The sequence below is a fragment of the Halomonas stenophila genome, from assembly GCF_014192275.1.
Classification (GTDB): Bacteria; Pseudomonadota; Gammaproteobacteria; order Pseudomonadales; family Halomonadaceae; genus Halomonas; species Halomonas stenophila.
In genome coordinates, this window is sequence record NZ_JACHXR010000001.1 from 790591 (window position 1) to 846098 (window position 55508).

At 68.8% G+C, this 55508-nt stretch carries 53 protein-coding genes (2 of these 53 only partly in view); 18 read left to right on the forward strand and 35 right to left on the reverse strand.

Annotated features, from left to right (window positions below; genetic code table 11):
- The 4 genes from FHR97_RS03565 to FHR97_RS03580 form a co-directional block, all read right to left on the reverse strand.
- On the reverse strand, positions 1 to 369 hold the 5' portion of the coding sequence (locus FHR97_RS03565) for a DUF2069 domain-containing protein (protein ID WP_183382358.1). Its footprint begins 21 nt before the window's first position; 369 of the gene's 390 nt are visible here — the first part of the coding sequence; its start codon is at positions 367 to 369; the stop codon falls past the left edge of the window.
- Positions 366 to 989 (reverse strand): NAD(P)H:quinone oxidoreductase, encoded by a 624-nt coding sequence (gene wrbA / locus FHR97_RS03570; protein ID WP_183382359.1) that lies wholly within the window; start codon positions 987 to 989, stop codon positions 366 to 368. Before wrbA ends, FHR97_RS03565 begins: the two co-directional genes overlap by 4 nt.
- A gap of 28 nt (positions 990 to 1017) precedes the next feature.
- Complete coding sequence (arsC, locus tag FHR97_RS03575) at positions 1018 to 1359, reverse strand: arsenate reductase (glutaredoxin) (RefSeq protein ID WP_183382360.1); 342 nt, start codon at positions 1357 to 1359, stop codon at positions 1018 to 1020.
- A 255-nt stretch (positions 1360 to 1614) separates the two neighbouring features.
- On the reverse strand, positions 1615 to 2028 hold the full coding sequence (locus FHR97_RS03580; protein ID WP_183382361.1) for a gamma-glutamylcyclotransferase family protein: 414 nt from the start codon (positions 2026 to 2028) through the stop codon (positions 1615 to 1617).
- Positions 2029 to 2151: 123 nt separating this feature from the next.
- Between FHR97_RS03580 and smrA the strand changes: the two genes are divergently transcribed.
- Positions 2152 to 2745 carry a DNA endonuclease SmrA gene (gene smrA, locus FHR97_RS03585; RefSeq protein ID WP_183382362.1) on the forward strand — a complete coding sequence of 198 codons (594 nt, stop codon included), beginning with the start codon at positions 2152 to 2154 and terminating at the stop codon, positions 2743 to 2745.
- 69 nt (positions 2746 to 2814) lie between these two features.
- Here smrA and FHR97_RS03590 read toward each other — a convergent pair whose 3' ends face one another.
- The 4 genes from FHR97_RS03590 to metH form a co-directional block, all read right to left on the reverse strand.
- On the reverse strand, positions 2815 to 3348 hold the full coding sequence (locus tag FHR97_RS03590) for a DUF934 domain-containing protein (RefSeq protein ID WP_183382363.1): 534 nt from the start codon (positions 3346 to 3348) through the stop codon (positions 2815 to 2817).
- On the reverse strand, positions 3341 to 4993 hold the full coding sequence (locus tag FHR97_RS03595) for a nitrite/sulfite reductase (protein ID WP_183382364.1): 1653 nt from the start codon (positions 4991 to 4993) through the stop codon (positions 3341 to 3343). The genes FHR97_RS03590 and FHR97_RS03595 overlap by 8 nt, the downstream gene beginning before the upstream one ends.
- A gap of 126 nt (positions 4994 to 5119) precedes the next feature.
- Complete coding sequence (locus tag FHR97_RS03600; protein WP_183382365.1) at positions 5120 to 6448, reverse strand: MATE family efflux transporter; 1329 nt, start codon at positions 6446 to 6448, stop codon at positions 5120 to 5122.
- A gap of 63 nt (positions 6449 to 6511) precedes the next feature.
- On the reverse strand, positions 6512 to 10213 hold the full coding sequence (metH, locus tag FHR97_RS03605) for a methionine synthase (protein WP_183382366.1): 3702 nt from the start codon (positions 10211 to 10213) through the stop codon (positions 6512 to 6514).
- Positions 10214 to 10552: 339 nt separating this feature from the next.
- Here metH and nfuA point away from each other — a divergent pair, with 339 nt between their 5' ends.
- Positions 10553 to 11143, forward strand: a complete 591-nt coding sequence (gene nfuA / locus FHR97_RS03610; RefSeq protein WP_183382367.1) for a Fe-S biogenesis protein NfuA — start codon at positions 10553 to 10555, stop codon at positions 11141 to 11143.
- Between the two features lie 90 nt (positions 11144 to 11233).
- Here the strand turns inward: nfuA and FHR97_RS03615 are convergent, their stop codons facing one another.
- A complete protein-coding gene (locus FHR97_RS03615; protein ID WP_183382368.1) occupies positions 11234 to 12292 on the reverse strand; it encodes a DNA-binding protein in 1059 nt (352 codons plus the stop codon).
- Positions 12293 to 12540: 248 nt separating this feature from the next.
- Between FHR97_RS03615 and FHR97_RS03620 the strand changes: the two genes are divergently transcribed.
- Both FHR97_RS03620 and FHR97_RS03625 read left to right on the forward strand, forming a co-directional pair.
- Positions 12541 to 13752 (forward strand): tyrosine-type recombinase/integrase, encoded by a 1212-nt coding sequence (locus FHR97_RS03620; RefSeq protein ID WP_246403706.1) that lies wholly within the window; start codon positions 12541 to 12543, stop codon positions 13750 to 13752.
- 27 nt (positions 13753 to 13779) lie between these two features.
- Positions 13780 to 14211, forward strand: a complete 432-nt coding sequence (locus FHR97_RS03625; RefSeq protein WP_183382369.1) for a SufE family protein — start codon at positions 13780 to 13782, stop codon at positions 14209 to 14211.
- On the opposite strand, the gene FHR97_RS03630 is transcribed toward FHR97_RS03625, so the two are convergent.
- From FHR97_RS03630 to FHR97_RS03670, 9 genes are all read right to left on the reverse strand, one after another.
- A complete protein-coding gene (locus FHR97_RS03630; protein ID WP_183382370.1) occupies positions 14175 to 14576 on the reverse strand; it encodes a ribbon-helix-helix domain-containing protein in 402 nt (133 codons plus the stop codon). The genes FHR97_RS03625 and FHR97_RS03630 overlap by 37 nt on opposite strands.
- A gap of 94 nt (positions 14577 to 14670) precedes the next feature.
- Positions 14671 to 15255: a DJ-1/PfpI family protein gene (locus FHR97_RS03635; protein WP_183382371.1), complete on the reverse strand. Its 585-nt coding sequence runs from the start codon at positions 15253 to 15255 to the stop codon at positions 14671 to 14673.
- An 88-nt stretch (positions 15256 to 15343) separates the two neighbouring features.
- Positions 15344 to 15673 (reverse strand): membrane protein insertion efficiency factor YidD, encoded by a 330-nt coding sequence (yidD, locus tag FHR97_RS03640; RefSeq protein WP_183382372.1) that lies wholly within the window; start codon positions 15671 to 15673, stop codon positions 15344 to 15346.
- Between the two features lie 4 nt (positions 15674 to 15677).
- Positions 15678 to 16127: a phosphoribosyl-AMP cyclohydrolase gene (hisI, locus tag FHR97_RS03645; protein WP_183382373.1), complete on the reverse strand. Its 450-nt coding sequence runs from the start codon at positions 16125 to 16127 to the stop codon at positions 15678 to 15680.
- A gap of 20 nt (positions 16128 to 16147) precedes the next feature.
- On the reverse strand, positions 16148 to 16600 hold the full coding sequence (locus tag FHR97_RS03650) for a Fur family transcriptional regulator (RefSeq protein ID WP_183382503.1): 453 nt from the start codon (positions 16598 to 16600) through the stop codon (positions 16148 to 16150).
- A 255-nt stretch (positions 16601 to 16855) separates the two neighbouring features.
- The gene (locus tag FHR97_RS03655; protein WP_183382374.1) at positions 16856 to 17437 is read right to left on the reverse strand and encodes a hypothetical protein; all 582 of its coding nucleotides are present in this window, start codon (positions 17435 to 17437) and stop codon (positions 16856 to 16858) included.
- A 129-nt stretch (positions 17438 to 17566) separates the two neighbouring features.
- Positions 17567 to 18556 (reverse strand): alpha-L-glutamate ligase-like protein, encoded by a 990-nt coding sequence (locus FHR97_RS03660; RefSeq protein ID WP_183382375.1) that lies wholly within the window; start codon positions 18554 to 18556, stop codon positions 17567 to 17569.
- Between the two features lie 4 nt (positions 18557 to 18560).
- Complete coding sequence (locus tag FHR97_RS03665) at positions 18561 to 20072, reverse strand: inactive transglutaminase family protein (RefSeq protein WP_183382376.1); 1512 nt, start codon at positions 20070 to 20072, stop codon at positions 18561 to 18563.
- Positions 20073 to 20089: 17 nt separating this feature from the next.
- Positions 20090 to 20881: an ATP-dependent zinc protease family protein gene (locus FHR97_RS03670; protein ID WP_484494471.1), complete on the reverse strand. Its 792-nt coding sequence runs from the start codon at positions 20879 to 20881 to the stop codon at positions 20090 to 20092.
- 1142 nt (positions 20882 to 22023) lie between these two features.
- Between FHR97_RS03670 and FHR97_RS03675 the strand changes: the two genes are divergently transcribed.
- Positions 22024 to 23142, forward strand: a complete 1119-nt coding sequence (locus tag FHR97_RS03675) for a tyrosine-type recombinase/integrase (protein WP_183382378.1) — start codon at positions 22024 to 22026, stop codon at positions 23140 to 23142.
- A gap of 108 nt (positions 23143 to 23250) precedes the next feature.
- Here the strand turns inward: FHR97_RS03675 and FHR97_RS03680 are convergent, their stop codons facing one another.
- The 4 genes from FHR97_RS03680 to gorA form a co-directional block, all read right to left on the reverse strand.
- Positions 23251 to 23667, reverse strand: coding sequence for an ectoine synthase (locus FHR97_RS03680; RefSeq protein ID WP_183382379.1), 417 nt, complete (start codon positions 23665 to 23667; stop codon positions 23251 to 23253).
- Positions 23668 to 23774: 107 nt separating this feature from the next.
- A complete protein-coding gene (gene ectB / locus FHR97_RS03685) occupies positions 23775 to 25040 on the reverse strand; it encodes a diaminobutyrate--2-oxoglutarate transaminase (protein WP_183382380.1) in 1266 nt (421 codons plus the stop codon).
- Positions 25041 to 25120: 80 nt separating this feature from the next.
- The gene (gene ectA, locus FHR97_RS03690; protein WP_183382381.1) at positions 25121 to 25699 is read right to left on the reverse strand and encodes a diaminobutyrate acetyltransferase; all 579 of its coding nucleotides are present in this window, start codon (positions 25697 to 25699) and stop codon (positions 25121 to 25123) included.
- A 257-nt stretch (positions 25700 to 25956) separates the two neighbouring features.
- Positions 25957 to 27318 carry a glutathione-disulfide reductase gene (gorA, locus tag FHR97_RS03695; protein ID WP_343065545.1) on the reverse strand — a complete coding sequence of 454 codons (1362 nt, stop codon included), beginning with the start codon at positions 27316 to 27318 and terminating at the stop codon, positions 25957 to 25959.
- 149 nt (positions 27319 to 27467) lie between these two features.
- On the opposite strand from gorA, the gene can reads away from it, so the two are divergent.
- The 9 genes from can to FHR97_RS03740 all read left to right on the forward strand — a co-directional run bounded on the left by can (position 27468) and on the right by FHR97_RS03740 (position 36822).
- Positions 27468 to 28121 carry a carbonate dehydratase gene (gene can / locus FHR97_RS03700; RefSeq protein ID WP_183382383.1) on the forward strand — a complete coding sequence of 218 codons (654 nt, stop codon included), beginning with the start codon at positions 27468 to 27470 and terminating at the stop codon, positions 28119 to 28121.
- Between the two features lie 180 nt (positions 28122 to 28301).
- The gene (locus FHR97_RS03705) at positions 28302 to 29876 is read left to right on the forward strand and encodes an ABC transporter substrate-binding protein (RefSeq protein WP_183382384.1); all 1575 of its coding nucleotides are present in this window, start codon (positions 28302 to 28304) and stop codon (positions 29874 to 29876) included.
- 99 nt (positions 29877 to 29975) lie between these two features.
- Positions 29976 to 31022, forward strand: coding sequence for an ABC transporter permease (locus FHR97_RS03710; RefSeq protein WP_183382385.1), 1047 nt, complete (start codon positions 29976 to 29978; stop codon positions 31020 to 31022).
- Positions 31019 to 31975 carry an ABC transporter permease gene (locus FHR97_RS03715; protein WP_183382386.1) on the forward strand — a complete coding sequence of 319 codons (957 nt, stop codon included), beginning with the start codon at positions 31019 to 31021 and terminating at the stop codon, positions 31973 to 31975. Before FHR97_RS03710 ends, FHR97_RS03715 begins: the two co-directional genes overlap by 4 nt.
- A 5-nt stretch (positions 31976 to 31980) precedes the next feature.
- Entirely contained in the window at positions 31981 to 33003 is a 1023-nt protein-coding gene (locus FHR97_RS03720; RefSeq protein WP_183382387.1) for an ABC transporter ATP-binding protein, read from the forward strand.
- Positions 33000 to 34046 (forward strand): ABC transporter ATP-binding protein, encoded by a 1047-nt coding sequence (locus FHR97_RS03725; RefSeq protein ID WP_183382388.1) that lies wholly within the window; start codon positions 33000 to 33002, stop codon positions 34044 to 34046. Before FHR97_RS03720 ends, FHR97_RS03725 begins: the two co-directional genes overlap by 4 nt.
- Before the next feature lie 147 nt (positions 34047 to 34193).
- A complete protein-coding gene (locus FHR97_RS03730) occupies positions 34194 to 35123 on the forward strand; it encodes a LysR family transcriptional regulator (protein WP_183382389.1) in 930 nt (309 codons plus the stop codon).
- Between the two features lie 218 nt (positions 35124 to 35341).
- Positions 35342 to 35884: a hypothetical protein gene (locus FHR97_RS03735; protein ID WP_183382390.1), complete on the forward strand. Its 543-nt coding sequence runs from the start codon at positions 35342 to 35344 to the stop codon at positions 35882 to 35884.
- Between the two features lie 158 nt (positions 35885 to 36042).
- The gene (locus FHR97_RS03740; RefSeq protein ID WP_183382391.1) at positions 36043 to 36822 is read left to right on the forward strand and encodes a Crp/Fnr family transcriptional regulator; all 780 of its coding nucleotides are present in this window, start codon (positions 36043 to 36045) and stop codon (positions 36820 to 36822) included.
- Here FHR97_RS03740 and msrA read toward each other — a convergent pair.
- The 4 genes from msrA to FHR97_RS03760 are packed head-to-tail and all read right to left on the reverse strand — an operon-like array spanning position 36803 to position 44188.
- Positions 36803 to 37417, reverse strand: a complete 615-nt coding sequence (gene msrA / locus FHR97_RS03745; protein ID WP_183382392.1) for a peptide-methionine (S)-S-oxide reductase MsrA — start codon at positions 37415 to 37417, stop codon at positions 36803 to 36805. The genes FHR97_RS03740 and msrA overlap by 20 nt on opposite strands.
- A gap of 20 nt (positions 37418 to 37437) precedes the next feature.
- Positions 37438 to 41436 (reverse strand): autotransporter assembly complex protein TamB, encoded by a 3999-nt coding sequence (gene tamB / locus FHR97_RS03750; protein WP_183382393.1) that lies wholly within the window; start codon positions 41434 to 41436, stop codon positions 37438 to 37440.
- 11 nt (positions 41437 to 41447) lie between these two features.
- Entirely contained in the window at positions 41448 to 43304 is a 1857-nt protein-coding gene (tamA, locus tag FHR97_RS03755) for an autotransporter assembly complex protein TamA (RefSeq protein WP_183382394.1), read from the reverse strand.
- A gap of 29 nt (positions 43305 to 43333) precedes the next feature.
- Complete coding sequence (locus FHR97_RS03760) at positions 43334 to 44188, reverse strand: hypothetical protein (protein WP_183382395.1); 855 nt, start codon at positions 44186 to 44188, stop codon at positions 43334 to 43336.
- 272 nt (positions 44189 to 44460) lie between these two features.
- Here FHR97_RS03760 and FHR97_RS03765 point away from each other — a divergent pair, with 272 nt between their 5' ends.
- A complete protein-coding gene (locus FHR97_RS03765; protein ID WP_183382396.1) occupies positions 44461 to 45039 on the forward strand; it encodes a superoxide dismutase in 579 nt (192 codons plus the stop codon).
- Between the two features lie 110 nt (positions 45040 to 45149).
- Here the strand turns inward: FHR97_RS03765 and FHR97_RS03770 are convergent, their stop codons facing one another.
- Both FHR97_RS03770 and galU read right to left on the reverse strand, forming a co-directional pair.
- The gene (locus FHR97_RS03770) at positions 45150 to 46439 is read right to left on the reverse strand and encodes a nucleotide sugar dehydrogenase (RefSeq protein ID WP_183382397.1); all 1290 of its coding nucleotides are present in this window, start codon (positions 46437 to 46439) and stop codon (positions 45150 to 45152) included.
- A 3-nt stretch (positions 46440 to 46442) separates the two neighbouring features.
- Complete coding sequence (galU, locus tag FHR97_RS03775; protein WP_183382398.1) at positions 46443 to 47333, reverse strand: UTP--glucose-1-phosphate uridylyltransferase GalU; 891 nt, start codon at positions 47331 to 47333, stop codon at positions 46443 to 46445.
- A gap of 147 nt (positions 47334 to 47480) precedes the next feature.
- On the opposite strand from galU, the gene ubiG reads away from it, so the two are divergent.
- The 3 genes from ubiG (at position 47481) to FHR97_RS03790 (ending at position 49849) form a co-directional block, all read left to right on the forward strand.
- Positions 47481 to 48206, forward strand: coding sequence for a bifunctional 2-polyprenyl-6-hydroxyphenol methylase/3-demethylubiquinol 3-O-methyltransferase UbiG (gene ubiG / locus FHR97_RS03780; protein WP_183382399.1), 726 nt, complete (start codon positions 47481 to 47483; stop codon positions 48204 to 48206).
- Positions 48203 to 48865 carry an HAD family hydrolase gene (locus tag FHR97_RS03785; protein WP_183382400.1) on the forward strand — a complete coding sequence of 221 codons (663 nt, stop codon included), beginning with the start codon at positions 48203 to 48205 and terminating at the stop codon, positions 48863 to 48865. The genes ubiG and FHR97_RS03785 overlap by 4 nt, the downstream gene beginning before the upstream one ends.
- Positions 48866 to 49318: 453 nt before the next feature.
- Positions 49319 to 49849: a hypothetical protein gene (locus FHR97_RS03790; protein WP_183382401.1), complete on the forward strand. Its 531-nt coding sequence runs from the start codon at positions 49319 to 49321 to the stop codon at positions 49847 to 49849.
- 57 nt (positions 49850 to 49906) lie between these two features.
- On the opposite strand, the gene FHR97_RS03795 is transcribed toward FHR97_RS03790, so the two are convergent.
- The 7 genes in view from FHR97_RS03795 to tolQ are tightly spaced (at most 37 nt apart) and all read right to left on the reverse strand, a layout consistent with a single transcriptional unit that may run on beyond the window.
- Positions 49907 to 50668, reverse strand: a complete 762-nt coding sequence (locus tag FHR97_RS03795) for a YciK family oxidoreductase (RefSeq protein WP_183382402.1) — start codon at positions 50666 to 50668, stop codon at positions 49907 to 49909.
- 10 nt (positions 50669 to 50678) lie between these two features.
- A complete protein-coding gene (gene ybgF, locus FHR97_RS03800; protein ID WP_183382403.1) occupies positions 50679 to 51506 on the reverse strand; it encodes a tol-pal system protein YbgF in 828 nt (275 codons plus the stop codon).
- A 37-nt stretch (positions 51507 to 51543) separates the two neighbouring features.
- Positions 51544 to 52086 carry a peptidoglycan-associated lipoprotein Pal gene (pal, locus tag FHR97_RS03805; RefSeq protein ID WP_183382404.1) on the reverse strand — a complete coding sequence of 181 codons (543 nt, stop codon included), beginning with the start codon at positions 52084 to 52086 and terminating at the stop codon, positions 51544 to 51546.
- Positions 52087 to 52109: 23 nt separating this feature from the next.
- Positions 52110 to 53387, reverse strand: coding sequence for a Tol-Pal system beta propeller repeat protein TolB (tolB, locus tag FHR97_RS03810; protein ID WP_425486059.1), 1278 nt, complete (start codon positions 53385 to 53387; stop codon positions 52110 to 52112).
- A gap of 11 nt (positions 53388 to 53398) precedes the next feature.
- A complete protein-coding gene (tolA, locus tag FHR97_RS03815; protein ID WP_183382406.1) occupies positions 53399 to 54541 on the reverse strand; it encodes a cell envelope integrity protein TolA in 1143 nt (380 codons plus the stop codon).
- 9 nt (positions 54542 to 54550) lie between these two features.
- The gene (gene tolR, locus FHR97_RS03820) at positions 54551 to 54991 is read right to left on the reverse strand and encodes a protein TolR (RefSeq protein ID WP_183382407.1); all 441 of its coding nucleotides are present in this window, start codon (positions 54989 to 54991) and stop codon (positions 54551 to 54553) included.
- A gap of 11 nt (positions 54992 to 55002) precedes the next feature.
- Positions 55003 to 55508, reverse strand: the 3' portion of a protein-coding gene (gene tolQ / locus FHR97_RS03825; RefSeq protein WP_183382504.1) for a protein TolQ. The gene runs 172 nt beyond the window's last position; the window shows 506 of its 678 coding nt (coding positions 173-678); the start codon falls outside the window, past its right edge — the gene reads right to left on this strand; it ends in the stop codon at positions 55003 to 55005.

Here is a 55508-nt window from a genome sequence, read left to right on the forward strand (position 1 = left end):
GCGGAAGCGGGCATAGCCCATGCAGCCGGTGAACAGCGCCAGGGACACCAGTGCCTCGATGATTCCGCGGGGAGCCTGGCCGGGCAGGGTGGCGACCATCACCCCCTGGGTGAAGTAGAGCAGGCTGACGAAGGCCAGCCAGGCATGCCCCCGGGCGCGACGCGCCAGGATCGACGGCAGGAACAGCAGCAGGGGCAGGACGAAGGCCACCAGGGGGCCGACGGCGCTGTTGTCGCTGTCGATGGCCAGGCCGCGGTAGACCATCAGCATCAGCAGTAATGCATAGCTGGCCACCACCAGCTTGCGGGACCCGGCGGTGAGGTGGTCGAGGCCTCGACGGGCCTCGAGATCTTCCAGCCACTGTCTCATGAGCGCTCTCCGGGCCGGTGGGCGAGGGCCAGGGCGAGCCGCGCGAGGCGCTTGCCCTGGGCAAAGGCGAGCTGACGCTCCTGGTCGTCCAGCGGGCGATCGCTGCGCTTGCCGGCCACGTGGCTGGCCCCGTAGGGGGTGCCGCCGGCCTGGGTCTCCATCAGCTCGATCTCGCTGTACGGCAGCCCGGCATAGACCATGCCGTGGTGCAGCAGCGGCAGCAGCATGGAGATGAGGGTGGTCTCCTGGCCGCCGTGAAGACTGGAGGTGGAGGTGAAGGCGGTGGCCGGCTTGTCCACCAGGGTGCCGCCCAGCCAGAGCTCGATGGTGGAGTCGACGAAGTGCTTGAGCGGTGCGGCCATGTTGCCGAATCGCGTCGGGCTTCCCAGGGCCAGCGCCGCACAGTGACGCAGGTCGTCGAGGCTGGCGTAGACCGCGCCCTCGGCGGGGATCTCGGGGTCGACGGCCTCGCAGGTGGGGGAGACCGGCGGGACGGTACGCAGCCGCGCCTCGATGCCGCGGCAGGACTCGACGCCGGCGGCCAGGCGCTCGGCCATGGCGCGGGTGGCGCCATGACGCGAGTAATAGAGGATCAGGACATAGGGCAGGGGGACGGACATGGGGCTTCCTGGTACGGGAGAGGACGGATCAGTCGAGCAGGGCGAGGACGTCTTCCGGAGGGCGTCCGATCACGGCACGGCTCCCGTCGTCGGCGATCGGCCGCTGCAGGACCCGCGGGTGGGCGACGATGGCCCGAACGACCTGATCCGGGTCCTGGGAGTCGGCAGCGAGGGCCTTCCACTCGGCCTCGTTGGTGCGTACCAGGGCCTGACCGTCGGCATCCAGCCGCGCCATCAGGGAACGCAGTTCCTTCTCGTCGAGGGGGTCGTCGAGGTAGCGGCGGACCTGGAGATCGACGCCGCGCTCTTCCAGCAGCGCCAGGGCCTGGCGTGACTTGGAGCAGCGCGGATTATGCAGGAGGGTGATCATGACGCGGGGTCCTTGTGGTCGGTCGTGATGAACGCGGCTCATTGTAGGCCGTGCTCGAGCGGCGCCACAACCGGCGCGGCGGGGATGGGGTGCAGTCGCCTTGCCGGTGATGGTTTCGGCCACCATGGGGCTCTCCTTGGCTTCGTTTACCGCGCCGAGAGCGCCCTGATGCCGGTCAGGAGGAGGGAGCCATATCCGATTTATACCGTTATCTTCTATTTGCCCAAAACCCCTTCCGGGACTCCCGCGACAACGTCAGTCGAGACGTCGATAGGTCCAGGCGTCGCGACCGTCGGCGAGTCGAATCCGCACCCGCCGGTAGCGGATGCCCAACCGCTCGTAACGGTCGAGGCGCCTGAGTTCCTCGGCGTTCACCCGCAGCAGCAGGCCCTCGACGCTGGCGCCGTCGGCGGGAACCAGGTCCAGCCCCTCGCGGCGATAGCCGGCGACCCTGACCGGCTCGGGGTCACCGACGCGGCCATACACCAGCCAGCGGACCGGCGCATGGCGCAGGGTGCCGTAGACGAAGAGCTGGTGCGTCCCCGGGGACACCGGCGCCAGATGCTCGGGACGCTCATAGGTCCAGGGACTGAGCAGGGTCAGCCACAGCCAGCCGGCGAGGGCGAGAGGCGAGGCAACCAGGCTAACGGTGATCAGGCGGCGCGGCATGGGGAAGGCTCATGATGGGGGCCGGGCAGTCGGGCCATCCTGACATGCCGGGGGCCGGGACTTAAGCCCCCCCCGCGCGCTTTGCTAGGATGGCAACGAGATCATCTGCGACGGAGGTGTCCCATGACCCAGTCCCGCCATGACGACCTGGACTTTCGGGCCCTCGTCGGGGAAGTGCGTCCGCTGCGTCGCGGCACGGACCGGGCCGATGCCGGTCGGCGTCACAGCGGCCCGAGCGAGGCGCAGCTCGCCCGTCGCGAGAGTGCCGCCGGCGGCGATGAGGGGCGCGACATGCTCTCCGATGACTTCGTCGACCTGGTGCCGCCCTTCGATCCGCTGGCCTTTCGCCGCGACGGCATCCAGCAGGGGGTGATGGATCGCCTGCGCCATGGGGGCTACCCGGTGCAGGCCAGCCTCCACCTGCTTCGGCGTCCCCTCGAGGAATGCCGCCGGGCCTTGCCGGCGTTCCTGCGCGAGGCCTGGGAGCATGACCTGCGCTCGGTGCTGATCATCCACGGGCGGGGACGCGAGATCGACAGCCCGCCCAATGTGCTGCGTTCCTACCTGGCCAAGTGGCTGCCGACCTTCGAGGAGGTCCAGGCCTTCGCCTCGGCGAGTCAGGCCGACGGCGGCCTGGGGGCTACCTGGGTGATGCTGCGCAAGAGCAACCGCGCCCGAGCCGCCAATCGCGAGCGGCAGCAGAAGCGGCGCAGCTGAGGCGGGCGTGACAACGACGAAGCCGGCCACGAGGGCCGGCTTCGTCGTCGGTGATGCGGGGACTGCGGATCAGGCCATGGCCGGATCCGCCTCAGTCTTTCCCGGCTCACGCTGGCGCCGACGGAACAGCGGTTCTGGATCGTCGACGCCGGGCTGGTAGCTCAGGCTGAAGGTGTCCAGGGCCTTCAGGGCCACCTCGACCTCCTGATCCTCGCGCAGCGAGAAGGCGTCGAAGCCGCAGCGCGACATGTAGAACAGCTGGTCGATCAGCACATCCCCCACGGCGCGGATCTGCCCCGTGTAGCCGTAGCGCTCCCGCAGCAGCCGGGCGATGCTGTAGCCACGGCCGTCGGTGAACCTGGGGAAGTCGATGGCGACCAGGGGGGCGGCCTCGAGCTCCTTGGCCAGCGCCGCGGTCATCTCGGTGTCGCTGGCCAGCCAGGGCGCGATGTCCGGCCCCTGGTGGGAGGCCTGCCAGGCCTCCAGCGGCACGATGGCGGGCTGGCCCTCGGGGCACGCCTCGGCGGACTCGCAGAGGACCCACTCGTCACTCACCACACGACGCTCGACGATCAGGGGACGGCTGGAGGTCTGCTCAGGCATAGACACGCTCCTTGAAGGGTTTGAGGCCGATGCGGCGATAGGTGTCGAGGAAGGTCTCGTCGGCGGTGCGCTCGCCGACGTAGACCTGCAGCAGCTTGTCGATCACGCTGGGCACGTCCTCGCGGTAGAAGGACGGGCCGAGGATCTTGCCCAGGGAGGCGCCGTTGCCCTGGCTGCCACCCAGCGAGATCTGATAGTACTCCTCGCCCTTCTTGTCGACGCCGAGGATGCCGATGTGGCCGACATGGTGGTGGCCGCAGGCGTTCATGCAGCCGGAGATGTTGAGCTCCAGCGGGCCCAGGTCATAGAGGAAGTCGAGGTCCTCGAAGCGTTCCTGGATGGCGTGGGCGACCGGGATCGACTTGGCGTTGGCCAGGCCGCAATAGTCGCCGCCGGGGCAGCAGATCAGGTCGGCGAGGGTGCCCACGGTGGGGTTGGCCATGCCCAGCGCCTCGAGGCGCTGCCAGAGGGCCTCGATGCGATCCACCGGGACGTCGGTCAGCACCAGGTTCTGCTCGTGGGTGACCCGCAGCTCGCCGTAGCCGAATTCATCGGCCAGGTCGGCGATCGCGGTCATCTGCTCGGAGGTGACATCGCCCGGCGAGTGCTCGCGGCGCTTCAGCGACAGGGTCACGGCCTTGTAGCCGGGGACCTTGTGGTCGGTGACGTTGTTGGTCACGAAGCGGGCGAAGGCGCGGTTCTCGGCGCGCAGGCGCTCGTAGGCCTCGACGGATTGCTGGCTCACCTCGCGACGCTCGGGGTCGACGAAATGCTCGGCCACCGCCGCCACGGCCTCCTCGTTGAGGGTCTGGGAGCCGTCCTTGAGGTGCGCCCATTCCGCCTCGACGCGGCGACGGAATTCCTCGATGCCCAGCGCCTTGACCAGGATCTTGATGCGTGCCTTGAACTTGTTGTCGCGGCGGCCGAACTGGTTGTAGACCCGCAGGATCGCTTCCAGGTAGGTCAGCAGGTGCTGCCAGGGCAGGTCCTCGCGGACCACGTCGCCGATCATCGGCGTGCGACCCAGGCCGCCACCGGCCAGCACCTTCACGCGCACCTCGCCGGCGTCGTCACGCCACAGCCGCAGGCCCACGTCGTGGACCAGAATGGCGGCGCGATCCTCCTCGGCCCCGGTCACGGCGATCTTGAACTTGCGCGGCAGATAGGCGAACTCGGGGTGGAAGGTCGACCACTGGCGGATCAGCTCGCACCAGGCGCGCGGATCGACGTCCTCGTCGGCGGCGACGCCGGAGAACTGGTCGGTGGTGGTATTGCGGATGTCGTTGCCGCTGGTCTGGATGGCGTGCATCTGCACGCTGGCGAGTTCCGCCAGCATGTCCGGCACGTCCTCGAGCTTCGGCCAGTTCAGCTGGAGGTTGGTGCGGGTGGTGAAATGGCCGTAGCCCCGATCATAGCGCGCCGCGATCTCGCCCAGCTTGCGCAGCTGGTAGGAGGCCAGCATCCCGTAGGGGATGGCGATGCGCAGCATCGGCGCATAGCGCTGGATATAGAGACCGTTCTGCACGCGAAGCGGCAGAAACTCCTCGTCGCTGATCTTGCCCTCGAGGTAGCGACGCATCTGGTCGCGGAACTGGGCGACGCGCTCGTCGACCAGGGTCTGATCATGGGTGTCGTAACGGTACATTCAGCGCTTACCTGCAACTTGGAAGTGGCGGAGCTTGACGCCCACCTTAATGGGTCGGGGTTATTCTATAAAAGAATAAATCTTCATACTTTATATTCGAAATGGAATGAGCCGTGGCATCCGACATCATATCGCGAGTCTCAGCCACCGGCGTCGCTGCCAGATCATCACGAACCAGGCGGAGTTCAGGCAGCGATAGCCGAGCTGGACCCACCAGATACCCACCAGGCCGTAGCCCAGGTGAACGCCCACCCCCCAGGCCAGCGGCAGGAACACCAGCCACTGCAGGGTCAGGGTGGTGGTCATTACCGTACGATTCGCGCCGGCCCCGAGCAAGGCCTGGGCGAACACCAGGGCCGCGGCATCGAGCACGATCATCACGGCGGTGAGCTGCAGCGGCACCCGCCCCATGGCGGTGAGGGCCGGCTCGTGGAGAAACAGCTCGAGCACCGCCTCGGGGAACAGGAGCATGGGCAGGGCGATCAGCGCCAGACACAGCCAGGCCAGGCGCACCACCTCCCAGCCCCAGCGGTGGGCAGCGCGATGGTCCTGGCGGCCCAGCGATTCGCCGACCAGGCTCATCGCCGCCATGCCCAGTCCCACCCCGGGCAGGATCAGCAGCAGCGACAGATTCACCAGCACGTGGCCCACCGCCACGCTGGCGGTACCGACCTGCCCGAGGATCCAGAACAGCACCGCGTAGCCCGCCGCGAACCAGATCTGCTGGAACGAGTGGGGCGCGGCCAGGCGCAGGGTGGTGACCAGGGTCCGGGGGTAGGGCCGCCCCGCCAGGAAGCCGCTGGCGGTGGCACGGCGGAGGCTCAGCACCGCCCAGATGGCGAGTCCCGCATACAGCGAGAGGCTGGTGCCGGCCCCGGCGCCGGCGGCCCCCATGGCGGGCAGCCCCAGCCAGCCGAAGATCAGCAGCACGCTGGCCACCACGTTGACCAGGTGCATCACCAGGATGATGCGCAGGTACACGCCGGTCTGCTGGATGCCGTTCCAGTAGCCGCGGAAGCAGAAGATCATCGCCACCGGCACCAGCGACACCACGCGCCAGCGAAAGTAGGCGACGGCCTCGGCATTCACCGTCGGGTCCTGGTTGATCAGCGCCAGCAGGCGTGGCGCCTGCCACAGGCACAGCAGGGTCAGGGGCAGGGCGACGGCCAGGGCGATCGCGAGCCCGGCGTTGAGGGCCAAGGCGCGCCGGCCCCAGTCCCCCTCGCCGTGACGTCGCGCGGTCTGCGCCTGCACGCCGGACGACAGGCCGAACACCACGGCGGTGATCAAGAAGATCGCGTAGCCGCCGATGCCCACCCCGGCCAGGGGCACCTCGCCCAGCGAGCCCACCAGCGCCGCGTCGATCAGGTTGAGCAGGCTCTGGCTGAGCATGCCGCCGATGATCGGCAGGGCGAGACGCAGGATGGTCCGGCGGCGCGGGGACTCAGGCAGCATGGCACCGTCCGTCACGACCGGGGCCGGCCCCGCGCAGGGGGCCCGAGGTGACACGCCGCGCCATCAGCTGGGGTCGTAGGAGAGCACCGGCGCCAGCCAGCGCTCCAGTTCGACGACCGACATGCCCTTGCGGCTGGCCAGCACCTCGACCTGGTCGCGGGTGATCTTGCCGGTGGAGAAGTACTTCGACTGGGGGTGGGCGAAGTACCAGCCGGAGACCGCCGCGGAGGGCCACATGGCGAAGCTCTCGGTGAGCTCGAGGCCGGCGTGGGTCTCGGCCTGGAGCAGGCGGAAGAGGGTGGCCTTCTCGGTATGGTCCGGGCAGGCCGGATAGCCCGGCGCGGGGCGGATGCCCTGGTACTTCTCGGCGATCAGCGCCTCGTTGTCGAGCGTCTCGTCGGGCACATAGCCCCAGAACTCCTTGCGGACCCGCTCGTGCATGTGCTCGGCGAAGGCCTCGGCGAGCCGGTCGGCCAGCGCCTGGACCATGATGGCGTTGTAGTCATCGCCGGCGGCCTTGTAGCGGTTGGCGAGTGCCTCGACGCCGTGCCCCGCGGTCACCGCGAAGCCGCCGATCCAGTCGGGCTTGCCACTGGCCTTGGGCGCGACGAAGTCGGCCAGGCTGTAGCAGACTCCCTCGCGGTTCCTGGTGGTCTGCTGGCGGATATGGTGCAGCCGCTCGACCACCTCGGCACGGGACTCGTCGGCATAGACCTCGATGACGTCGTCATCGACACTGTTGGCGGGCCACAGGCCGATCACGCCGCGGGCCTGGATGAGGTGCTCGTCGATCATCCGCGCCAGCATGTCCTGGGCGTCGGCGAACAGGCTGCGTGCCGCCTCGCCGACCTTGTCGTCCTCGAGGATCCTCGGGTACTTGCCGGCCAGCTGCCAGCTCATGAAGAAGGGCGTCCAGTCGATGCGCTCGACCACCTTGGTCAGGTCGTAGTCATCGAAGACCTGGAGGCCCTCGAGGGCCGGCCGCGGTGGCGTGTAGTCCGCCCAGTCGATGGCCGGCTTGTGACGACGCGCCTCGGCATAGCTGATCTCCGCGGCCTTGGGGCGACGCCTGGCGTTGCGCTCGCGGACCGTCTCGTACTCGGCACGGATCTCGGCCACATAGGCCTCCTTGAGCCCCGGCGAGAGCAGCTTGCCGGCCACCCCGACGGCCCGTGAGGCATCGGTGACATAGATCACCGGGTGCTCGTAGCCCGGCTCGATCTTGACCGCGGTGTGGGCCTTGGAGGTGGTGGCCCCGCCGATCAGCAGCGGCAGCGTGAAGCCCTGGCGCTGCATCTCCTTGGCGACATGGACCATCTCGTCCAGCGACGGGGTGATCAGCCCCGACAGGCCGATGATGTCGGCGTTCTCGTCGCGGGCGGTCTGCAGGATCTTCTCCGCCGGCACCATCACGCCGAGGTCGATCACCTCGTAGTTGTTGCACTGCAGGACCACGCCGACGATGTTCTTGCCGATATCGTGGACGTCGCCCTTGACCGTGGCCATGACGATCTTGCCCTTGGCCTGGGTGTCCTCGCTCTTCTCCGCCTCGATGTAGGGGATCAGGTAGGCCACTGCCTGCTTCATGACGCGTGCCGACTTGACCACCTGGGGCAGGAACATCTTGCCGGCGCCGAACAGGTCGCCGACCACGTTCATGCCATCCATCAGCGGCCCCTCGATCACCTCGATGGGGCGCGTGGCCCGCTGGCGGGCCAGCTCGGTATCGTCCTCGATATAGGCGGTGATGCCCTTGACCAGGGCGTGCTCGATGCGCTTCTCGACCTCCCAGCTGCGCCACTCGAGGTCTTCCTTCCTGGCGCCACCGCTGCCGTCGCCCTTGTACTTGTCGGCGAGGTCGAGGAGCCGCTCGGTGGAGTCGCTGCGGCGATTGAGCACCACGTCCTCGACCGCCTCGCGGAGTTCCTCGGGCAGGTCGTCGTAGACCGCCAGCTGGCCGGCGTTGACGATGCCCATGGTCAGGCCGGCGCGGATGGCATGGTAGAGGAACACCGAGTGGATGGCCTCGCGCACCGGGTTGTTGCCGCGGAACGAGAAGGAGACGTTGGACACCCCGCCGGAGACCATGGCGTGGGGCAGGTGCTCGCGGATCCAGCGGGTGGCCTCGATGAAGTCCACCGCGTAATTGTCGTGTTCCTCGATGCCGGTGGCGATGGCGAAGATGTTGGGATCGAAGATGATGTCTTCCGGGGGGAAGCCGATCTCGTCGACCATCAGGCGGTAGGCGCGCTGGCAGATCTCGGTCTTGCGCGCGAAGGTGTCGGCCTGGCCCTGCTCGTCGAAGGCCATCACCACCACCGCGGCGCCGTAGCGTCGGCACTTGGTGGCCTGCTCGCGGAAGGCCGCTTCGCCTTCCTTCAGCGAGATGGAATTGACCACCGCCTTGCCCTGGATGCACTTGAGGCCGGCCTCGATGATCTCCCACTTGGAGGAGTCGACCATGATCGGCACCCGGGCGATGTCGGGCTCGCCGGCGATCAGGTTGAGGAAGCGCACCATGGCCTCCTCGGACTCGAGCATGCCCTCGTCCATGTTGATGTCGATGACCTGGGCGCCGTTCTCCACCTGCTCGAGGGCCACCTCGAGGGCGGTGGTGTAGTCCTCTTCCTTGATCAGCCGCTTGAAGCGGGCGGAACCGGTGACGTTGGTCCGCTCGCCGACGTTGACGAACAGCGAGTCGTGCTCGATGTTGAACGGCTCGAGGCCCGACAGGCGGCAGGCCAGGGGCCGCTCCGGCAGCGGCCGCGGCGGCAGCTCGCGGATCGCCCGGTGGATGGCGGCGATATGCTCCGGCGTGCTCCCGCAACACCCGCCGATGATATTGACCAGGCCGCTGGCGGCGAACTCGGCGACGATGGTCGCCATCTCCTCGGGGGTCTGGTCGTACTCGCCGAACTCATTGGGCAGGCCGGCGTTGGGGTGGGCCGAGACGAAGGTGTCCGCCTTCTTGGCCAGCTCCTCGACGTAGGGCCGCAGCTCCTCGGCGCCCAGGGCACAGTTCAGGCCCACCGACAGCGGCCGGGCATGGCGCACCGAGTTCCAGAAGGCCTCGGTGGTCTGGCCCGACAGGGTGCGCCCCGAGGCGTCGGTGATGGTCCCGGAGATCATCACCGGCAGCCGCTCGCCGCGGGCCTCGAAGAGCTCCTCGAGGGCGTAGATCGCGGCCTTGGCGTTCAGGGTGTCGAAGATCGTCTCGATCAGGATCAGGTCGCTGCCGCCCTCGATCAGCGCCTCGGCGGCCTCGCGGTAGTTGTCGCGCAGCGCATCGAAGGTGACGTTGCGCTTGGCGGGGTCGTTGACGTCCGGGGACAGCGAGGCCGTGCGCGAGGTCGGCCCCAGCACCCCGGCGACGTAGCGGGGCACGCCGGTCTCCTCGGCCACGGCGTCGCAGGCCGCGCGCGCCAGCCGGGCCGATTCGCGGTTGAGCTCGGGGACCAGCGCCTCCATGCCGTAGTCGGCCTGGGACAGTCGCGTGCTGTTGAAGGTGTTGGTCTCGACGATGTCGGCCCCGGCCAGCAGATAGTCCCGATGGATCCGCGTGACCAGGTCCGGGCAGGTCAGCGCCAGCAGGTCGTTGTTGCCCTTGAGGTCGCTGGGCCAGTCCGCAAAGCGCTCGCCGCGAAACTCCTCCTCGGACAGTGCCGCGTTCTGCAGCATGGTGCCCATGCCTCCGTCCAGCATCAGGATATGCTGGCCGAGGCGTTCGGTAAGCGTGGCGGTCAGGGGAGTCGGGACGGCAGCCATGGGTCGGGTCAATCTCCAGCGTGAAGGCGTCGGGGCGCATCGACGGCGCGGCGCCTGAGGCGTCTTGTCATTCGAGGCGGCCGTCGAGAGTCGGCGGGGCGAGGCCCCGGGACAAAGCCGTCATGATAGCAAAAGCCGGCGTGCGGCGGCAGGGGGCCTAGGGCGCGTTAATCATCGCACGCCATCGGCGGACGATGGTTAACGCGCCCTAAAACCCAGCAAAACACTCGGGATTGTCTCGCGCAGGCCACTCGCTTACCATGGGCCTATCACCTCATTTGCGGCCTTCGGTCGCGGCGGTCGGCACCGCAGCGGCCCGGCTCGAACAGCGAGAGCATCATGAGCGACAGCATCCAGATTACCGACAGTGCCCAGGACTACCTCGCCGAACTGCTGGCCAAGCAGAGCGTCGAGGGAATCGCCGTGCGCATCTTCATCACCCAGCCCGGCACGCCCTATGCCGAGACCTGCCTGGCCTACTGCCGGCCCGGCGAGGAGGAGCCCAGCGACGAGCGCCTCGAGCTCGACAAGATCGCGGTCTACCTGGACAAGCACAGCCTGCCCTTCCTCGAGGAGGCGGTGGTCGACTTCAATGCCGACCGCATGGGCGGCCAGCTGACCATCAAGGCCCCCAACGCCAAGATGCCCAAGGTCAATGCCGACAGCCCGCTGGCCGACCGGGTCAACTACGTGCTCTACAGCGAGATCAATCCGGGGCTCGCGGCCCACGGTGGCGAGATCAAGCTGGTCGAGCTCACCGAGGAGCAGGTGGCCGTGCTGGCCTTCGGCGGCGGCTGCCAGGGCTGCGCCGCCGTGGACCTGACCCTCAAGGAGGGCGTCGAGAAGACCCTGATGGAGCGCATCCCGGAGCTGGCCGGCATCCGCGACGTCACCGACCATACCGACACCACCAACGCCTACTACCGCTAGGAAACCCTGATTTGCTGCTGCGCTCGATAGGCCGGCCGCCGGCGGCAACCGGCCTATCTTCGCTCGCGACGCAAATCAGCGCTTCCTTGCTTAGCTCTCGGCACTATCTGCCTTCTCGGGCCCCGCGCTAGCGGGGCCCGCGCCGTTTTCGGTCGTGTCGCTCAGCTGCGCCTGGGTCTCGCGGATCGTCTCCAGCGACGACCAGAGGCGATCCTCGAGCTGTTTCTCCAGCTTCTCCACGCGGAACTGACGCGAGGCCAGGGCCGCCTGGGCATCCTCCAGTCGGGCCGCGAGGCGGGCCCGCTCCTGATCCAGGCTCGTCCGGGCGGTCTCGGCGTCTCGGCGCGTCTGCTCCTCACCACGCCGCCGTTTCTCTTCCTTCTGTAGCGCCTCGCGCAGCGTCTGTTGCTCCGCCTGCGCCGCCTCGAGGCGTTTCTCCAGGCGCTCGGCGCGCGACGCCTGGGCCTTCTCGGCGGCCTGCCGTTCCTGCCGAGCCTCGTCGACCAGGCCCATCAGGCGCGCCTCGGCGGCTTCGTGACGCTGCTCTTCCTGAGCCAGCCGCGCCTGATGCGCCGCGTCCTTCTCTTCCTGCGCCTGGCGATGGGCCTGTGCCTGGCGCTCGAGCTCGCCCTGCAGTTCGTCCAGCCGCGTCTCGAGGCGGCCGCGGGTCTCGCGCCGGCGAGCCTCGGCGACCTGGAGGGCATCGTGGTCGGCCTGCAGGCGAGCGAGCTCGGCGGTCTGCTCGGTAAGCCGCTCCTCGGTGCGCGTCAGGTGCGCGGACAGGGCGGTCTCCCGCTGCTCGGCATCCTCGGCGCGGCGCTCGGCGGCGGCGACGCTCTCCCGCGCCTCGGCCACCTTGTCGTCGGCCTCGCGGCGATAGTGGGCCAGTGCCTCGTTGGCGCTCTCCTGGGCCTGTTGCCAGAGCGTCTCGGCAAGCTCCTGCAGGGCGGCCGGCATGCCCCGCGGCGGGGGCACGTCCCGGTTCTCCTCGCGACGCTTGCGCCACTCCCGGAGGTGTTCGCTGATGGTGGTGAAGCTGCCGGTGCCCAGCGCCTCGCGGATCTTCTGCACGCTGGGCGCCTCGCCCCTGGCCATCAGGGTGTCGATCGCCCGCTGCACATCCTCGTACTGCACCCCGCTGCGTGCCATGCCGTTCTCCTTGCCTGCTGACTCGCCTCCCCGGAGGCGTCGCCGATGGGCGCAGCATACCCCGCTCCGGCAGGGAAATAAAGATAATTACATATTACGTTGTACGTAATTTACATTATCCTATTGATAGAAAAATCAAGATTACGCGGCTTATCTTGATTTTCGGGGTCGCCACGGGGACACTGTCCCCGGCCGTCAGGCAGCGTGTCGCACACGGAAGCACGAAAGAGAGAAGGGAGAGGTGAGGGATGTCGGAGACCGTCATGGGGCAGGAAGTGGTGCAGGGACTGTACGAGGCGGCGCCCGACCTGCCTGCCGAGTCGTCCCCCCGGGGCGCCAGCCATATCGCCGCCCGCGACGACATCGAGGCGGTGGCCCTGTGGCTCGCCGAGTACCGGGCCAGCCCCAATACCCGGCGCGCCTACCGTCGCGAGGCCGAGCGCCTGCTGCTGTGGCTGGCGACCCGGGAGCTGGGGCTCGCCGAGGTGCGCCGCGACCACCTCGACGCCTTCGAGGCCTTCCTCGGCGACCCCCGGCCCCGGGAGCGCTGGGTGGGGGCGACGCGGCCGCGCCGCGACCCTCGTTGGCGCCCCTTCCGCGGCCCGCTGTCACCGGCCAGCCGGCGCCAGAGCCTGGTCATCCTGCAGGGGCTGTTCGCCTGGCTGGCCGAGGCGGGCTGGATCGCCCACAACCCCTTCCGGCTGATGCGCGACAAGCGGCGTCGCCTGGATAACCGCCAGTCGCGGATCGAGCGCTACCTGGAACGCCCGCTGTGGGACTGGCTCTGGCAGTGGCTCGCGCGCGAGCCACCGGAAGGCGCCTCGCCACGCACGCGCTTCGAGATCGCGCGCCGCCGCCTGGTGTTCGGCTTCGCCTACCTGCTGGCCCCTCGGATCTCGGAGATGGCGGCGGCCCGCATGAGTGACTTCCAGCGGCGCGAGGGGCGTTGGTGGTGGGACGTGGTGGGGAAGGGCGGCAAGGCGGCGCGCATCCCGGTGCCCCCGGACATGATGCGCCTGCTCGGCGACTGGCGAGGCCACCTCGGCCTCGCCCCCGAGCCCGGCCCGGACGAGGCCGCGCCGCTGCTGCGGGGGCTGGACGGTCGCCGCGGCCTGGGCGAGAACCGGCTGTACCGGCTGATGCGCGGCGTCTTCGACGAGGCCGCCGTGGCCCTGGCGGTCGAACTCGGTGACGCGGCGGGGCGGGAGGTGGCCCAGCTGCGACGGGCCACGCCCCACTGGCTTCGCCACACGGCCCTGACCCACCAGGCCCAGGCCGGGATCGAGCTGCGCTACCTCGCCGAGACGGCGCGCCATTCCCGGCTCGATACCACGGCCCGCTACCTGCATGCCGAGGACGCGGAGTGGCATCGCCAGCAGGCCCGGCACGGGCTGTCGGGCGGCGGGTCAGTCGAGCAGGCCGGCAAGGGGGCGGACGAGGGCGGCTCCCGGACGTTATAATCGCGACCACCACATCGAGGAGTTCCCATGAACACAGAGACCACCGCCGAACAGGCCCAGCAGGAGCTGCTGGACGAGTTCGAGATGTTCGACAACTGGATGGATCGCTACCAGTACATCATCGACATGGGCAAGCAGCTGCCGGCCTTTCCCGACGAGTGGAAGGTCGCGGAGTTGAAGATCCAGGGCTGCCAGTCCAATGTCTGGATGCACCACGCGCGGGAGGGCGAGCGGCTGCACTTCCAGGCGATCTCCGATGCGGCCATCGTCTCGGGGCTGATCGCCGTGCTGATGCGCATCTACAACGATCGGCGCCCCGAGGACATCCGCGCCACCAGCCCGCACTTCCTCAAGGACCTGGGCCTCGACAAGCACCTGTCGCCGACCCGCAGCAACGGCCTGAACGCCATGCTGGAGCGGATCTACCGCGTGGCCGGGCAGGAAGCGGCCTCGGCCTGACGGGCCGTGGTCGCGCCGTGGCGACGGCGGCGCTCCCGGGCCAGGATGGCCTCGGCGTCCAGGTCGGCGATGGGGGCATCCCGGCGGGTCGGCACCTCCCCGGCGAGCTGCAGGGCGTAGTAGCGCCCACAGCAGACACGCAGGAAGGACGCGAAGTTGTCGACGTCGCGTCCCGACTCGATCCATTCCCGGGAGAGCCGGGTGAGCAGCTGGCTCAGCCCCAGGTCGTCGCGGCGGCCGATCTCCTCGAGCACGCCCCAGAAGAACCCCTCGAGGCGCACGCTGGTGCTCACCCCGTCGAGGCGCATGGAGCGGGTCTGCGACTCCCACAGGGCGGGGTCGGCGCCGGTGAAAAGCTTGCACATGGTCCCGATCTCCTTGGCGGCATGGTCCAGACGCACCGCACGAGGTGCCAGGCGACAGCATGCCGCCTGGCAGGGGGATCGGCAAGCCGGGCCTTCAGGCGTGGCCGATGCGGGTGCCGAGCCGCTCGAGGAACTGGGCGAGCCAGGCGGGATGGGCCGGCCAGGCCGGCGCGGTGACCAGGTTGCCGTCAGTCACCGCATCGTCCACGGCGATATCGGCATAGTGGCCCCCCGCGAGCTCCACCTCGGGGCGACAGGCCGGATAGGCGGCGCAGCGCCGTCCCTCGAGCACCCGGGCGGCGGCGAGCAACTGGGCGCCATGGCAGACGGCCGCCACCGGCTTGTCCGCCGTGAAGAAGTGCCGCACGATCTCGATCACCCGGGCATCGAGACGCAGGTACTCCGGCGCTCGCCCGCCGGGAATCACCAGGCCATCATAGGTGGCCGGGTCGACCTCCTCGAAGCTGGCATTCAGGGCGAAGCGGTGGCCCGGTTTCTCGGTGTAGGTCTGGTCGCCCTGGAAGTCGTGGATCGCCGTGGCCACGGTGTCGCCGGGGCGCTTGTCGGGGCAGACCGCATCGACGCGGTGTCCCACGGCCTGGAGGGCCTGGAAGGGGACCATGGTCTCGTAGTCCTCGGCGAAATCGCCGCAGAGCATCAGGATTCGCTTGCCGGACATGGCGGTTCTCCTCTTGGCGTTGCGCGGAGAGGTCAGTCTGGCATGGGCGCTCGCGGGACGGGTGGTAGCCCACTACTACACCCGGGGCTCAGTCCGTTCGCCCCGGCCGGGCGCGGCAGCGAAAATGCTCGTCGAGCTCGGGGTCGTCGCGGCACAGCGCCTCGCTGGGCCCGCCCGGGACGGGGTCGATTCCCCCGGCGCAGCCCGGGTGACAGCGCAGGATCCGACGCAGGGCCAGCCATCCGCCACGGCCCGGGCCGTGCACCCGGATCGCCTCCATGGCGTAGTGCGAACAGCTCGGCCAGTAGCGGCAGCGCGGGCCGAGCAGGGGGCTCAGCACGAGCTGATAGCCCCGGACCAGCCCGATCATCGCCCGGCCGAGCCAGCCCCTCGTGCCCCCGTCGTGCCGCGCCGCCATGGGCTCAGCGAGGCGTCCCGGCGCCGTAGAGGGTCGCGGGATCGACCAGCGGGGCGCTGATCACCCGCGCCTGGTCGCCCTCGAGGGCCACGTAGAAGCAGCTGCGCCGGCCGCTGTGACAGGCCGGCCCCGTCTGGTCCACCTGCAGCAGCAGGGTATCGCCATCGCAATCCAGCGCCGCGGCCCGCAGGTGCTGCTGCTGGCCGGACGACTCCCCCTTGCGCCACAGCTTGCCGCGCGAGCGCGACCAGTAGCAGACCCGACCGCTGCGCAGGGTCTCCTCCAGGGCCTCGCGGTTCATCCAGGCCATCATCAATACCTCGCCGCTGTCGTGCTGCTGGGCGATGGCGGGAATCAGCCCGTCGGCATTGAAGCGAATGGCGGCGAGGATCTCGGCCAGCGGGTGGCGGCTGTCAGGGGCGGCGCCTTCCAGCGCCTTGAAGGTATCGGACATGCGGTCTCCGGCAATGACGGTCAGAGGGCCTCGGCGGCCGCGCGGCAGCTATCGCACTGGCCGAGCAGCTCGATGGTCTGGCGCTGGACGGCGAAGCCCAGCTCCCGGGCCCGCGCGCCCAGCTGCTCGTTGATGTCATCCAGGTGCAGCTCCTCGACGCGGCCGCAGTCGCGGCAGATCAGCAGCTGGAAGCCGTGGGCATGCTCGGGGCAGGGGCAGGCGACATAGGCGTTGAGCGACTCGATGCGGTGCACGAGGCCCTGGTCGATCAGGAACTCCAGGGCGCGATACACGGTCGGCGGCCGTGCCGCGGCATGCTCCGTGGCGAGGCGGTCCAGCAGGTCGTAGGCCTTGAGGCCGCCGCGGGTGTCCGCGATCATCTGCAGCACCCGCTGGCGGATGGGGGTGAAGCGCACGCCGCGGCGACGGCACTGTCGCTCGGCCTGGTGCATCAGGGCGCGGGAATCGGTCATGCTGGCCATGCGGGTCTCGGGATGAAGGCCACATTCTACGCGCCACGCCCGAAGGGAGCCAGTCACCGCGTCGTTGCCCCAGGGCGATCGCAGTTGGGTGGCGAGGGGCGCCGGGGACAGGTCGAAGAGGGGGTCCTACGCCATGGATGGCGTCGGTAGCGCCCAGGGAGGGGTTCACAGCGCCCCCTCGCAGACCTGTCGACGGACCAACTCCAAGAACTGCAATAGCCCTGGTCGTTGCCCTGATGGTTGCCCTCAACCGGAGGACAGGCCGGGCAGTCGCCTGGCCCCCGCCAGCCAGCCCCGTGGCCAGTCGCGGCCGGCCAGTCGGGCATCCTCGGCATCCTCCCCGTCATACGCCGCCACCAGCTCGGCGAGGATATGCCGCTCGGCCTGCTTCTGGGCGAGCATGCCGAGCAGCAGCGTCTGCAGGAAGGGGGTGGCATTGATCTCCTGGAGGTGCGCCGCCACCCGCACCGCGTGCTCGGCCCGGGCCTCGGCCAGCTTCAGCGCGGCGAGCGCCTGGCCGCGACCGGCGATCAGCCCGGAGGCCTTGCCGCTCTCCGCCCCTGCCTGCCAGGCGTGTCCCGTCGGGGGCGCGACACGCGATGGTGGCGGGTCGAGCTCGCCAACGGACCCGTGGATGTCCACCAGGCGCCGTTCGCACTCGATGCCCAGGGTCGCCATCAGGCGGCTGATACCGCGACCGAAGGGCAGGAAGCGAAAGGCCAGGCGGCGATAGTGGCCCATCTCCTGGCGTTCGTGATCGCCGGCCAGGGCCAGGAGCTCCCCGGGCAGCAGGGCGGCGGGAAACTCGTGGGGATCGGGGCGTGACATGAAATGGCCTCCCGTGGCGGCGGCGTTGTTGTTATGGGAGGCAGGGTAGACGGCAGGGGAGCGGGAATCCTTGACGAGGATCAGGTTTCCCCTCGAATACTCAGGAAAAGGTCTCGCCCAGCGATCTCCTCAGACGCTGGACACGGCCACCGGCGGCGCCTCGGTGGTGGCGAGTTCGCTGCGGCGGGCGAAGTGATGCTGGGCGAAGGCCACCCGTTCCTCGGCGCCGATGCCCTCGGGCTGCTGCTCGATGAGGTCGAGCCGCGGACGGAGCCCCTCGCCGTTGGCCATCTGGATCGCCAGGCCGGGACGGGCATTGAGCTCGAGCAGCATGGGGCCATGGTCACGATCGAGCACCATGTCGGTGCCCAGATAGCCCAGCGAGGTCATCTCGTAGCAGCCCGCCGCCAGTAGCAGCAGGGTCTGCCAGCCCGGGATGCACAGGCTGGCCAGCTCGTGGCCGGTGTCCGGGTGGTCGTGGCGGGCCCGGTCGAACTGGACCCCGCGGATGGCGGTGCCGGTGGCGATATCGATCCCCACGCCCACCGCCCCCTGATGGAGGTTCGCCTTGCCGTCCGAGGCGGCGGTGGACAGCCGCATCATGGCCATCACCGGATAGCCCTTGAAGACGATGACGCGGATGTCGGGCACGCCCTCATAGGTGTACTCGCCGAAGGTCTCGTCGAAGTTGATCAGCGACTCGATCAGCGCCACGTCGGGCGACCCGCCCAGGGAGTACAGGCCCGACAGGATATTGGAGGCGTGCCGCTCGACGTCCTCCAGGGACAGTCGGCTGCCGCTGGGCTTGATGTAATCGCCGCCGTCGACCCGCTCGACGACCAGGATCCCCTTGCCGCCGCTGCCCTTGGCCGGCTTGATCACGAAGCCGGCGTGTCCCATGAGCATCTCGCGGATGTGCTTGACGCCGAACTGGGTGGTCACGGTGCCGATCAGCGCCGGGGTGGTGATCGCGTACTGCTGGGCCAGCAGCTTGGTCTTCAGCTTGTCGTCGACCAGCGGATACAGGCGCCGGTCGTTGTAGCGACCGATATAGCGGATGTTGCGGCGATTCATGCCGATGATGCCCTTGGCCTTCAGGCGGGCGGGAGTGGTCCACATGGCGTCAGTCCTCCGTCACCGGCTTGAAGCGGCGCAGCTCGAGCAGTCGGTAGCCGGTGTAGTTGCCCAGCAGCAGGATCAGCGCCATCAGGATCAGCTGCACCCCCAGGAAGTTGAAGGTGATATGCCGGATCCAGGGGTTGTTCATGGCCAGGTAGGCGAGCACCGCGGTCAGCAGGCTGCCACCCCCCTGGATCAGCACCTCCTTGGGACCTTCCTCCTCCCAGAGGATCGACATGCGCTCGATCGTCCAGGACAGGATGATCATCGGGAAGAAGGTGATCTGCAGCCCCGCATTCAGCCCGAAGCGATAGGACAGCACCGAGAACAGCGAGATGATGGCGATGACCGTGATGATCACCGCCGTGACTCGCGCCACCAGCAACAGGTTCAGGTAGGACAGGTAGTTGCGGATCACCAGTCCCACCGCCACGACCAGCAGGAAGCCGATGAGCCCGGTCACCAGGGTGGTCTGGATGAAGGCCAGGGCGATCAACACCGGCATGAAGGTGCCCGAGGTCTTGATGCCCACCAGGACCCGCAGCAGGACCACCACCAGGGCGCCGATCGGCAGCAGCAGGATGGTCTGGAACAGCGCCTGTTCCTCCAGCGGCAGGCTGTGGATCGAGAAATTCAGCAGGGTGTCGGAGCCCCTGGCCAGCTGGCTGCGCACGGCGGCGGCGGCGGGCTGGTTGCGGGAGAGCATGGAGAAGGTCACCCGCGAGTTGGTGCCTCCCTGGACTTCCAGCACCGACTGGCCCGAGGCCTCCCACAGCAGCAGGTTGTCCGGCCGGCCCTGGGCGCCATCGGCGGGGTTGAACAGCGCCCGCTGGTCGCCGTCGTATACCTGGATCCAGGACGTCAGGCTCTGTCGGCGGCGGCCATGCTCGAGCATCAGGCCATTCACCTCGCGGGCCGCTACGCCGGCCTGGTTGAGCAGGCGCACCAGCAGTGGCACGCGATCGAACTGGGTCAGCAGCAGCCGGGTGTTCTCGCTCTGGCGGTCCTCGGTGAAGTCGCCGATCAGTTCCCGGGCGAAGGTGAACGGGTCGGAGCTGCGCGACCAGGCGCGTTCGATGACCTCGCTGGCCGCGGTATCGTAGGGACGCTCCCAGACCACCGCCGGCAAAGGCTTCGGCGTCGGCCGGTCGGCGTTCCGTGCCTGGGGGGCGACCAGCAGCTGGGCGCTGTAGTAGAGCTGCTGGCTGCCGCGCGCCTCACGGATCGACCACCGGGCGCGACGGCTGCCGTTCTCCTCGAGGAAGGTCAGCCCGTAGCCGGGCGAGGCGGTATGCTCGGTGAGTACGCGGTAGCCGTCCTGGGTGGAGGGCAGGGCCATCTCCACCTTGGCGGGGCCGCCGTCGGCGCGGAAGTTGACCTGGGCCTCGATCTCCCATACCTGGCGCTGTTCACCAGGCGTCCAGGGCACCTCGAATTCGACGTGACGATGCACGCTCATGCCGATGCCGATGACCAGCAGGAGGGCGACGACCAGGTAGAAGGGCAGTCGGGACATTACGTCTTCCTTGGGGATCAGGGTGAGGCGGAGCCGTTATCCTGCTCGGCTTCACCGTCGGGTTCGTTGGCGCCGTCTTCCGTTGCCGGGCCATCGTCGGGAAAGCTGGGGCGCTCGTGGATATGCTCCTGGGCCACGTCGACCACGGCGATGTCCATCAGGAAGCGACGGCCCAGCAACACGGGGTAGTCGAGGGGGATGCGATCGGTCAGGGTGAACTCGACGGTCTCGCGGATCGACCCCAGGGTCATCAGCAGGCGGATGACCGGGCGCGACTGCTCGCCGTTGGCCTGGACGATCCGCACGCGGCGTTCCACCGGGGCCTCGATCCAGTCATCGCGCACGGCGTCGACCGCGCCATCCTCGTCGTTCAGGCCCAGCTTGAAGCGGACCCAGTCCTCGCCGTCACGCTCGAAGGTGGTGATCTCGGTGGCGGACAGCGACGAGGTGTTGGCGCCGGAATCGATGCGCGCCTCGAGATAGGTACCGACGCTGGGGAAGCCGACCCATTCGCTGCGTCCCAGCAGTGCCTTGTTGGCCAGGCGCTCATCGCCGGCCGGGCAGTCGGCGACCGTCGGCGACTCGGCGGCATCGGCGCTCAGGCCCGCGACATCCTGGCGGAGGTTGCGCAGCAGGCTTCCCACTTCGCGGACATCGGTGGTCAACCGCTGCTGCTGCTGACGATGCTGGGCGAGCATCTCCAGGCGGGCATCGCAGCGTGCCGACAGGGTCTCCTCGAGGCGGTCGATACGCGCCTCGAAGGCCGGCGGGGTCAGGGGCTCGGGGGGGTCGGGGCGATCCGCAGGCACGAGCGCACATCCCCCAAGCCACGTCAGTCCGAGAAGAGACAGCATCAACGGGGGGCGTAACGGCATGTCGGAAGCGTCCTTTGTGCAGACCGGGGAAAATCGAACGCCGGGGCGTTCGAGCGAGCAAACGAATGCGGCGATGATAAGGAGGCGGGCCGCGGCTGTCCACGGTGAGCCGTCGTGCCGGCCTCAGGCCCAAGGCGAGTGAGGGGGTTGGTGCGACATGCGGGCGTCTGTCTCACCATTGATTTAACATAATATATATTCTACGAACACATGACTGTGACGTGGCCAAGCGCGCTTGGCCACTCTGATTCGCGTCACCCGGACCTCCGGACCAGCGGGATGTCTGGACATTGCCGTCACGAGAAAATGCACGAGAACACAATCATCGGCCACGGACATGGCTCGCATCCCTGGCCATCACCACTCCCCGACTCGATCGCGCGGAATCCTTTGCTGGCGAGACAGGCCTGATGCGGATGGTGAGACCGATCGTCGGGTCTGGCGCTTCCAGCGTGCCGGCGAGCCCCACTGGCGCGGCCGTAACGATGTCGCGGCCCGGCAAGCCGGCCATGTCGGTCATATGCGTTGGCCGGCGCCGATGCGGGGGTCGGCCCGGCCAAGAACGCCCTCCTCGCCACGCCCGGGACGTCTCCGGCACGGGATCCCATCGACGACCCGCACGGCAATCCTGGTTCTCTGACCGCCAGGAGACGCCTGTGTCGCTTGACCGTCGTACAACGGAGCCAGAAGAGCGCCTGCGCTCGACGAGACGGCATGATCTGCGGGCGTGTGCCCGGTCAAGGGGCCCGATGCCTCACGCTCACCCGTATATCGACGGATGCTTGACTCGTGATCGACGGTCGGCACGTGTGAGGCATGGAAGGCGTGGCATCGGGCCGGTGACACGGCACAGGACAGGGCAGCCATCAGCATGATGAATCAATTTGAACATAATTGACGTTATGATCAATTTGGTTCATTCAGCTTCCCCGGGACGACATCGGCGACGGCACTCACCGGATCATCGCGCCAGCTGAAAAAATCCGTAAAATGATGATCTTAGGTATCCATCGAGGCCAATGCCCCCCCCTGGCCCCCAGGCTTCCCTGCCACAGCGAATGACAAGGACCGACACCATGAGCGGGTTTCATGAGGACGATCGAGACAGCGACGGGTGTCTCGCCCCGGTGGCACCGCCGCCCTCCACCGCGCCGGCCGACGGTCGCAAGCCCACGCCACGACATCGCCCGCACCTGCCCGCCGCTCACCAGCATCGGCCCGGGGCCGTCGATGCCTCGCGGCCCGTGATGCGTGTCACGCCTGCGCCCATTCCCCGGCTCGAGAATCCCGCCCACGTTCACCTGCAGACACAGAACTCCTCGTCCGGGGCCCGCAGCAAGCTCTACCTGCTCAACAACATGGCTCGCCTGTTCGGCGCCGAGGACCATGAGCATCTCGTCTGGCACGACCTCCGGGCGCCGGTGGTCCACTTCATCCTCGCCCACCTGCGGGAGGCCGGCTACAAGGCGAGTACCCGCAACGCCTACCTGGCCGCCCTGAAAGGCATCGCGAAGGAATCCTGGGCGATGGAGGTCATGTCGCCCGACACCTTCGAGAGGATCCGGGCGATCCGGCCGGCCAGCAACCCCAGGAAGCCGAAGGGGCGCGCCCACGACATCGCGACCCTGCGTGGCCTGATCCAGGCGGCTGCCTCCGACGGCACCCCGACCGCGCGGCGCAATGCGCTGATCATCACCTTCATGGCTTCTCTCGGCATTCGCCGGGAGGAAGTCACCAGGATCCAGGTCCCCCGGGACATCGATTTCAGGAGCCAGGAGATCCATATTCACGGCAAAGGCAACAAGGAACGCCTGGTGGTGCCCCCGGAGCCGGTCTGGCGGGCGCTGCTCGACTACCTGGAGACCGAGCGAGGCTACGACAGCGGCGCCCTCTTCTGCCCCTACTGGAACAACCGCTCGGCTCCCGTCATCGGCGAGAACGGCCTGACCCTCGGCGTGATCAACTACGTACTGAGCAAGGCGAGACGCCGCTGTGCCGAGCTGCTGGGGGAAGCGGTCACGCCGCATGACCTGCGCCGCAGTTTCGCCACCTTCATGCACGAACAGGGCATGTCGATACGCGAGCTTCAGGTGCTGCTGGGCCACGCCAACTCCGCGACCACCGAGGCCTACGTACGGGACGAGAAGGACGCCTACCGACACAAGGCCGCCGAACTGGCCAAGGGCCTGTTCTAGCCGCCTGCGACCCACGTTCCCGGGGCCGCCTGCCGCTCCGTCCGGACACGACAAGGCCCCGGGCCAGGAGCCCGGGGCCTTGTGGGATCAGACCGCCCTGATGACAGCTTAGAGGGGCTTCTCGTCGTCGGCTTCCTCGTGGGCCGGCGCATAGGAGCCATCCTCGCGATGGATCTCCTTGCCGCTCAGCCCCGGGGTGAACACGCAGGCCAGGTGCATGGTCTTGTACGCCCGCAGCAGGTGCTCGTCGTGCTGGTCGAGGATATAGATGTCGCCCGGCTTGATCGGCCAGATCTTGCCGTCGGCCAGGGTCTCCACCTCGCCATCGCCCTCGATGCAGTAGACCGCCTCGAAGTGATGCTTGTAGTGGATATGGGTCTCGGTGCCGGCGTAGATGCGGGTGATATGGAAGGAGCAGTTGCCGCCGTCGTCGGCCAGCGACAGACGGGTGCTGTCCCAGTTGCCGTTCTCGGCGGTGACCAGCCGGTCGGTCTCGCGGGCGACTTCGAGGTTGCGAACGATCATGGAGGCTCTCCAGTAGTGTCTATGGCGGGTCGGCCACGGCCCCGCCGTGGCCGACCGATGAGCGGGCCGCCGGACCGGCGCAACCGACCCGGTAGCCAATCAGCATATCAGCTGAGGGCCTGCTTGGCGCTGGCCTCCAGGATGTCGAGTCCCTCGACGAGATCCTCGTCGGTGATGGTCAGCGGGCACAGGCACTTGACCACCTCACCGTCCTGGCCGCTGGTCTCGATGACCAGGCCGTTCTCGAAGGCCTTGGCGGTGATCTTGTCGGCGATGTCGCCGGAGCCCACGTCGATGCCGCGCATCAGGCCACGGCCCCGCTCGGAGGCCTCGATGCCCTGCTCGCCGAGCCAGGCGGCGATCTTCTGGAAGCGGTCGGCGACCACGCGGCCCTTGCGCTGGACATCGCGCTCGAAGGTGTCGTCGCTCCAGTACTTGCGCAGGGTGGCGGCGGCGGTGGTGAAGGCCAGGTTGAAGCCGCGGAAGGTGCCGTTGTACTGGCCGGGCTTCCACTTGTCGAGCTCGGGGCGCATCAGCACGTGGGCGAAGGGCAGCCCGAAGCCGGACAGCGACTTGGAGTTGGTGACGATGTCCGGGATGACGCCGGCATGCTCAAAGCTGAAGAACTTGCCGGTGCGGCCGCAGCCGGCCTGGATGTCGTCGACGATCAGCAGGATGTCATGGGCCCGGCAGATGCCCTCCAGGCGCTTGAGCCACTCCAGGCCGGAGACGTTGATGCCGCCCTCGCCCTGCACCGTCTCGATGATGACCGCGGCCGGCACGTCGAGGCCACCGGACTTGTCGCCGAGCAGCTTCTCGAAGTAGTCCAGGGTGTCGGTGCCCTCGCCCAGGTAGCCGTCGAACGGCAGGAAGGCGGCGCCCTGGGTCGGGATGCCGCCAGTGGCCTCGCGGAACTTGCGATTGCCGGTGGTGGCCAGCGCCCCCATGGTCACGCCGTGAAAGCCGTTGGTGAAGGTCACGATGTTGTGACGGCCCTTGGCCACGCGGGCCAGGCGGATCGCCGCCTCGACGGCGTTGGTGCCGGTCGGCCCCGGGAAGTGGACCTTGTACTCCAGGCCCCGCGGCTTGAGGATCAGCGCTTCCAGGGTCTCCAGGTAGTCGCGCTTGGCGGCGGTCCAGAAGTCCAGCCCGTGGACGATGCCGTCGGAGGCCAGGTAGTCGACCAGCGCCTGCTTGATGTGCGGGTTGTTGTGGCCATAGTTGAGGGTCCCGGCACCGGCCAGGAAATCGATGTACTCGCGACCGTCCTCGTCGGTCAGGCGAGCATTCTGCGCCTTGGTGAAGACGACCGGAAAGGAGCGTGAATAGGTCCGGACATCGGATTCCATGCGTTCGAGGGTCTGGGTCTGCATTGTGACCTCCTGTCGGGAAAAAGCGGCGGATAAAGGGGTGCCGTGCCGGCCCGCGTGGGGCCGGCGCTGCAACATCGGGGTCAGATCTGGTCGGTCTGGAAGGGACCGATACGGACGAGATTCTCGGGGTCGTGCTCGCCGCCGAGCTGGTCGGTGGAGAAGTACTCGCGGCTGTTGAGCGGTGCCTGCCAGCGGTCGGCGAGGCGCCGGAAGAGCCCCCAGGACGCCTGGTTGTCCGGGGTGATGGTGGTCTCGAGGTGGTGGACCTCGGCCATCTCCGATCGGCTCATCACGGCCTCGACCAGGCGCCTGGCCAGGCCCGTGCCGCGGGCCTTCTCGCCCACCGCGACCTGCCACAGGAAGTAGGTGTCCGGGGCGTTGCTCTTCACGTAGCCGGAGACGAAACCGACGATCTCGCCCTCCTCGTTGGTGGCCACGGCACAGCTGTCGCGGAACTGGGTGGCCAGCAGCAGGTAGGCATAGGCGGAATTGACGTCCAGCGGGGGGCAGGACTTGACCAGTTCGTAGATCCCCCAACCGTCGTCGGGGCTGGGCTTGCGGATGAACAGCGGCGTGGCCTGATGGCCGACCACGGCATCGGCCACGCTGGGCCTGGCCAGGTCGGCGGAGGGAATGAAGGGCTCGGTGGTTGCGTTCATTATGGTGTTCGCTGTAGCGAATTTGAGGGGCATCATAACAGCCGCTTACCTCCTTTTCAAAAAGCAGGTTATCCTGCTGCCGACAAACCATAATACGAAATTATAGTATGTCGTGGGCTTTCCGGAAGGCACGACCATTTTTTAGTCTAGTCCACCCGGCGTACGCCATGCCCTCGCCCAAACGCCAGCGGGCCACCCTCGTGAGGGTGGCCCGCCGAAGTGACGAGGACATGACGGCCTCGCCGGCCGGGGAGCGCTCAGCGCCGCGAGGGGCTGCGCATGGTGACGAACTCCTCGGCCCCGGTGGGGTGGATGCCGACGGTCTGGTCGAACTGGGCCTTGGTCAACCCGGCACGCACCGCGATGGCGATGCCCTGGATCACCTCGCCGGCCTCCTCGCCGACCATGTGGGCGCCCACCACCACGTCGCTATGATCATCGACGATCAGCTTCATCAGGCAGCGCTCGCTGCTGCCGGACAGGGTGTGCTTCATGGGGCGGAAGTCCGCCGTGTAGACCCGGATCTCGCCGCACTGCTCCCGGGCCTCCTCCTCGGACAGGCCCACGGTGCCGATGTTGGGGTGACAGAACACCGCCGTGGCGATCCGCGCGTAGTCCAGCGGCGCCGGCGTGGTCTCGCCGTAGTGGTGCTCGACCAGTTGCATGGCCTCGGCCAGGGCCACCGGTGTCAACTCGGGACCGCCGATGACATCGCCCAGCGCCAGGATCGAGGGCACCGAGGTCTCGAAGCGCTCGTTGACGCGCAGGCTGCCATCGGGGTGGGTGGCCAGGTCGAACGAGTCGAGGCCCAGCCCTTCCAGGTGGGGACGCCGGCCGGTGGCCGCGAGCACCGCATCCACTTCCAGGGTCTCGCCATTGGTCAGGCTCACCTTGAGCCCACCGGCGACCTTCTCGATGGCCTCGATGTTGACCTCGAAGTGCAGGTTGACGCCCTTCTTGGCCATCTCGTCACGGGTGTACTCGCGCACCTCCCGGTCGAAGCCGCGCAGGAACAGTTCGCCGCGATAGACCAGGTGCGACTCGCTGCCCAGCCCGTTGAAGATGCTGGCGAACTCCACGGCGATATAGCCACCGCCCAGCACCAGGAAGCGCTCGGGGAAGCTGTCGAGATCGAAGACCTGGTTGGAGTTGACGGTCAGCTCGCTGCCCGGGAAGTCCGGGACCCAGGGCCAGCCACCCACGGCGACGAGGATCTTCTCGGCGCTGATGGTCTCCCCGGCCACCGCGACGTGGTGGGGATCGAGCACCGTCGCGCGGCCATTGATCAGCCGCACCCCGGCGTTGTCCAGCAGGCGGCCGTAGATGCCGTTGAGGCGCTTGATCTCGCCGATCTTGTTGTCACGCAGGGTCGGCCAGTCGAAGGCCGGCGCACCGGACAGCTGCCAGCCGAAGCCGCCGGCGTCCTCGAACGCCTCGTGGAAGTGGGCCGCATAGGAGTACAGTTTCTTGGGCACGCAGCCCACGTTGACGCAGGTGCCGCCCAGGTAGCGGTCCTCGGCCACGGCGACCCGGGCCCCGGTGGCGGCGGCGGTCCGCGCGGCGCGCACGCCGCCGGAACCCGCCCCGATGACGAACAGATCGTAATCGTACTCGGACACAGGAATCTCCTGAGAAGTGGGTGAGCGTGAAGTGGCAGCGATCATACCAGTCGCCGACAGCGCCAGGGAGCCCCGCGGCCATTGACCGGCACTATGCCGGTAATAAAAAATGCTATCGGTCAGATGGCCTGTTCATAAGAGACCCCACCATGAAAACCGAGATGAAGCAGCTGCTCGAGCGCAACCGCGACTGGGCGGAGAGCGTGAGCCGCCAGGATCCCGACTTCTTCGCCCGCCTCTCCCAGCAGCAGAATCCCGATTACCTGTGGATCGGCTGCTCCGACAGCCGGGTGCCGGCCAACCAGATCATCGACCTGCCGCCGGGCGAGGTGTTCGTCCACCGCAACGTCGCCAACCTGCTCCATCACAACGACATGAACGCCCTCTCGGTGGTGCAGTTCGCCGTGGACGTGCTCAAGGTCAAGCACATCATGATCGTCGGCCACTACGGCTGCGGCGGCGTCAAGGCCGCGGTGACCGGCGGCGAATGCGGTATCGTCGACTACTGGCTGCACTCGGTACGCGAGCTCTACAGCCTGCATCGCCCGAACCTCGAGCACCTGCCGCTGGAGCAGCAGGTCGACCGCATGTGCGAGCTCAACGTCCAGGCCCAGGTCAACAACCTGTGCCGCACCAAGATCATCCAGCGCGCCTGGCAGCGTGGCCAGCCGCTCGCCGTGCACGGCTGGGTCTACGGCCTGAGCGACGGCCGGATCACCGACCTGGAGTGCAGCGTCACCGGCCTCGACCAGGTCTCCACCCTGTATCGGATCGATCGCGTGACGCCGCCGAGCGAAGATTGATCCCCCGCCGCCCGGCGAGTCCTCATCCTCATTCGCCGGGCGCATGACGCCTGTCACTTTTTCGATTGTCTTCCTGCCGCCGGACTCTCTATGTTGGGGCCTGAACCGGAATAAACGGTCGTTCGCCTCGCCGCCCTCGGCGAGGCGGAGAACAACAATCCATCCGGCATGGAACGACTCATGACAATCAAGAAGACTCTGCTGGCCAGCGTCATCGGCGCCGCCATGACGACTGCTGCGATCGCTCCGTTCGCCCAGGCCGAGAACCATCTGCGCATGGCCTACGACGCCGACCCGGTCTCGCTCGACATCCACGAGCAGCTCTCCGGCGGCATCCTGCAGCTCTCCCACATGACCTTCGATCCCCTGGTCCGCTGGACCCGGGACCTCGCGTTCGAGCCGCGCCTGGCCACCGCCTGGGAGCAGGTCGACGACACCACCATGCGCATGAGCCTGCGCGAGGGGGTCGAGTTCCACAGCGGCAACGCCTTCACCGCCGAGGACGTGGTGTGGACCGTGGAGCGCTTGAAGCGCAGCCCGGACTTCAAGGCGATCTTCGAGCCCATCGCCTCCGTCACGGCGGTCGACGAGCACACCGTGGAGTTCACCACCGAGAAGCCCTACCCGCTGCTGCCGAACCTGGCCACCTACATCTTCCCGATGGACCGCCAGTTCTACAGCGGCACCGACGCCGACGGCGACCCCAAGGACGAGATCGTCAAGAACGGCAACTCCTACGCCTCACGCCACCTCTCCGGCACCGGTCCCTTCGAGGTCACCGAACGCCAGCAGGGCGTGCGCATCGCCTTCGAGCGCAACGCGGACTACTGGGACGAGGGTTCCCCGGGCAACGTCGACAGCATCGTCCTGACCCCGATCAGCGAGAACGCCACCCGCGTGGCCGCGCTGCTCTCCGGCGACGTCGACTTCGTCGCCCCGGTGCCGCCCAACGACCTGGAGCGCATCCGTAAGGACGAGGACACCCAGCTGGTCACCATGTCCGGCACCCGGATCATCCTCTTCCACATGAACCAGGAGCGCGTCGAGGCCTTCCAGGACCCGCGCGTGCGCCAGGCCTTCGCCTACGCCATCAACCAGCAAGGCATCGCCGACCGCCTGATGAAGGGCTTCGCCACCCCGGCCGCCCAGTTCTCGCCGGCAGGCTATGCCGGCCACGTGGACGGCCTCGAACCGCGCTACGACCTGGAGAAGGCCAAGCAGCTGATGGTGGAGGCCGGCTACGCGGACGGCTTCGCGATCACCATGATGGCGCCCAACAACCGCTACGTGAACGACGCCAGGATCGCCCAGGCGGTGGCCGCCATGCTGGCGCGCATCAACGTCACGGTGGACCTCAAGACCCTGCCCAAGGCCCAGTACTGGGGCGAGTACGACGACCGCGTCGCCGACATGATGATGATCGGCTGGCACGCCGACACCGAGGACTCCGCCAACTTCCACGAGTACCTCACCCAGTGCCCGGATGCCGACAGCGGGGCCGGCCAGTACAACGCCGGCAACTACTGCAACCCGGAGCTCGACGCCCTGGTCGCCGAGGCCAACCTGGAGGTCGACCTCGAGAAGCGCGCCGAGATGCTCCAGCGGGTCGAGCGGACCCTGCACGAGGAGGCCGCCTTCATCCCCCTGCACTGGCAGGACCTGGCCTGGGCCTCCGCCGACCGGGTCGACATCGCACCGGTCCTCAACGTGATGAATTTCCCCTACCTCGGGGACCTGGTCATCGCGGAAGAGTGATCCTCCCTCGCCGGCGGCCTCGCCGGCGAGTCCTCCAACCTGACCCCGTGACAGGCTCCGCGGAGCCTGTCACCACGTGTTGCACACGGGACGCCACCCATGATCGCCTTTCTGATCAAGCGCCTCTTCCATGCGCTGCTGGTGATGTTCGTCATCAGCGTGATCGCCTTCGCCATCCAGGACAACCTGGGCGACCCCATCCAGCAGATGGTCGGCCAGTCCGTCCCGGAGAGCGAGCGCGAGACCCTGCGCGAGGAACTCGGCCTCAACGACCCCTTCGCGGTCCAGTACCTGCGCTTCGCCGCCAAGGCGGTGCAGTTCGACTTCGGCTACTCCTACGTCTTCAACGAGCCGACCACCGAGGTCATCCTGCGCCATCTGCCGGCGACGCTGGAGCTGGTCGCCGCCTCGACCTTCCTGATCATCGCCCTGTCGATCCCCATCGGGGTCTACAGCGCCATCAAGCCGCGCGCCTGGCTGTCACGCGTCTTCATGGGCGTGTCGATCATCGGCATCTCGATCCCGGTGTTCCTCACCGCCATCGTGCTGATCCAGCTGTTCGCCATCGGCGTGTCCTGGAGCCCCTTCCCCGCCGACACCGGCTGGGGCGCCTGGCTCAATGGCCTGCTGACCACCGACGGCGGCATGCCGGCCTACGGTCGCGGCGACCCGGTGCCCGTCATCGGCACCTGGGAGACCAACTTCGCCTCCCTCGAGGGCCTCACCTACCTGGTGCTACCGGCCATCTCGCTGGCCTCGATCATGCTGCCGCTGTTCATCCGCCTGATCCGCGCCGAGATGCTCGAGGTGCTGCAGTCCGACTACGTCAAGTTCGCCCGGGCCAAGGGCATCTCGCCGCGGCGCATCTACTTCCTGCATGCGCTGAAGAACACCATGCTGCCGGTGATCACCGTCGGCGGGGTACAGATCGGCACCCTGGTGGCCTACACCATCCTCACCGAGACGGTCTTCCAGTGGCCGGGCATGGGCCTGATGTTCCTCGACGCCATCGAGCGCTCCGACATTCCGCTGATCGTCACCTACCTGATGATCGTGGGGCTGATCTTCGTGATCACCAACACCCTCGTCGACCTGATCTACGGCCTGGTCAACCCCACCGTCAAGCTGACAGGAAAGCCCGCATGACCACCACGACCTCTGCCATCGAGAGCTCCCCCACGGCGAGCCGCTGGGAGCGCCTGCGCGACTCCTACCTGCTCTACAGCTTCAAGCGCGACCCGATCGCCCAGGTCAGCCTCGCGGTGTTCATCGTGCTGGTCGCCGCCGCCGTGCTGGCCCCCTGGCTGGCGCCGATGAACCCCTACGACCTGGCCCAGATCGATATCCTGGCCTCGGAGCTGCCGCCCTTCTGGATCGACGGCAGCGACCCGGCCTACCTGATGGGCACCGACGCCCAGGGACGCGACCTGCTGTCGACCATCCTCTACGGCGCCCGGGTGTCGTTGATCATCGGCTTCGGCGCGGTGGCCATGCAGGCGGCGCTGGGCGTGTGCTTCGGCCTGCTGGCCGGCTACCTGGGCGGGCGCGTCGACGCCTTCCTGATGCGCCTGGCCGACATCCAGCTGTCCTTCTCCACCCTGATGGTGGCGATCGTGGTCGGCGCCCTGTTCAAGGCGATCTTCGGCGGCGCCACCTACAGCGCCTACGCCGTGCCGCTGCTGGTGCTGATCATCGGCCTGGCCGAGTGGCCCCAGTACGCCCGCACCGTGCGCGCCTCGGTGCTCGCCGAGAAGGGCAAGGAATACGTCGATGCCGCTCGGGTGATGGGCCTGTCCAGCCGGCGCATCATGTTCCGCCACATCCTGCCCAATACCCTGTCGCCGATCTTCGTCATCTCCACCGTCCAGGTGGCCAACGCCATCATCTCCGAGGCGGCGCTGTCCTTCCTCGGCCTCGGCATGCCCGAGACCCAGCCGTCGCTGGGCTCGCTGATCAAGTCCGGCTTCGACTACCTCCAGTCCGGCTCCTGGTGGATCACCCTGATCCCCGGCCTGGTGCTGGTGATCCTGGTGCTGGTCATCAACCTGCTCGGCGACTGGCTGCGCGATGTGCTCAACCCGCGTCTCTACAAGGGCTGATTCTCATGTCACTTCTCGAAGTCAATAACCTCGACGTGCGCTTCGCGCTGCGCCGCGGCGACGTCCAGGCCCTGCGCGATGTCTGCTTCCGCCTGGATCGCGGCGAGCGCCTGGGCATCGTGGGCGAGTCCGGCGCCGGCAAGTCGGTGGCGGCCTTCAGCCTGCTCAACCTGATCGCCAAGCCCGGCTACATCGCCGGCGGCAGCATCCGCTTCGACGGCCAGGAGCTGATCGGCCTGGGCGATCGCGCCCTGCGCCGGATCCGCGGGCACCGTATCTCGATGATCTTCCAGGATCCGATGATGACGCTCAATCCGGTGCTGACCATCGGCGAGCAGATGGTGGAGTGCCTCAGGGCCCACCGACGCATCTCGACGCGGGACGCCCGGGCGATCTCGCTGCGCAAGCTGGAACAGGTGCAGATCCCCTCTCCCGAGGCGCGCCTCGACCAGTACCCCCACGAGCTGTCCGGTGGCATGCGTCAGCGAGTGATCATCGCCATCGCCCTGCTGCTCGACCCGGACATCATCATCGCCGACGAGCCGACCACGGCGCTCGACGTGACCATCCAGGCCGAGATCATGGCGCTGCTGCTGGAGCTCTGCGAGGAACACAACGTGGGGCTGGTGCTGATCACCCACGACCTCGGCGTGGTCAGCCAGGTCACCCAGCGGATGCTGGTGATGTACGCCGGCCGGGTCATCGAGCAGGGCCCCACCCGGGAGATCATCAACGATCCCCAGCACCCCTATACCCAGGGGCTGATCAACGCCCTGCCGCAGATGGCCACCCCCGGCTCGCGCCTCAACCAGATCCCGGGCAGCATGCCGTCGCTGAACAATCTGTCGAGCGGCTGCGCCTTCCACCCGCGCTGCGGCTTCGTGACCCGCCCCGACGATTCGACGCGCCAGGCCTGTGTTGATCAGGAGCCCGGCTTCGTGACCTCCGGCAACTGCCAGGCGGCCTGCCACATGGTCGCCGAGATGATCGAACGCGAACGCCTTCCGGCCGAGGAGCAAGACTCATGAGTGCGACCGCGACATCCCCCGCGCCGGAGCAGGCGAGCCCACTGCTGTCGCTGCGCGGCCTCGAGAAGCGCTTCTCGCTGTCCGGCGACTTCCTGGAACAGCTCAAGTTCAAGGGCGGCAAGCTGGTCCGCGAACAGCAATACGTGCATGCCATCAACGGCGTCGACCTGGACATCCAGCGCGGCGAGGCGCTGTGCGTGGTGGGGGAATCCGGCTGCGGCAAGTCCACCGTCGCCCGTACCGTGATGGGCCTGATCACGCCCAGCGGCGGCGAGATCCACTACGACGGCGAGCGCATCGACGATCGCTCCACCAGGGCACTGCTGCCCTATCGCCGGCGCATGCAGATGATCTTCCAGAACCCCTATGCCTCGCTGAACCCGCGCATGACCATCCAGCAGACCCTGGAGGAGCCGATCCGCCTGCACCACCCGGACTGGACGCCCCAGCGGGTCGAGGAGCAGGTCGCCGAGGTCATGGCTTCGGTGGGCATCGCCCCCGACTGGGGTGGGCGCTACGGCCACGAGTTCTCCGGCGGCCAGCGCCAACGCATCGCCATCGCCCGGGCGCTGGCCGTGGATCCGGAGTTCATCGTCGCCGACGAGCCGATCTCGGCGCTGGACGTCTCCATCCAGGCCCAGGTGCTCAACCTGCTGATGGAGGCCCAGCGCGAGCGCAACCTGACCTACCTGTTCATCACCCACGACCTGGCGGTGGTCGAGCACTTCGGTACCCGGGTGGCGGTGATGTACCTGGGCCGGGTCTGCGAGGTGGCGCCCACCGCCACGCTGTTCGCCACGCCGCGCCATCCCTATACCCAGGCGCTGATGTCGGCGATCCCGCGGCTCGAGGACGAGCGTCCCCAGCACCTGCGCCTGCAGGGCGAGGTCCCCACCCCGGTCCACCTGCCCTCGGGCTGCGTCTTCCATGGCCGCTGCCCCCACGCCGATGCGCGTTGCCGCCGCGAGGTGCCCTCGCTGATCGCCACCGACGAGGGCGGCCAGGTGGCCTGCCACGGGGTGGAAGAAGGTCGCATCGGCTGAGCCGCCGGATCTGGCATACTACGCGCGTTGAAATACCGATGAGCGGCCGTGATCCGGCCCTTGTCGGTTCATGCGGCGCTGGCAAGCGCCGCCCAGCGGCGGCCGGCCGATGTTACCCCATCGGCCGGTCGTCGGGACGAGGTTGATATGGAACTACGCTGGCTGGACGACTTCATCGCCCTGGCCCGTACCCGGCACTTCTCGCGGGCGGCGGATGAGCAGAACGTCACTCAGCCGACCTTCTCGCGGCGCATCAAGCTGCTCGAGGAGGAGATGGGCACCGTCCTGGTCAACCGCCAGACCCTGCCCCTCTCCCTGACCCCCGCCGGGGAGGAATTCCTGGCCCTGTGCCAGGACGTGACCCGACGCGTCGCCACCACCCGCGAGCGGCTGCTCCAGCTGGCCGAGGCCAGTGCCAGCCGCATCCGCCTGGCGGCGCCGCAGAGCCTGCTCGCCCACTTCCTGCCGGAGTGGCTGGCGCGCTGGACGTCGCCCCCACCGCTGGCTCCCTACCTGCGGGCCACCGGCTGGCTCGCCGACGACTACTTCCAGGCGCTGGCCCGGGACGAGTGCGACCTGGCGCTCTGCTACTGGCCGGCCATCCCCTGCCCGCTGGCCTTCGATACCGAGGGCCTGGAGCACCGGGTCCTGGGGCGGGAACGCCTGCTGCCGGTGTCCCTGCCGGACGCCAACGGGCGTCCTCGCTTCTCCCTGGAGGGGGCCGGGCGACGGCCGGTTCCCCTGATCGCCTACCATCCCCGGGGGCTGATCGATACCGTCATCCGCAGCCACCTCCGGCAACAGGGGGACGCACCGACCTTCAGCGTGCTCAACGAGAGCATCCAGAGCAGCAACATCCGTGAGCTGGTCGGGCTGGGCTACGGGCTGGGCTGGCTGCCGCATCGGGCGGTCCAGGACGCCCTGGCCGGCGGCACGCTGGTGGCGGCCGGCGCGCCCCGCTGGGAGGTGCCGATGGAGATCCGCCTCTACCGGCATCGTGCCACTCCCCATCGCGCGGTGGCCTCCCTGTGGCAGGCCCTCGAGGCCCCCGCCCCTCGTGGCGACAGGGCCCGATGACGCCGGGGCGCCACCGGGCGAGTGTTCGCCCCGCCCCGGGGCTCGCCTCACCGCTGTTCGTGCTGTTCCGCCCGTCATGGAAAGAAGTAAAAAAAGTCGGGTTCTTAACCCATGTTGGCAGACTCCATCGGCGATCTTCCCTAGGCTGAGGCCTGTCCAAGGCGTGCCGAGCCGGTCCGTCGCGGAACAACCATGACAACAAGACGGTGGGACACATCGTGAACAGAACGCACGGAACCGAACGCCATCCGGGCCTCGAGCCAGCGAGCTTCTCCCTGCCGGAGGACCTCCTGGCGCTGGCCAATGACCATGAGCACCATGAATATCATCGCTACCGCTGGCTGTCCCTGCGCTTCCTGCCCTACCACCTCGGTATCAGCCAGCTCATGCAGGCCCTGGCCGGCGAGAGCCGACAACGGGTCCAGGCCTTGATCGAGGTGTCGGCGCCCCTGGATGCCGGCGCCTCCGGACTCCGGGATCCCGCGCTGGCCCCCTGGCAGGACTGCCGGGAGCGACAGTCCCACTTCTTCATCTTCGATGATGCGTTGGCGGCCCGGGAACTGGGAAGGGCCCTGCTCGAGGAGCACCGCTCGCGTCGCTTCTACGAGCGACTTCAGGCCTACAACGGCATCGCCGGACTGGATGGCCTGCTGGGCGCCTTCGTGGAGCAAGCCCGAGCCCAGTGCACGATCCTCGAGGAAACCCTGGAGCAACTGCCGGTGCGGCCGCGCCCCATGGTGGGATGCCGGGTCCGCGGCTAGAGTGAAGTCACAGGGGTAACCCGCCGCGCCTGGCGCCGGTCAGGCGACCTCCCCGGCAACGGGGCTTTTCCACCGAGGGCCGTGCCCATCCCTGCTGACCGCCACGCGGCGACGCGCCTCGCCCCCGCCGCGATGCAGCACGCCCCCGGGGCGGCGACATGAGTCTGCTCGCCTCGGCCATGGGCCGCTATGTCGCGCTGTCGGCGCTGGAGGAGCGCTGCCTGGCCGCCCTCGAGTCACACGCCCGGCCCGCCGCGCGGGAGCAGCGGCTGTGGCTGCCCCACGACAGGGTCGGGTCGCTGTTTGTCCTGCAGGACGGCTGGGCCTGCACCATCCGACGCACCGGCGATGGCGAGCGGCAGGTGATCGAGGTGCTGCTGCCCGGGGATATCATCGGGCTACGGGAGTTCACCTTTCGCCGGCACGTCAGCGAGGCCCGCATGATCACCGCCGGCACCCTCCTCCCCTTCCCCCATGAGCAGATCGTCGACCTCGTCGCGGCCTCCACGCCCCTGGCGATCGCCCTCTTCGCCGTCATCGGCCGCCAGGAGGCGATCCTGACCGAGCGCATGCTGGTGACCCTCCATCACAGCGCCCGCTCGCAGGTCCTGCACTTCATCCTCGAGACCTTCACCCGGCTCGCCAAGCTCCAGCCGGTGACACTGGACAGCTTTACGTTTCCCGTCACCCAGCGCCTGCTGGGGGAGATCCTGGGCCTGTCACCGGTGCATATCAATCGCACCCTGTCCGCTCTGGAGCGAGACCGGCTCCTGAAGAAGCACCGGACCCGAGTGGAGGTCTACGATCGGGCACGACTGCTGGAGGAAGCGGCGTTCGACGCCGCCTACCTGAGCGACGAGATGGATGGCCTGCGGGAACGACTGGCGCATCTCCGAGACGTGAGCAGGCCGGACCGGCTCAGCCGATCGGACAGCTGACGCCGGTGCCCTTCAGCCCGCAATAGCCCCCGGGGTTCTTCTCGAGATACTGCTGGTGATGGTCCTCGGCATAGTAGAAGGTCTCCAGCGGGGCGATCTCGGTGGTGACTTCGCCGCGCCCGGCCCGGCGCAGGGCCTCGGCGTAGGCCGCCCGGCTGCGTTCGGCGACCTCGCGCTGGGTCTCGCCGGTGGTGAGGATGATCGAGCGGTACTGGGGGCCGATGTCGTTGCCCTGGCGATGGCCCTGGGTGGGGTCATGGGCCTCCCAGAAATGCCGCAGCAGGGTCTCGAGGTCGATCCGTCGGGGATCGAACACCACCCGCACGACCTCGGCATGGCCGGTCCGCCCGGTGCAGGTCTCGCGATAGGTGGGGTTCGGGGTCACGCCCCCGGCATAGCCCACCGCGGTGACGTGCACGCCCGGCAGCTGCCAGAACAGCCGCTCGGCGCCCCAGAAGCAGCCGAGGCCCAGCACGATCTCCTCCATGCCCTCGGGCCAGGGCGGGGTCATGGCCTGCCCGCTGACCGCATGCTCGCCATGAATGGCCAGGGGCGTATCGCGGCCCTCGGGGGCGTCATCGACTCGTGTCGGCATAGCGTATTCCTCCATAGGGTTCATGGCGTGGGGGGATCGCCGGGCAGGCTGAAGGTGTAGATCAGGTCCACGGCCTGGGCGGCGCCGGATACCGCCTCGACGTAGAGGTCCCGCCACAGCTTGTAGCGCAGGGTCAGCTCGGCGATGGGCGAGAAGACCCCGACACCATAGCCGACGCTCAGGCGGTCGGTCAGGTTCCCGGTGACCACCACCTGACTCTCCTCCCCCGTGCCGGCGGCGTCCAGGCTCAGGTCCTGGATGCCGAAGGCCTCGCCGATGGCCCCCACGGCGCCGCCGGCCTGGCCCAGGGTCACGCCGATCAGCGCCGAGGTGAGGGCGCCGTCGGCACCGCCGGTGTCATCCGGGGCCCGCCCGCGCAGCACGTAGGACAGGGCCCGGGCCTCGTCCATCGCCGGCTCCGAGAAGACCTCCAGGCTCGGGCTGGACGCCGGCCCGGTGACACGCAGCCCGGCGACGACGTCGTCCTCGGTGCTGGCGGGATTGCGGATGGCCTCGAAGTTGAGCAGTGGCTCCCCCGGGGGACCGCTGAAGTAGAGGATCCCCTCGCGGATGATCAGGTCCTGCCCGAAGGCGCGGAAGCGGCCATCCTCCAGGTTGACGTCGCCGAACAGCTGCAGGGGGCCATTGGACTGGCGAACCTCCAGCCCGCCGGCCAGCTCGGTCTCCAGGCCATAGGCCGTGAGGCGCATGTCGGGGCCCAGCTGCAGGTCGACGCGAATGTCGAGCACCATGCCGGCACGCTCCATGGCCTCGGCGGTGGAGGCGCCGGGGGCCTCGGCGGCGACCTGTTCGGCCGCCTGGTCCAGCTGCCGGGCCTCCTCCTGGGTGAGGATCACTTCATCGGGACTCGGCGAGACGGCCGAGGCCGGGACCTGGCCGACTTCCAGTCGCGCCCAGGGAATCTGCACGTCCCCGCGCACCCGCAGGCGTTCCGGGGTCGCGCGGATCGACAGGTCCGGCGCCAGGCGCAGGCGACCAACACCGGGCAGTGCGGCCAGTAGCGGCTCGTCGCGTGCCTGCAGGTCAATGGCGGCCCGCCAGGCCTCCGGCGAGGGCCAGCGCGCGTCGCCGCTGATCAGCAATCGTCCCTCCTCGGTGGCCAGGAAGCCGTCGATGTCGGCGCGCTCGCCGGCCAGCGCCACGGTGACGCGGCCATCGGTCACCGCGATCGGCAGGCCGAGGCCGGCGGCACGCAGGCCCGCCAGCTCCACCCGGCCATCGAGCCGCGGCGTGGTCCGGGTGCCGCCGATGCCCACCTCGCCGTCCAGCCCGCCCTCGAGGGTCTCGAGGCCGGCGACCAGCGGTCGATAGGGGCTCAGGCGCAGGTCCTCCACCCGCAGGCGGCCGTCGAGCCTGCCGGCGCCGAGGGGGTCGTCCACCCCGAGGTCGAGGCGCAGCGCGCCGCTGTCGCCGAGCGTCAGGGCCAGCGCCAGGTCGGCCCGGGCCTGGTTGGCCTCGAGGTCGAGCTCCAGTCCGGTGCCCGGTACCGACCAGGACTGGCCATAGGCGTCCTCCCCCTCGATGGTGGCGCGACTCTGCAGCGAGGCGTCGAGCTGCCACCGGGCCGCGCCCCGGGACCAGCTGGCGACGATATCCCCGGCGTTGTTGCCCTCGATGTCCCATCCGGCCGGCAAGGCCTCGGCGATCAGGTCCATGGGCAGATCGCGGATCGCCAGGACGGCGCGGCCCTGCTCGGCAGAGGCCGACAGCGTCTCCTCGAGGCACAGGGCTCCGCCCTCGACTCGGACCAGGCAGAAGGGCTCGACGGTCGCCGCCCCCGCCGCCAGGTCGGCCTCGAAGGCCAGCGCCTGCTCCAGGGCCAGGCCGCCATAGGCGGTCTCCGCCTCCAGCGGGCTCAGGCGCCCCCGATAGCGCTGCCGCTCGGCGCCGAGGCCGCCCTCGAGGGCCAGGGCCAGGCGGGACAGCGGGCCCTCGGTGTCGCCGTCGACGGCCAGGGTCAGGCGATGCGACGACAGTCGTCCGTCCAGATCGAGGCTGATGTCGTCCAGGCGCTGGCCGCCGGCGGCCACCTCGCTGGCGGTGAGCGCCAGATCCAGGGCCGGGTCCTCGAGGCCGGCCACCTCGCCGGCCAGCGACAGGCGGGCCAGGCGGTTCTCGCCCAGCGCCAGGCCCTCGCCCTCCAGGGCCAGCTCGAGCCGGGGCGCCTCCAGGCTCCCCGACGCCTGGAGCCGCCCCGACAGCGCGCCGGCCAGGGTCGGGTACAGGGTGTCCAGCCGGGGCAGGTCGAGAACGGCATCGAGTGCCAGGCGCTCGGGCGCTACCTCGCCCTCGGCGGTGAGGCGATTGTCGCCCTGGTGCAGGGTCAGGCGGTCGATCCACCAGTGCATGCCGCTGTCACCGGAGAGACGGGCCTGCAGGGCCAGCGGCTGGTCGGCCAGCTCCCCGTCGAGGGCCAGCGAGGGCACGCCCAGTCGCCAGCCATCGGGGGTCTGGCTGAACGCCAGCTCGGCCTCGCCGTCCAGGCGCCCGGACAGCCCCTCGACGAAGGGCTCGGGATCGACGTTGTCGAGGCCCAGCCGGGCGGAGACGGACAGCGCCTCGGACCAGTCGATGCGCCCCCGGCTGCTGACGATGCCCTCACCGGTGGCCAACCGCAGCGGCTGCCAGGCGAAGTGCTCGAGGTTGCCGCTCCCCGTCAGGCTCAGCTCGCTGCGCGGCAGCGACGGGCCCTCGGCGGTCAGGGCCAGTCGGGTCCGGTAGTCGGTCAGCCGGCCCTCGGCGGTCAGCGACAGGTCCTCGATGCGCCAGGGCGCGGGCGGCTCGCTGCTGTCTCCCTCCTCGGCCGGCGGCACACCGGGCAGCGGCCACTGCAGTTCGGGGCTCTGCAGGCTGGCCGTGAAGGGCAGGCTCGGATCCAGGGCATCGAGGCGCGCCGTGAACTGCGCCTCGACCGGTCCGCTGGCCCTGAGGTCGACCTCCAGGTCGGCCAGGCTGCCCGCCAGGGCCAGTTCGAGACGCTGCCCGGCCAGGGCGGGCAGCCGCTCCGGGAGGTAGAAGTCGGCGGCCAGTCGTGCCTGCAGCGGATAGTCGTCGCGCAAGGTGATCCGGGCCATCAGCTCGGCATCGGCCTCCCGGGTCGCCACCGCCAGGGGATCGATGGCGATCCGCTGGTCACGGGCCGTGACGCTCAAGTCGAGGCGATCGATCACATAGGCCATGGCGCCTTCCAGGGCGGCATCCTCGACCGTCAGGCGGGGGACCTCCACCGCCAGCGGCAAGGTGATCTCGGGCAGCGTCAGGCGAGGCCGCTCCTCGGGCGGCATCGGGTCGCGGCCCTCGACCACCGCCGCGGCCCGGGCCGGCAGCGGCGAGCGCACGGCGATGGCGGCGTCGATGGCCGCCGCGGCGAGCCGCGGCGCCGCCTGCTCGGCCTCGCCGAGGGCGAGCCGCTGACCGGGCGACAGCGGCAGTCGCAGGCGGGCACCGACGAGCCGCGTGGGATCGAGTCGCAGCGTGCCCGCCTCGGCCACCGCCCCCGAGGTGAAACTCGCCCAGCGCACCTGGGTGCCGTCGGCCAGGGTCACCTCCACGTCGCGCAGGGCCAGCTCGCGCAGCTCGATGGGAAACGGCAGCTGGAGCGCCCCGGGCGGGGCCTCCCTGGTCGCCTCGGGGGGCGTCTCCTCGGGGACGGCGTCACTGGCGGCGAGCCGGATGCGCGCGCCCTCCACGACGAGCCGGTTCAGGCATAGCCGGCCATCGAGCAGGCAATCCTCGGCCCAGGCCAGCTCCAGGCGGGCCACGGCGACCCGGGCAGGTCCCGCCGAGAGGCGCAGGTCGTCGATGAGCAGGGTGTCCAGCGGCGCCCCCTCGACCCGCCCCACCTCGAGGAGCCCGAGGCGCTCCCCCTGGCTCAACAGCAGGCCCGTGCCCCAGGGCGACAGGGCCAGGCCCAGCAGTAGCAGGACCAGTCCGAGGCACCAGAGCGGCAGGAGGATCAACAGGCGGGCCAGGGCCCAGGTCAGACGGCGGACTCTCACGATACGGCCTCTCAGAATTCCGGGCCAATGGCGAAGTGGATGCGGAAGGCATCCTCGGCATCGAAGGGATGGGCGATATCCAGCCGGATGGGCCCCACGGGCGAGATCCAGCGGACGCCGAGCCCGGCGCCGGTATTGAGCTCGGCGGGCCACCACTCGGTGAAGGCGTCGCCGACATCCACGAAACTGGCCAGCCACCACTTGCCGGTCAGGCGGCGCTGGGCCTCGACGCTGGCCACGAAGCGCTGTTCGCCGCCGAGCAGCTCGCCGTCCTCGTCCTCGGGGGACAGGCTCTCGTAGGCATAGCCGCGGACGCTGTTGTCGCCGCCGGTGAAGAAGCGCAGCGAGGGCGGGATATCCGCGAAATCGTCGGTGGCGATCGCCCCCACCCCGACCCGCCCGATAAAGCGATTGGCATCCCCCAGCATGCGGATCCACTGGCTGTCGCCGTTGAGCCGCAGGAACTCGGCGGACGACCCCCACATTTCGCTGGAGTACTGGAGCGTCAACTGCTGGCGGTCCCCCCAGGTGGGAAAGGTGGGATTGCGTGATCGCGTGCGGGTCCAGCGCACCCCCGGATAGAGCAGCACCACCTGGTTCGACACGCCGGCCTGGGTGAAGTCCTCAAAGGTGCTGCGCAGATAGATGAGCTGTTCCCAGTCGTTGTCGAACTTCCAGCGGCGACCGAATTCGACACTGGCCTCGAGGGCGCGGGTATCCTCGCTGTCCTTGTTGCGCAGCCCGTACTGCAGCTGATAGCTGTCGCGCCGCGGATCCTCCAGCGGCATGTTGTAGGTGCCGGTGAACTGCTGCTCGGGCCCGGAGATGTAGAGGTCGTGGTCAAGGCTGTGCCCGTAGCGGTTGACCCAGGGCTGGTCCCAGGCGAAGCGCGCCCGGGGGCCCACATCGGTGGCATAGCCCACGCCGACCTCGAACTGGTGGCGGTCCGCCGGGGTGACCGTCACATCGATGGGCACCGCTGGCACGGCGGGGGCCGGCACCTGGCCGGCGGCGGCCAGGGCCTCGCGGCTCAGGCGTGGCGCGGGCCCCGGGAGCGGGCCGGCGCCCTCGACGTCCAGGGCGCGATAGACCCCCAGCGGCGCCTCGGGCAGGGCCAGGCGAGCGATGCCGGCATCGAGACGGGGCCGCACGCTGACCGAGCCGAACCATTCGGTCTCGCCGAGCCGCTGGTTGAGGGTCGCGACGTCGCTGGCCAGGTAGGGAGCGCCCTCGCCGAACGGCACCAGGTTCTGGAGACGGTCCGCCTCGATGTGCTCGCCGCTGAAGCTGACCTCCCCGAAGCGGTGACGCACGCCGCTGTCCAGGGTCAGCGACAGGCGCGCGCTGTTCGCCCAGGGGCGAATCTCCATGCGCCGCTCGTCGAAGCGCCAGTCGAAATAGCCGCGTTCCAGGGCCAGGCTGGCCAGGCGACGGCGCAGCGCATCGAAGGGCGCATGGCGCAGCACATCGCCCTCCGCCTGGGGGTAGGCCTCGATGGCCTCGCGAAAGGGCGGGTCCTCGGCCGCCTCCCCTTCCAGGCGGAATGCCAGGCGCTCGATCCTGACGGGCGCCCCCGGGTCGATGTCGACGGTGACCTCCGTGGGCGCCTCGGCATCGTCGAAGCGCACCCGCAACTGGGGGGAATAGTAGCCGTAGACCCGCAGGGCCTCCTGGCTGAGGCGGCGCACCTCGGCCTCGAGGCGCTCCGGGCGATACTGGCCGGCGTCCAGCTCGTCGAGATAGACCTCGACGTTGTCGGCCAGTTCCTCCTCGACCCCCTCGATCCGGGCGTCGATCGCCAGGGCGGCGGGGGCCATGCCGAGGCACAGCAGCGCGGGGCCCAGGCGTGTCACTAGGTGTCTTTCCATAAGGCGATGGGTTCCTGGCGGACGTCCTGTCACTCCCGGAGGGCCTCGAGCTGGGCATTCAGGGCCAGCTGGGACTGGCGGAGATCGCGTAGCTCGGTCTGCATGTCGGCCAGGCGCGCCGCCAGCGACGCCACCCGCCCCCGGGCATCTTCGCCCGCCCCCGCCAGGGCTTCAACCTCGTCGCCGAGGGCGGTCATGTCTTTCTCCAGGTCGTCGAGGCGAGAGGCGGCGCGGTCGGCATGCTGCTCGAGTCGCGCCTGCAGCCCTGCCAGGCGCGACCGGGTCGCCCGGCGATCGCCTTCCAGGCTCGCCAGACGCGACTGGGTCGCCTGGCGGCCCTCCGCGAGGGTCGCCAGGCGCTCGCGCAGGGCTGCGCGGCCCTCCTGGCCGGCGCGCTCCAGGGCGTCCAGGGAAGTGCGAACGGCCCCGAGGGTGGTGCCTCGCACCTCGCCGTCCTCCTCGAGGGTGGCGAGGCGGGCCTCGAGATCCGACTGCGCCTCGGCCAGCGGCGTCAGGTGCTCCTCCTCCCAGGCCGCCAGGCGGGCCTCGCGTCGCTCGTCGAGACGCTGCTCCAGGCCTTCCAGGGGGGCCAGGCGCTCCCGGATCGCGTCCAGCGCCTCGCCCCGGCCTTCCTCGGCGTCGAAACGGGCATGCACGTTGGAGACCTCGCCGCCCAGCCGGGCGAGGCGCTGCTCGACGCGCTGTCGCTCCATCCACCCCACCGCGGCCAGGGCGGCCAGGGCCAGCACCAGCAGCAGGATCAGCAGCCAAAGCGGCCAGAGACGGGCAGGCGGCACGGCGTGATGCCGATGGCCGGACAGGCTGGCATCGGGGTCCGGAACGATCGGTCGGGGGAACCGGCTGTCTTCCGGGCGCTCTGCCATGACGTTCTCCTTGCTCGGTGCGGTGACGGCTTCCAGCCGGCCTGTGGGGTCGACGCTACCACAAGTCCGAGTACGACGATCGGAATTGGCGGTCCCGGACCCGGGTGATATGATGCCGTGGTGGCTGGCACAGCATGCTGATAGTGTAAGGTTTTTCATCGACGGAGCGAACGGGGCGCGGCCAACGAAGGCCGACGAGACCTTGAATCTCCGTCGTGCAACACCGCATCATGGGTCGCCGACCCGCAACGCTGACGACGAGGAGAACCGAAATGGCATTCGAACTACCCGCACTGCCGTATGAGAAGAACGCGCTGGAACCGCACATCTCCGCCGAGACCCTCGAGTACCACTACGGCAAGCATCACCAGGCCTACGTCAACAAGCTCAACGAGCTGACCGACGGCACCGAGAACGCCAACAAGTCCCTCGAGGAGATCATCAAGACCTCTTCCGGCGGGCTGTTCAACCAGGCGGCTCAGGTCTGGAACCACACCTTCTACTGGCACTGCCTGTCACCCAACGGTGGCGGCGAGCCCACCGGTGCCCTGGCCGACGCCATCAACGCCAAGTTCGGCTCCTTCGACAAGTTCAAGGAGACCTTCAACACCCAGGCCGCGGGCAACTTCGGCTCCGGCTGGACCTGGCTGATCAAGACCGATGACGGCGGCGTCGACATCGTCAACACCAGCAACGCCGACACCCCGGTGGCCCACGGCCAGACGCCGCTGATGACCATCGACGTGTGGGAGCATGCCTACTACATCGACTACCGCAACGCGCGTCCGAAGTACCTGGAGAACATCTGGAACCTGATCAACTGGGACTTCATCGCCCAGAACTTCAGCTGATCCGGAGCCGCCGTGCCCGAACGGGCACGGCGACAAGGAAGTGCCAACGAGACGGCCCCGCCACATGGCGGGGCCGTCTCGTTGGCTTGGCGCCCGTGGATGCCCCGGGCTCAGGGATCCGCGCGGCGGCCGATCCCGCGATAGTGCAGGCCCATGGAGGCCACGTGGGCCGGGTCATAGATGTTGCGCCCGTCCAGCAGCAGGCGACCGGTCAACTGGCCCGCCAGGCGGGGCCAGTCGGGATTCCAGTAGGCCTTCCACTCGGTCACCAGCATCAGGGCGTCGGCCCCTTCGCTGGCCTCGAAGGGATCGCCATCGAACAGCTCGAGCAACGGATGCTCGCCGAGGCGCTCGCGCAGGGCGACGACGGCCGCCGGATCGTGTAGCCGGACCCGCACCCCCTGGGCCCAGAGGGCCCGCAGCAGGGTCAGTACCGGGGCGTGATCGATACGCGCCGTGCCCGGCTTGAAGGCCGCTCCCCAGATCGCGACCACCCGCCCCTCCAGCCGGCCGTGGTAATGCGCCCAGAGCTTGCGGAACAGGGTTTCCTTCTTGTGCTCGTTGATGTCGACGACCTGATCGAGCAGCGCCGAATGCCGGCCGCTGGCCGACTGCACGTCGGCCAGGCGCATCAGGTCCCGGGAAAAGTTCGGGCCGCCGAAGCCGCAGCCGGGGTACAGGTACTCGTAGCCGATACGGGTATCGGCCCCCATCCCCTGCCGGACATGCTCGACATCCACGCCGAGGGAATCGGCCAGGCCGGCGATCTCGTTCATGTAGCTGATGCGGGTGGCCAGCATGCCGTTGATGGCCAGCTTGGTCAGCTCCGCCGCCCGGCGCGGCATCCGCTGGAATACCTCGCGGCGGCGATTGAAGGCACGCAACAGCTCGCGTACCTGATGCTCGGCGGCGTCGTCATCGCACCCCAGCAGCCAGCGAGACGGCCGGGTGAAGGCCTCCCAGGCGCGGCCTTCCTCGAGCAGGTCGGCCAGCGCCACCGCATGGCGCCCGCCGAAGCCGGCCTCGAGCTGGTCGGTGTCGCCGACCGGAAAGGTCGAGTTGTTGATCAGCACCGCTTCGGGGGACAGCGCGGCACTCGCCTGCGCCACCGCCTCGGCGGCGTCGCCACGCTGCTCCGGCGACAGGGCCAGCCACAGCACGTCGAAGGCGGCCCCCTCGTCCGGGGTCTCGTCCGCCGCGAGGATGCGCAGGTGCCCCGTGGTCATGGCCTCCTCGAGGCGCTCCTTGAGCTGCGGCTCGCTGGTCAGCCAGGCGCTCGTCGTCAGGGTGGTCCAGTCCTCGCTGGCATGGGGCCGCCAGACCACGCTGTGTCCGACCCAGGACAGGGCCGCCGCCGCCGTGGCCGCGGCGAGTTCACTGCCGTGTACCAGTACACGCATGGCTCAGTCCTCGTGGCTGTAGCGGCTCAGCAGCTCGCGGAAGCCCTGACCATAGCGCGGGTGGCGGCGGCCATAGGCGAGAATGGCCTCCAGGTAACCGAGTTGATGGCCGCAGTCATAGGTGCGACCACGCATGCGCCAGGCATCCACCCCCTCTTCGCGACGCAGGGTCTCGATGGCATCGGTCAGCTGGATCTCGTTACCGGCCCCGGGCGGGGTCTCGGCGAGCAGCGGGAAGATCCGACCCGGCAGCACGTAGCGCCCGATCACCGCCAGGTCGGAGGGTGCCTCCTCCACCGCCGGCTTCTCGACGACGCCGGCCAGCGGGCAGAACCCGCCCGGCGCAGGTGGCTCGCCCTGGGGGGCGACGATGCCGTACTTGTAGACCAGCTCGTGGGGGACTTCCTCCACCATCAGCTGGCTGTGACCGGTCTGCTCGAAGGCCTCGAGCATGCCCGCCAGGTCGTTGCGCTCGAGGCCGGTGTCGTCGACCAGCACGTCGGGCAGCAGCACGGCGAAGGGCTCGTCGTCACCGACCACGGGGCGGGCACAGAGCACCGCGTGACCGAGGCCCAGGGGCTCGGCCTGGCGCACGCTGATGATGTTGACGTCGTCGGGCACGATCGAGCGGAGCTCCTCGAGCAACTCCTCCTTGCCCTTGGCCTCGAGGCTGGCCTCGAGCTCGAAATGCTTGTCGAAATGGTTCTCGATGGCACTCTTGCTGCCATGCGTGACCAGCACGATATCGCGGATGCCGGCCTCGACGGCCTCCTGCACCACGTACTGGATCACCGGTCGATCGACGATGGTGATCATTTCCTTGGGAATCGCCTTCGAGGCGGGCAGGCAACGAGTTCCGAAGCCGGCGACGGGCAGAACAGCCTTGCGGATCATGGTGCGGTCCCTGTCATCTCAGTGCCGAATGGGTCCCGGGGCCAGGACGATGGGAATGCGGTCCCGGGAATGCGTAGAATAGGCATGATACCGAACGAGGCCGAGCCTGCCACCGTGGCAGAGCGGCGACACCTACGGAGACGATAGATGACGGCAAGCCAGTCGCAAGCGGGCAATGTCGACCAGGCGGAGATCGCCAAGTTCGAAGCCCTGGCCGACCGCTGGTGGGACAAGCACGGCGAGTTCAAGCCGCTGCACGACATCAACCCCCTGCGTCTCGACTTCATCGATGCGCGCTCGGGCCTGGCGGGACGCCGGGTGATCGACGTGGGCTGTGGCGGGGGCATCCTCGCCGAGGCCATGGCCCATCGCGGGGCCCAGGTCACCGGCATCGACCTGGGCGAGGCCCCGCTGGCCGTGGCCCGCCTGCACGCCACTGAGGCCGGCGTGGAGGTGGATTACCGGCGCGTCAGCGTGGAGGAGATGGCCGAGGCCCACCCCGGCGAATTCGAGGTGGTGACCTGCCTGGAAATGCTCGAGCACGTCCCCGACCCGGCTTCGGTGGTGCGCGCCTGCGCCCGGCTGGTCAAGCCCGGCGGCCAGGTGTTCTTCTCGACCCTGAACCGCAACCCCAAGGCCTACGCCCTGGCGGTGCTGGGGGCCGAATACCTGCTGCGCATGCTGCCACGGGGCACCCATGACTACGCCAAGTTCATCCGCCCCTCGGAACTCGCCGCCTGGTGCCGCGAGGCGGGGCTCACGGTGTGCGAGCAGAGTGGCCTGACCTACCAGCCCCTGACCCGTCGCTATCGCCTGTCGGCGACCGATGTCTCGGTCAACTACCTGATGCACTGTCGCCGGGAGACGACATGAAGCCGCTCCTCCCTTCGGCCCTGCTGTTCGACCTCGATGGCACCCTGGTGGATACCGCACCCGACCTGGCCCGGGCCACCAACGCCCTGCGCGCCCATCACGGCTTGTCGGCTCTGCCCTACCCGGTGATCCGGTCCCAGGTGTCCAACGGCGGCAGCGCCCTGGTGACCCTGGCCCTCGGCCTCGACAAGGCGCACCCCGAGCACCAGGCGGCCCGCGACTTCCTGCTGGCGGCCTATGGGGAGGCGGTGGCCGTGGACAGCCGCGTCTTTCCGCCCCTGGAGCGCCTGCTGGTGGGCTGGAGCGGCGCCGGGCGCCCCTGGGGCATCGTCACCAACAAGCCCCGGGCCTACGCCGCCCCGCTGGTCCGCGAGCTCGGCCTCGCCCCGGGAACGCTGCTCTGCGCCGATGACCTGCCGGTCAAGAAGCCCGATCCGGCCCCGCTCCACGAGGCCGCTCGAAGGCTCGCCGTGGCGGCCTCGGCCTGCTGGTACATCGGCGACCACGTGCGTGACATGCAGGCCGCCCGGGCCGCCGGCATGACCGCCGTGGCGGTGGGCTATGGCTATCTCGAGGAAGAGGACGACTACCGGCAGTGGCCGGCCGACCGGTGGTTCGATACTGCCGAGGCGCTGGTAGCGGCACTGCTCGGGCACTGAGGGGCCCCCCATCACCCTGACGCCTGGCGGTCAGGCCGAGGGAGAGCAACACTACAAGACAGGGTCTAGCCGAGCCCCGGGGGCTTCCTGTACCGCGACGTGGAAGCGTCCGCCGCTTGCACCATGTCCGCGATCAGGGCGTTCCATGAGGTAGGCGTGATGAGGAAGCGCTGCCCGCACTGCGAGAGCTTTAGCGTCGTCAAACTCCGGCGTCCTCTCTGGAAACGCCTTGTCAGGCGCCCCCACCGCTATGCCTGCATCGATTGCGGGGCCAGCGTCAACCGGGATGAGGCCCTTACAGCGGCTGAGGCCCTGCGTCGCGACGCCCAGCAGGATTTGTTCCCTTCTCATCCGGGTGAGCCTGGCCCTCCCGCAAGCAAGCCCTCGGAACGACCGGAAGAGACGAATGCCGGCTACTGCCCGCCCACCCCGCCAGGGCCGATATCGACACTGTTGAAATGGCTGGGCAGGGCTCCGATCCGAGTCTGGGTCATCAAGCAGATCGATGACGACATACTGCATCTCTGTGGAGTCGGCACCCTGCAATGCGATCAGAGACGCAGGGCCGTCATCGAGGCACTGACCAAAGGAGAGTATCGAGGCGGCCTCCGCATCGGTCAGACCGGGCCGGTGCTCAACAGCCGTCTCTTCCAGGCCTTGATTCCCCTCGAAGCGTTGCGGCTCGAGCAGGACGGCTCCGCGCACTGGCAGGGCCGTCACTGGCGGGTCTCGGACGTTCCACAGCGCTGCTTGACATACGAAGGTCGCCTCGTCGCCCATATTGCCCTTCTCGAAAGTCGCGCGGGCCTGAACAGTAGCGAAGATGTCTCCACCCTCCGCAACACCATAAGACCCTGCTATACGCCGCCGGGCATCGTTGAGTACAAGTGCGGCGCTGCGAGGGGGGACCCCCTTGCCTATAAAGAACCCGGCACGCGCCGTGACAATCAAGAAGGGGGTGGGAGCACGTTTCCCGACGAGTAATGGCGGGAGCGCAGCGCGGCAAACGGCGTCAACGGCATGCCAGGTGACGCAGGACCGTCAGGGCTTCGGGGGCTGGGCGTCGAACTGCTCGCCGTTGTGCCCGCGGCTGTCGGGCCCCATCAGCCACAGGTAGGTCGGCATGATGTCCTCCGCGGTACGCAGGGTCATCGGGTCCTCCGCCGGATAGGCGCTCTTGCGCATGGCGGTGCGGGTGGCGCCGGGATTGAGGCTGTTGACCCTCAGGCTGCCCAGGTGCTCGACCTCATCGGCCAGCACCTCGACGAAGCCCTCGGTAGCGAACTTCGATACCGCATAGGCGCCCCAGTAGGCGCGACCCCGACGGCCCACCGAGGAGGAGGTGAAGATCACCGAAGCGTCCCTGGACGCCGTCAGCAACGGCAACAGCGCCTGGGTCATCCAGATCGGGCCGTTGATGTTGACCTGCATCACCTGCTCCCAGAGCTCGGGGTTGTACTGCTCGAAGGGAGTGATTCGGCCCAGCAGGCCCGCATTGTGCAGGATGCCGTCCAGCCGGCCGAACTCCTTGTCCAGGGTCTCGGCCATGTCGTGGAAGTCCTTGAGGGTGGCGCCCTCGAAGTTGAGGGGAAAGATCGCCGGCTGCGGCAGGCCCTCGGCCTCGATCTCGTCGTAGACCGCCTCCAGCTTGGCGATGGTCCGTCCCAGCAGGATCACCGTGGCGCCGTGCCGGGCGAAGCTCAGGGCGGCGGCCCGCCCGATGCCGTCGCCGGCCCCGGTCACCAGGATCGCCCGATCGGCGAGCAGGTCGCCGGGCGGGACATAGTCGATCTTGCAGCGCATCACGGCTCCTCTAGTTGCCCGACTGGCGCAGGAAATCGCCGGCGAGGCTGGCGGCACTGCTGTCCGGGTATTGGTCGCGCACCCGCTCGAGCAGCTCGCGGCTGGCGTCCGGCTCGCCCTGACGCGCCTTCAGCAGGCCCAGCTTGTAGAGGGTGTCGGGCACCTTGTTGCTGTCGGGGAAGTCCTCGAGGACGCGACGGAAGGCCGCCTCGGCCGGCTCCAGATCGGAGGCCGCGGAATGCAGCTCGCCGAGCCAGTAGTAGGCATTGCCGGTCAGCTGGCTGTGGGGGTGCTCGGCGACGAAGGCCTCGAAGGCCTGGGTGGCCGCCGCGAACTCCCGCGCCTGGACCTTGGCGAAAGCGGCCTGGTAGTCCGAACGGGCCGCGGCATCGCCGCCGCCACCGCTGCCGGTCGACGGTCGCTGGCCGGCCGACGCGGTCGCGGCGTCTCCGCCCGCGGCCACGTCCTGCGGGCCCTGCTGGCCGCGACTGCCGCCGGGCGACATGGCGGAGCCGCCCGTGGCCAGGCGGTCCTCGATATCCATGTACTGCTGGCGGGTCTGGCGGCGCAGCTGCTCCAGCTGGTAACGCAGTTCCTCCACCTGGCCACGCAGCTGGCGGAGCTCTTCCTGGTTGCGCTGCACCTCGTTGAACAGCAGCAGACGGCCCCCCGCCTCCTCGCGAGTGGTCGCCTGCTCGTAGAAGCTGCCGCCGCCGGAGCCAAAGGCGCCGCCGGAGAGATCCTCCACTACCGGCTGCTGGGCCAGCGCAGGCACCGCCAGGACCAACGGGAGCCCCAGGGCCCCCGCCTTGCACAGTCGTTTCAGACCCTGTGTCATCGCTTGCTCCCTGTCGAGGTTGAAGTCGGGCTCAGGCTCAGTAGGCGAAGACGACCCGACGGTTCTGGGCATAGGCTTCCTCGTTGCCGCCGCGGGCCGCCGGGCGCTCTTCGCCGTAGCTGACGACTTCCACCTGGGACGGCGAGACGCCCTGGACGCTCAGGAAGCGTTCCACGGCGCCGGCACGGCGCTCGCCCAGCGCGAGGTTGTATTCGCGGGTGCCGCGCTCGTCGGTGTGGCCCTGCAACACGACGCTGGCATCGGGGTTGCCCTGCAGGAACCGGGCGTGGGACTCGAGCACGGACTGGAACTCGGGGCGAATCGCATCGCTGTCGTAGGCGAAATAGATGGTGCGCACCTCGGGGATCCGTGCACCGGCCATCTGGCCGGCCCCCTGGCCAAGACCGCTGCCACTCACCTGGCCGCTGCCGCCGGCGGCCCCGCCGGCGCCACCGGCGCCGTTGCCACCCGCGATGCCATCCATGGATCCTTCCTGGGTGCCGCCACCGCTGGAACAGCCGGCCACGAAGGCCAGCGACACGGCGACGGCCAGAGAGCGGACATAGGGCTTGAGTTGCATCGTAAGACTCCTTGCGTGAGACATCAGTTCAGGAAAGGTGACCAGGCGGGTTCGCGCACGTCACCCTGGGCCGCGGGCAGACGGAAGGACGCGCGTCCATCCGCGGTCACGGCCCCCAGCACACCGTTGCCTCCCTGCTGGGTGGCGAAGATTACCATGGTGCCATTGGGCGCGACACTGGGCGATTCTGACTGGCCGCTCTCGCTCAGCTCGACGAGCCGCCCGCTATCGAGATCCTGGCGGGCGACCTGATAGCCATTGCCACCGCGATGGATCAGGAAGAGGGACTCGCCATCCGGGGAGAAGCGCCCCCGGGCATTGTAGTTGCCGGTGAAGGTCAGGCGCTCGGGGCTGCCGCCGCCCAGCGCCTGGCGATAGATCTGCGGGCCGCCGCTGCGATCCGAGGTGTAGATCAGGCTACGCCCGTCCGGCGCCCAGGCAGGCTCGGTCTCGATGCTGTCGCCGCTGGTGACCCGCTCGAGGTTGCGCGAACCGATGTCCATGACATAGATGTCCGGCTGACCGTCCTTGGACAGCGCCATGGCCAGGCGTCGACCGTCCGGCGACCAGGCCGGCGCACTGTTGAGGCCCTCGAAGGAGGTGAGCTGCGCCCGACGGCCGCTGGCCACTTCCTGTACGTAGATCGCCGGTCGGCCGGACTCGAAGGAGACATAGGCCAGCTTGCGGCCGTCCGGCGACCAGGCCGGCGACATGATCGGCTCGTCGGAGCTCAGCACCTGCTTGCTGTTGCGCCCGTCGGCATCGGCGACGAACAGCTGGTAGGACGTCTGTTCGCCCACCCCCTGGGAGGTGACATAGGCGACGCGGGTCGAGAAGGCACCGCGAATGCCGGTGATCTCCTCGAAGATCTTGTCGCTGATGCGGTGCGCCGCGGCGCGCAGCTGGCTGTCATTGGCGGTCAGCACCTCACCGAGCATCCGCGAACCATCGCTGACGTCCATCAGCTCGTAGCGGATCTCGACCCGGCCGGCCTCGTGGCGGACCCGCCCGACCACCAGATAGCGGGTATCCAGGGCCTGCCAGTCACCGAACTTGACCTCGTCGCCGCTCGAGGGGGTGGCGAACATGGCCTCCCGCTCGAGGGGGGCGAAATAGCCACTGCGCTCCAGGTCGTCGGCGACGACCTGGGCCAGGTCGACGGGCAACTGGCCGCCGTCGGCGCCGAAGGGCACCACCGCGATGGGCGTGGCCTGCTCGTTGCCGCGGGTAATGTCGATGGTCAGTTCGGCCTGGACGAGCGGCGCGCAGAACAGCAGCGCGGCCGCCAGCCAGGTAGTCATCAAGGCTCTCATCAGCGGATATCCCCCGGTTTGAATCTGAGATTGAATTCTCGGTACTGGCGCTGCACCGATGAAGGTAGCTCACGCAGTTCGGCGAAGGGTGCCGCGGCCCTGACCGCCTGGAGCGCCGAGCGGTCGAAGGCGCTATCGCCGCTACTGCGGCCGATGCTGGCGGCGAACAGCTCCCCGGAGGGCCCCAGCCGCACCTGTATCTCGGCGGTGGCATTACCGGTCACGTTGGGTGGTATCGCCCAGGCCTGCTCGACCGCCTGACGCACCAGGTTGATGAAGCCGTTGGCGGCCTCCTGGGCCTGGGCGCTGTTGGCCACGCTCTCCGACTCGCCGGCGATGGCCTGGTCCAGTCCCTGCTGGGCCGCCTCCGCGGCGCGGCGGGCGGCTTCTTCCTGACGGCGCTGCTCCTCGGCCTCCCGTTGGCGCCGCGCCTCTTCCTCGGCCTGGCGTTGGCGTTCGGCTTCGGCTTCTCGCTGGCGACGAGCCTCTTCCTCGGCCTGGCGTTGGCGTTCGGCTTCGGCTTCTCGCTGGCGACGAGCCTCTTCCTCGGCCTGGCGCTGGCGTTCCGCCTCGGCCTCCCGGCGCCGCTGCTCCTCGGCCTCCCGGCGCCGCTGCTCCTCGGCCTCCCGGCGCCGCTGCTCCTCGGCCTCCCGCTGGCGACGGGCCTCCTCCTCGGCCTGACGCTGGCGTTCCGCCTCGGCTTCCCGGCGGCGCTGCTCCTCGGCCTCCCGCTGGCGTTCCGCCTCGCGCTCGGCCTCGGCGGCGCGCCGCTCCGCCTCTTCGGCGGCCTGCTCGGCCGCTTCACGGGCCGCCTCACGGGCCTCGGCGTCGGCCGTTTCCTCGGCCTGCCGTGCCTGACGCTCCTGCTCGGCCTGCCGGGCCTGCTCCTCGGCCTGCTGGCGCGCCGCTTCTTCCTCGGTCTGCTTGGCCGCCTGGGCCGCGGACTTGGCTTCCTCGGCGCGCTGCGCCCGGTCGGTGGCGGTCTCGGTGCTGACCAGGGTCGCCTGCACGATGGCCCGATTCGGCGGTTCCTCCTCGGCCGCGGGAAAGCGGATCACGCTGATTACCAGGATCCCGAGATGCAGGGCGATGGCGAGCAACAGCGGCAGTCCATAGCCCACGCGTCGTTGGTGTCTGGCCATGGGCTCTCCTCAGGCGTCCCCGGGGGGCGGTTCCGAGATCAGCCCGACATTCTCGACGCCGGCCGTCTGCAGGGTACTCATGAGGGTGACCACCTGGCCGTAAGAGACGTTCCGATCCCCCTCGACCAGCACCGGTGTGCCGGGATGGCGCTCGAGCAGGATGATCACCCGCTGGCTCAACTCGTCCAGCGTCACCTCGGTGGTGTCGCTGCCCAGGGTGATGAACAGCTGCCCCTCGCGGTCCACCGAGACGACGATCGGGTCGCGCTCCTCGGTGTCCTCGATGGGCTCGGAGGTGACCTGGGGCAGGTCGACCTGGACGCCCTGGGTCAGCATCGGCGCGGTGATCATGAAGATCACCAGCAGCACCAGCATGACGTCGATGAACGGCACCACGTTGATCTCGTTCATCGGCTTGCGCCGACCCATGCGATGGAAGGGTCCGTGCATGGCGTGTCTCCTCAGCCGGCGGCGGCGTCGCCGCGCCCCTGCAGGTTGCGGTGCAGGATGGAATGGAACTCCTCGGCGAAGTCCTCGTACTTGCCCAGCAGCCGCGAGGATTCGGCGGAGAGCCGGTTGTAGAAGATCACCGCGGGGATCGCGGCGAACAGGCCCATGGCGGTGGCAATCAGTGCCTCGGCGATCCAGGGCGCGACGGTGGCCAGGGTCGCCTGCTGGGCCATGGAGAGGGACTGGAAGGAGCCCATGATCCCCCAGACAGTGCCGAACAGCCCGATATAGGGGCTCGACGAGGCGACCGTGGCCAGGAAGACCAGGTGCAGGTTGAGCCGGTCCTCCTCCCGGGACCAGGCGACGCGCATGCTGCGCTGGACGCCGTCGAGGATCGCCTGGGGACTGCGGGTCTTGGGCAGCAGGCGATTGAATTCGCGGAAACCGGCGCGGAAGATGTGTTCGGCGCCGAGGGTTTCCTGCTCGGAGGGCGTCTCGCGGTAGAGCTCGTTGAGGT

What these genes read in the sequence shown, in the direction of transcription:
- wrbA (WP_183382359.1), bottom strand. Translation starts at nt 989, where the DNA reads ATGTCCGTCCCCCTGCCCTATGTCCTGATCCTCTATTACTCGCGTCAT.
- arsC (WP_183382360.1), bottom strand. Translation starts at nt 1,359, where the DNA reads ATGATCACCCTCCTGCATAATCCGCGCTGCTCCAAGTCACGCCAGGCC.
- FHR97_RS03580 (WP_183382361.1), bottom strand. Translation starts at nt 2,028, where the DNA reads ATGCCGCGCCGCCTGATCACCGTTAGCCTGGTTGCCTCGCCTCTCGCC.
- smrA (WP_183382362.1), top strand. Translation starts at nt 2,152, where the DNA reads ATGACCCAGTCCCGCCATGACGACCTGGACTTTCGGGCCCTCGTCGGG.
- FHR97_RS03590 (WP_183382363.1), bottom strand. Translation starts at nt 3,348, where the DNA reads ATGCCTGAGCAGACCTCCAGCCGTCCCCTGATCGTCGAGCGTCGTGTG.
- FHR97_RS03595 (WP_183382364.1), bottom strand. Translation starts at nt 4,993, where the DNA reads ATGTACCGTTACGACACCCATGATCAGACCCTGGTCGACGAGCGCGTC.
- FHR97_RS03600 (WP_183382365.1), bottom strand. Translation starts at nt 6,448, where the DNA reads ATGCTGCCTGAGTCCCCGCGCCGCCGGACCATCCTGCGTCTCGCCCTG.
- metH (WP_183382366.1), bottom strand. Translation starts at nt 10,213, where the DNA reads ATGGCTGCCGTCCCGACTCCCCTGACCGCCACGCTTACCGAACGCCTC.
- nfuA (WP_183382367.1), top strand. Translation starts at nt 10,553, where the DNA reads ATGAGCGACAGCATCCAGATTACCGACAGTGCCCAGGACTACCTCGCC.
- FHR97_RS03615 (WP_183382368.1), bottom strand. Translation starts at nt 12,292, where the DNA reads ATGGCACGCAGCGGGGTGCAGTACGAGGATGTGCAGCGGGCGATCGAC.
- FHR97_RS03620 (WP_246403706.1), top strand. Translation starts at nt 12,541, where the DNA reads ATGTCGGAGACCGTCATGGGGCAGGAAGTGGTGCAGGGACTGTACGAG.
- FHR97_RS03625 (WP_183382369.1), top strand. Translation starts at nt 13,780, where the DNA reads ATGAACACAGAGACCACCGCCGAACAGGCCCAGCAGGAGCTGCTGGAC.
- FHR97_RS03630 (WP_183382370.1), bottom strand. Translation starts at nt 14,576, where the DNA reads ATGTGCAAGCTTTTCACCGGCGCCGACCCCGCCCTGTGGGAGTCGCAG.
- FHR97_RS03635 (WP_183382371.1), bottom strand. Translation starts at nt 15,255, where the DNA reads ATGTCCGGCAAGCGAATCCTGATGCTCTGCGGCGATTTCGCCGAGGAC.
- yidD (WP_183382372.1), bottom strand. Translation starts at nt 15,673, where the DNA reads ATGGCGGCGCGGCACGACGGGGGCACGAGGGGCTGGCTCGGCCGGGCG.
- hisI (WP_183382373.1), bottom strand. Translation starts at nt 16,127, where the DNA reads ATGTCCGATACCTTCAAGGCGCTGGAAGGCGCCGCCCCTGACAGCCGC.
- FHR97_RS03650 (WP_183382503.1), bottom strand. Translation starts at nt 16,600, where the DNA reads ATGACCGATTCCCGCGCCCTGATGCACCAGGCCGAGCGACAGTGCCGT.
- FHR97_RS03655 (WP_183382374.1), bottom strand. Translation starts at nt 17,437, where the DNA reads ATGTCACGCCCCGATCCCCACGAGTTTCCCGCCGCCCTGCTGCCCGGG.
- FHR97_RS03660 (WP_183382375.1), bottom strand. Translation starts at nt 18,556, where the DNA reads ATGTGGACCACTCCCGCCCGCCTGAAGGCCAAGGGCATCATCGGCATG.
- FHR97_RS03665 (WP_183382376.1), bottom strand. Translation starts at nt 20,072, where the DNA reads ATGTCCCGACTGCCCTTCTACCTGGTCGTCGCCCTCCTGCTGGTCATC.
- FHR97_RS03675 (WP_183382378.1), top strand. Translation starts at nt 22,024, where the DNA reads ATGAGCGGGTTTCATGAGGACGATCGAGACAGCGACGGGTGTCTCGCC.
- FHR97_RS03680 (WP_183382379.1), bottom strand. Translation starts at nt 23,667, where the DNA reads ATGATCGTTCGCAACCTCGAAGTCGCCCGCGAGACCGACCGGCTGGTC.
- ectB (WP_183382380.1), bottom strand. Translation starts at nt 25,040, where the DNA reads ATGCAGACCCAGACCCTCGAACGCATGGAATCCGATGTCCGGACCTAT.
- ectA (WP_183382381.1), bottom strand. Translation starts at nt 25,699, where the DNA reads ATGAACGCAACCACCGAGCCCTTCATTCCCTCCGCCGACCTGGCCAGG.
- can (WP_183382383.1), top strand. Translation starts at nt 27,468, where the DNA reads ATGAAAACCGAGATGAAGCAGCTGCTCGAGCGCAACCGCGACTGGGCG.
- FHR97_RS03705 (WP_183382384.1), top strand. Translation starts at nt 28,302, where the DNA reads ATGACAATCAAGAAGACTCTGCTGGCCAGCGTCATCGGCGCCGCCATG.
- FHR97_RS03710 (WP_183382385.1), top strand. Translation starts at nt 29,976, where the DNA reads ATGATCGCCTTTCTGATCAAGCGCCTCTTCCATGCGCTGCTGGTGATG.
- FHR97_RS03715 (WP_183382386.1), top strand. Translation starts at nt 31,019, where the DNA reads ATGACCACCACGACCTCTGCCATCGAGAGCTCCCCCACGGCGAGCCGC.
- FHR97_RS03720 (WP_183382387.1), top strand. Translation starts at nt 31,981, where the DNA reads ATGTCACTTCTCGAAGTCAATAACCTCGACGTGCGCTTCGCGCTGCGC.
- FHR97_RS03725 (WP_183382388.1), top strand. Translation starts at nt 33,000, where the DNA reads ATGAGTGCGACCGCGACATCCCCCGCGCCGGAGCAGGCGAGCCCACTG.
- FHR97_RS03730 (WP_183382389.1), top strand. Translation starts at nt 34,194, where the DNA reads ATGGAACTACGCTGGCTGGACGACTTCATCGCCCTGGCCCGTACCCGG.
- FHR97_RS03740 (WP_183382391.1), top strand. Translation starts at nt 36,043, where the DNA reads ATGAGTCTGCTCGCCTCGGCCATGGGCCGCTATGTCGCGCTGTCGGCG.
- msrA (WP_183382392.1), bottom strand. Translation starts at nt 37,417, where the DNA reads ATGCCGACACGAGTCGATGACGCCCCCGAGGGCCGCGATACGCCCCTG.
- tamA (WP_183382394.1), bottom strand. Translation starts at nt 43,304, where the DNA reads ATGGAAAGACACCTAGTGACACGCCTGGGCCCCGCGCTGCTGTGCCTC.
- FHR97_RS03760 (WP_183382395.1), bottom strand. Translation starts at nt 44,188, where the DNA reads ATGGCAGAGCGCCCGGAAGACAGCCGGTTCCCCCGACCGATCGTTCCG.
- FHR97_RS03765 (WP_183382396.1), top strand. Translation starts at nt 44,461, where the DNA reads ATGGCATTCGAACTACCCGCACTGCCGTATGAGAAGAACGCGCTGGAA.
- FHR97_RS03770 (WP_183382397.1), bottom strand. Translation starts at nt 46,439, where the DNA reads ATGCGTGTACTGGTACACGGCAGTGAACTCGCCGCGGCCACGGCGGCG.
- galU (WP_183382398.1), bottom strand. Translation starts at nt 47,333, where the DNA reads ATGATCCGCAAGGCTGTTCTGCCCGTCGCCGGCTTCGGAACTCGTTGC.
- ubiG (WP_183382399.1), top strand. Translation starts at nt 47,481, where the DNA reads ATGACGGCAAGCCAGTCGCAAGCGGGCAATGTCGACCAGGCGGAGATC.
- FHR97_RS03785 (WP_183382400.1), top strand. Translation starts at nt 48,203, where the DNA reads ATGAAGCCGCTCCTCCCTTCGGCCCTGCTGTTCGACCTCGATGGCACC.
- FHR97_RS03795 (WP_183382402.1), bottom strand. Translation starts at nt 50,668, where the DNA reads ATGCGCTGCAAGATCGACTATGTCCCGCCCGGCGACCTGCTCGCCGAT.
- ybgF (WP_183382403.1), bottom strand. Translation starts at nt 51,506, where the DNA reads ATGACACAGGGTCTGAAACGACTGTGCAAGGCGGGGGCCCTGGGGCTC.
- pal (WP_183382404.1), bottom strand. Translation starts at nt 52,086, where the DNA reads ATGCAACTCAAGCCCTATGTCCGCTCTCTGGCCGTCGCCGTGTCGCTG.
- tolB (WP_425486059.1), bottom strand. Translation starts at nt 53,387, where the DNA reads ATGACTACCTGGCTGGCGGCCGCGCTGCTGTTCTGCGCGCCGCTCGTC.
- tolA (WP_183382406.1), bottom strand. Translation starts at nt 54,541, where the DNA reads ATGGCCAGACACCAACGACGCGTGGGCTATGGACTGCCGCTGTTGCTC.
- tolR (WP_183382407.1), bottom strand. Translation starts at nt 54,991, where the DNA reads ATGCACGGACCCTTCCATCGCATGGGTCGGCGCAAGCCGATGAACGAG.